Consider the following 47031-nt stretch of genomic DNA (forward strand, 5'->3'; position numbering starts at 1 on the left):
GGGGGGGGGGGGGCGGGGGGGGGTGGTGGGGGGGGAAGTGCCCCGCCGGCGGCCAGCGGGGGGGGGGGGCTGGGGCTGGGCGGGGTGGTTGGGCGGGAAGTGCCCCGCTGGCGGCCAGCTGGGTGGGCCGGCTGGGGCTGAGCGGGGGCGCGGGGCCGGAAACACCCCGCTGGCGGCCAGCTGGGGGTGGGGCTAGGGGGAGGGGGTGGGGCAGTTGGTGCTTTTGCGGCGTACTGAGTATTCGCGGGTGTCGGTGGTTATGCCGGAGGGGGAGCCGGCGAAGTGGGCCTCCTGCTTCTGGCGGGCGGCGCGCTGTTCGTAGTGGAGGTGGGGCGCTCCGGACTTGCCCGTGCTGCCGATCCTGCCGAGCTGCTGGCCGGTCCGGACGCGCTGGCCCTTGGTGACCATCGGGGGCTCCAGCATGTGCAGGTACTGGGTTTCCCAGCGGCCGCCGTGATCGATTTTGACCCAGTAACCGGCGCCGGAGCCGTGCGGGCCCTTCGGGTTGTCCGGGGTGCGGGAGCCCAGGGTGCCGTTGACGCCCGCCTCGGCCACGCGGCCGGCGTAGGAGGCGAGGATCGGGCGGCCCCAGGCGGAGCCCTTGGCGGGGAAGAAGTCGATGTCGAAGTCGTCGTGGCCGGGGTAGGTGCCGAGGATCCACGTCTCGCCGCAGGTCACCGGGAGCTGGAAGTCGGGGCGCGGTCCGGGCGGGAGGACGCGCGGCACGACGACGAGGGCGACCCCCAGAACGGCCAGGGCCAGGACGGCGGCGGACAGGGCGGTGGATCGGCGGGTCACCCGACGATGGTGACAAGCCGCGGCAAGCCAGTCCGCGGGGCCACCCCGCGTCAGTCCGCGGGTCCACCCCGCGTCAGTCCGCGGGTCCACCCCGCGTCAGTCCGCGGGTCCACCCCGCATCAGTCCGCGGGGCCACCCCGCATCAGAGCGCCGAGGCCTCCCGGTAGAGAGGCCGCCAGCGAAGGGTCGAACTCGGCGTCGACCAGGACGAAGGCGACCCGGGCGGTGACGTCGCCGCGGTTGGCCCAGGCGTGGTCGGTGCCGCGCTGGACCACGACGTCGCCGGCCCGCAGGGTCACCTCGGAGTCGTCGAGGATGAGCGTGATCTCGCCGGACAGCACGATGCCGTAGTCGATGGACGCGGTGCGGTGGACCGGTGACTGGAGGCCGCGGGCGTCGAGGTGGCCGGGGCGGAACTCGTTGATGCGGATCCTGGTGCCCCGCGGCGGGGGCGGGACCGCAAGGGTGCGCTCGGTCGGCTCAGTGGGTTCGGTGGCGAGGATGCGGGCCGGGGCGCCTTCGGTGTTCCAGATCTCGTGGAAGGAGACGCCGTCGGCGGGGAGGTCGCGGCTGACCGGGACGGGGCCGTCGGAGAGGACCACGGAGACGCCGCCGGAGGTGTGGCCGGTCACCACGCGGCGCGGGGCGGTCATGCGGGCGTGCTCATGCGCCGGGCGTTCATGCGTGGCAGGCGATCGGGCCGCCGTGGAACGTGACCATGTCCGGCCAGACGGACGGGACGGTGAGGCGGTGGTCGATCGGGTTGCCGGCCAGTTCGGAGTAGGCGCGGTGCAGGTTGCCGACGAAGCGCTCGGTCTCCGCCCAGTCCTTGTAGGGGTTGTCGCGGTTCTTGACGGCGGCTTCGAGAGGGGACAGGCCTTCCTGGTACGAGACCGCGGCCACCTCGGCGACGTAGGCGACGTAGGCGTCCAGGTTGTCGAGCAGGCGGCCGACCTCGTCGCCGCGGCAGACCGGGCCGTGGCCGGGGACCAGGACGGCGGGTGCCAGGGCGCGCATGTGGGCGATGGCTGCCCGGAAGCCCGCGACCGAGCCCTCCAGGAGGAAGGGCTGGCCGCCGGCGAAGGCGAGGTCGCCGGAGAAGAGGACGCGCTGCTCGGGCAGCCACACCACGACGTCGTTGCTGGTGTGCGCGCGGCCGACGTGCTGGAGCTCGATCGGGAACTCGGCGAGGTGCAGGGTCATGCGGTCGGTGAAGGTGACGTTCGGCGGGCGCAGGACCAGGTTGCCGTAGTCGGGGGCGGTGATCACCCGGGTGGCTTCGAGCCCGGCGGCGAGGACCTCGTCGCGGCACTTCTCGTGGCCGATGACGAGGGTCTCCGCGGGCAGGAAGCCGTTGCCGTAGGTGTGATCGGGGTGGTGGTGGGTGTTGACGACCGCGCGGGGTGAGCCGCTGCTGACCTTGGCGACCTCGGCGAGGACTGCCTGGTTGCGTCGCTCGGTGGAGGTGGTGTCGACGAGTACTGCGGTGCCGCTGCCGTCGGCGATCACGCCGCAGTTGTTGACCATCCAGCCGCCGTCGGGCTGGACGTACGCGTGGATCCCGTCCGCCAGCCGGTCCACGTACGGTTTGCCGTCATCCCAGGCCACGTCGGCTCCTCCCGATTGCGTGTGTCCATTGGGTCACCTTCGACCCGGCGGCACAACCACTTCCACCATCGCTGTCGGCGATCGCAGGCATTCGCGAAGGTGATCACGGGCACGCGCAAAGGCGATCAGCGGCACGCGGAAGAGCGCTACTCGTCCTCGACGGCGAGGGCGACGTCGTAGAGCAGGCGCCGCAGCCAGGCGACCCCGGAATCCTTCTCGCGCCCGGCCTGCCAGTGCGCCGCTTCGACGATGCGCACCTCCGCCAGCGGCGTCTCGGCGATCACCAGGTCCAGGACGGCGAGGCAGCGGCGGGCCAGGCGGGACGGGACGAAGGCGCACATCTCGGTGCCGCCGACCGCGAACGGCAGCGTGAGCAGGCTGGTGACCTGTACCAGGACGGTACGGTCGGCGAGACCCTGCCGTTCCAGCTCGATCTCGAGGGGGCGTTTGTGATCACCGGCGGCGCTGAACTGGGCCACCGCGTGCGGCATGGCGGCCAGGTCGGCGAGGGTGAGCGGGCCGCCGGAGAGCCGGGGATTGCCGCGGGCGACGATGCAGACCAGGTGGTCGGTGAAGATCGGCTGGGTCTGGCCGGGGAAGTCGTAACCGAGCGGGCCGATGATCAGGTCGCGGCGCAGGAGCTGGGTGTCGAGCGGGACGCCGTGGGCGTCGAGGGTGTCCAGGGCGACCGAGCAGCCGGGGGCGCGCTCGGCCAGCAGGCGGATCAGGGGCTCGGCGAGGACCGTCATCGCGTACTCCGACATGCTGACGCCGAATCGGCGGGTGCCGGCCGCCGCGTCGAACTCGCGCTGCGTGCCGAGCAGCGCCTCGGCCGCCTCCACCGCCTCGGCGACAGCCGGCCGCAGGCGCTCGGCGAGGGGGCTCAGCTCGAAGCCGCGACCGGAACGGATCATCAGCTCGTCGTCGAAGTGCCGGCGCAGGCGGGTCAGGGCGCTGCTCATCGCCGACTGGCTCATCGTCATGCGCTCGCCCGCGTGGGTGAGGTTGCGCTCCTCGAGAAGGGCGTGCAGCGACAGCAGAAGGTTGGCGTCGACGTCGCGCAGGCGTTCCTTCACCAACCCATAATCGGGTACGGAGGACCCGCTGATGACTCTCGGAGGTACCGATCTCAACCTTCTGCTGTTCCTGCGGGTTCTGCTGGAGGAGGGGAACGTGACCCGCGCCGGCGCCCGCCTGGAGGTGGGGCAGCCGGCGATGAGTGCGGCCCTGGCCAAGCTGCGCCGCCGCTTCGACGACGAGCTGCTGGTCCGGGCGGGCCGCGACTACGAGCTGACGCCGTTCGCCCGTGACCTGCTGCCCGAGGTGCAGCGGGCGGTACGCCTGATGGCCCGCGCCCTCGACCTGGAGAACCGGTTCGAACCCGCGACGAGCACCCGCACCTTCCGGCTCGCGATGAGCGACTACGCGGTGGCCGTGCTGCACGAGCCGCTGGTGCGCCGGTTGCGGGAGACCGCCCCGGGGGTGCGGCTGTCGATCGAGCGGATCGGGCCGAAGGCGCGGACCTCGGAGCGGACCCTGCTGGAGCACGACGCGATGGTGGCGCCGCTCGGTTTCGGCTTCCCCGGCGAGAGCCGGCCGCTCTGGCGGGACCGGATGGTGCTGCTCGCGGACCGGCGCAACTCCCGGCTGGCGGACGGCAGGCTGACCCTGCGGGATCTGGCCGAGCTGCCGCACGCCGCCGCCACGTTCGGCCCGGGGATCCTGACGCCGGTGGACCGCGTTCTCGGCGAGCACGACATCCATCCGCACGTGGTGCTCCAGGTGAGCGGGTTCCTGCCGCTGGCGTTCGTGATCGAGGGCACCGAGATGGTGGCCGTCGTGCCGGAGCGGCTGGCCCGCCTGCACTCGGCGGACGGGCCGGTCACCATCGTCGAGCCGCCGTTCGGGGAGGTGGTCCTGGCCGAGGGCTACTGGTACACCCGGGACCGCCTCGGGGACTCCGCGCACCGCTGGCTGTTCGCCCGCCTGGACGAGCTGGCAGCCCTGTTCACGCCGGAGCACGAGAAGAACGTCACGCCGGAGCACACAGGGCGTGCAGCGTCTGGCCCATGATCCGGCCGGGGTCGGCGCCGGGGGTGTCCGGATGGATCTCCCACTCGGCCAGCTGGAGGCTGTTGTCGAGCACCATCTTCACGCGCGGATAACGCCGGGCGTGGAAGGCCGGCAGCACCTCGTCGACCGGATCACCGCCGGCCAGCATCTCGGCGAGGACCACGGCGTCCTCGGCGCACATGGCCGCGCCCTGGGCGATCAGCGGCGGGCAGGCGTGCGCCGCGTCGCCGATCACGACGACCCGGCCGCGGTGCCAGGGGCCGTCGATCAGGATCGCCTCGATGTACTGGTAGTTGACGATGGCGTCGTCGGCGAGGCTGTCCCGGACCTGGCCCCAGATTCCGCCGTACCCCTGCCCGTGCTCTTTGAGGATCTTGCCGTTGGGGTGTTCCCCGACGAACGATCGGTCGAGGTTCTCCTCCAGCAGGAACGCGTAGCAGAGCTCGCCGGAGATCGGGGTGTAGCCGGCCTTGAACTTGGGGCCGCCGTAGTAGACGCCGGAGCTGTCCATGGCCTCCGGGCGCCGCGCCACCACCCGCCAGATGCCCATGCCCACCGGCTGCGGTTTCGCCTCGATGCCGATCATCGAACGGACCGCCGAGCGGATGCCGTCGGCGCCGGCCACCAGATCGAAGGTCTCGGTGGTGCCGTCCGTCAGCGTGGCCACCACGTGGTCGCCACGGTCGTCGAGGCTGGTGGCGGTGGTGCCGAGCCGCACGTCGACGCCGGCTTCCCGGACGTGCCGGGCCAGGATGCCGGCCAGGTCGGCGCGCAGCGCGCCCATCGTCGGTGGCACCGCGTCGCCACCCATCGGCGGTGCGGGCATCTCCATCAGCTGGACGCCGTCGGCGCGGAACATCCGCAGTTTGTCGAAGCTGAAACCGTGCTGAGCCAGCTCCTCGTAGATGCCGACGGCGTGGAAGGCCTTGAGCGCGTTGCCCTGCAGGGTGATGCCGTGGCCGGCACCGCCGAGCGAGGACCGCAGTTCGGCGACGGTGACCTGGGCGCCGTCGCGTGCCAGCGCCAGGGCGAGGACGCCTCCGGTGATGCCGCCGCCGACAACGAGGACTCTCATCGGGACTCCTTGGTAGCGAACTGGGAGGGGCGTGCGCCGGTGATCCAGCCGACGATGTGATCCGGTTCGGTTCCGGCCACCGCCACGTCGGCGACCCTGGTGCCACGGTTGAGGACGACGACCCGGTCGGCGACCTCGTAGCACAGTGGCAGGTTGTGGGTGACCAGCACGATGGCGACGCCCTGCGCGGCCATCCGCCGGATCAGCGCCTCGACCTGCCGGGTCTGTTCGTATCCGAGGGCCGCCGTCGGTTCGTCGAGCAGCAGCACCCCGCTCGCGTCGCCGGAGACCCGGATGGCGCCGCGGGCCAGCGCGACGACCTGCCGCTGCCCGCCGGAGAGCATCTCGACCGGGCGGGTCATCGGCGCGGTGCGCACGCCCAGCCGGTCCAGCTCGATCTCGGACCGCTTGCGCATCGCCTTGCGGTCGACGAAGCCCAGCCATCCGAGCGGTCCTCCGCGCAGGATCTCCCGGCCGATGTTCAGGTTCGTCGAGATGTCCTGCGGATCCACCAGCGCCAGGTCCTGGTAGACCATCTGGATGCCGGCGCCCGCCGCGTCGCTGGGTGAGTGGAACCGCACGCCGGCGCCCCGCACCCGGATCGTGCCGCCGCTCGGGCGGTGCGCTCCGGACATCACCTTCAGCAGGGTCGACTTGCCGGCACCGTTGTCGCCGAGCAGGCCGACCACCTCGCCGGCGTCGACGTGGAAGTCGATGCCGGCCAGCGCCCGGACGTAGCCGTAGTGCATGTCGATGCCGCTCAGTTCGAGCGCGGGAGTCATGGTCACACCTGCTTCATGAGACGGTTCGAGACACTTGTCTGGACCAGCCGCTCCAGCACCAGCGAGGCGAGCAGCAGGACGCCCGTCGTCACCGTCGCCCAGTAGGGCTGGATGCCGCGGATCGTCAGGCCGTTGGCGATGGTGGCCAGGATCAGCGCGCCGACCAGCACCCGGGGCAGGCTGCCGCGGCCGCCGGTGAGCGCCACGCCGGCCAGGGCGACGGCGGTCAGCGCGCTGAAGATGATGCTGGGGCTCGCCTCGGGCGTGGCCTCGGTGGTGATGGCCGTGGTGACCAGCCCGCCGAGGGCGGCGCAGATGCCGGAGATGACGAAGCCGAGAACCTTGTAGCGGTCGCTGTGGATGCCGGAGCGGCGTACCGCCTCGGCGTTGCCGCCGACGGCCATCAGCCGGATGCCGTCCCGGGTGCGGGTCAGGAAGACCGTGCCGGCCAGGAACAGCAGGCCGACGATGAAGATCGGTGCGGGTACGCCGAGGTAGCGGTGGGTGCCCATGAACTCCAGGGCGGTCAGGCCGGGGAACGTGTAGCCGCCGGCGATCACCGCGGCCAGGCCGGAGAGCGCGGAGAGCGTACCGATGGTGACGATGATCGGGTTGAAGCCGCGGAGCGCGATCATCCCGTTGATCAGGCCGACCAGCACGCCGCAGGCGAGGCCGGCGATCAGGCCGAGCCAGACCGGCCGGCCGTTGGTGATCAGCCAGCCGGTGACGCAGGAGGCGAACGCGGCGGTGCCCGGCAGCGACAGGTCGAGCACGCCGGTCATCACGCCGAAGCCGACGCCGGCCGCGAAGATCGCGGTGAGGGCCGCGGCGTTCGCGATCAGCAGGGCGTTGCCGATGGTGGCGAAGTAGGGCGCGCACCAGAACGAGAACGCCAGGATGATCAGGCCCCACAGGACGAAGATGCCGCGGTCGCGGACGAAGACCAGCGCGGAGACCGCGCGCGGCATGTCGTGGCCGGTGGGCGCCGTGTCGGAGACCCGGACGGCGGTCACGGTCACTGCCCGCTCTCCGCGGTGATCACCTTCTGGGGTACGACGATCTGCTGCCCCGGTTTCGACGGGTCGGCCATCATCGCGGTCAGGGTGTCGAACGACTGCACCATGTCGGCCTCGAACTGCAGTGCCACCGACGCGTAGATCTTGCCGTCCTTGACCGCCTTGAGCACCTCGTCGTTGCCGCCGGCCTCGGTCACACAGGACAGTTCCTTGCCGGCCGCCGCGTACGCGCCGAGCGAGCCGAGCGCCGCCTCGTCGTTGACCGCGAGGACCGCCTTGGCCTTGGGATTGCCCTGGAGCGCGCTGCTGACGTCGGTCTGCGCCTTGGCCCGGTCGGTGGTGGTCACCTCGGTGACGATCCTGGCGCCGGGTGCGGTGGCGGCGAGCGCCTCCTTCTGGGCCTTCTCCAGCTCCGCCTTACCGGCGGTACCGGCCGCCGACACCATGAAGATGACCTCGGCCGTGCCGCCCAGCTTCTTGTTGACGCACTTGCCGAGCGACTCGCCGACGGCCTTGCCCTGCGCCGTGTAGTCGATCTTGTCGAAGGTCACGCCCGGCTGCATGCCGGACAGCCCGTAGTCCTCGGGTACGCCGTTGAGCAGCAGCGCGACCTTCTTCTCCTGTGCGGTCTTCACCAGGCCGGACAGGGCCGCGGGTTGCACCGCGATCACCCAGGCGCCGCCGGCGCGGCCGGACTCGACAACGCTCTGGAGGTCGGTGAGCTGCTTCTGCGGGTCGAGGTTCGGGTCCTGGACGAGGACCTCGTAGCCCTTGGCGCCGCCGTAGCCCTTGACCCCCTCGGACAGGCCCTTCATCGCCGGGATCTTCAGCGCGAGGGGTGAGAAGACGATCGTCCTGGCGGACTTGTCCGTGCCGGCCGCGGCGCTGCCGCCGGCGGGCTGCGTGCCACCGGAACCGCACGCGGAGACGAGGAGAAGGCTGGTCAAGGTCAGGGCGGCGGGTTTCAGGAAGGGGTCAACTTTCACGTCATCTCCTGCGTTCCGAGTGACAGCCGTCAACAAGCGTGTTCTGGGTCACAGAGAACACCGCGGTACCGCAACGCGGAACCCTCGTCGCGGTGATGCCAGGCATCGGCGTCCGGGCTTTCTCCCACCGGCCGGTGCGGACCTAGCGTGAGGACGTCACCAACGAGGAGGACTTTTCATGGCATACGTCGTCAACGCCACGTGGACCGCCGAGCCGGGCCAGGAGGCTGTCGTCCTCGACGCGATCGAGAAGCTGACCGCGCCGTCGCGGGAGGAGCCGGGGAACCGCTTCTACCAGGCGTACCGGGATCCGGCGGAGCCGAGCGTGTTCCGCCTGTTCGAGATCTACGACGACGAGGAGGCGTACGCCGCGCACGGGGCGTCACCGCACTTCGCGAAGTACGCGCTCGGCCAGGCCATCCCGGTGCTCGCCAAGCGTGAGCGCGCCTTCTACACGACGATCGGCTGACCCGTGAGACTGGCGGCATTCCGCCCGGTCGCCGAACCCGGTGGGCCACCCCGGGTCGGCCTGGTGGTGGGTGACGGGCCGAACTGGTGGCTGCACCCCTTCCCGGCCGGCACCGACCTGGTCGAGCTGCTCGCCGCCGGCACCGCCGAACGGGAGGCGGCCGCCGACGCCGCCGCCCGCGGTGACGGGCTGCGCCCGGAGCAGGTCCGGCTGCTGCCGCCGGTGTACCCGGTGGCGATGCGCGACTTCCTGACGTTCGAGGCGCACGTGGCCGGCGTCGGCAAGGGCATGCAGGGACACGAGTTCGTGCCGCCGGAGTGGTACGCCGCCCCGTCCTTCCTGTTCATGGCACCGCACGCGGTCACCGGCGGGTACGACGACGTGGCGATCGCGCCGGACACCGAGCGGTTCGACTACGAGCTGGAGCTCGCGGCCGTGATCTGCCGGGACGTCCGCAACGCCGGACCGGAGCAGGCGCGCGCGGCGATCGGCGGGTACTGCGTGATGAACGACTGGTCGGCCCGCGACGTGCAGGGGCGGGAGATGAAGCTGGGTCTCGGGCCGTCGAAGGGCAAGGACTTCGCGACCACGGTGGGGCCGTGGGTGGTGACCGCCGACGAGCTCGACGACTGCCGGGACGCCGGCGGGTTCCTCGACCTGCGAATGACCGTGAAGGTCAACGGGGAGGTCACCGGCAGCGATCGGTCCGGGAACATGGGGTGGTCGTTCGAGCAGCTCGTGTCGTACGCGTCCCGGGCCTCCTGGGTGAAACGCGGCGAGATCCTGGCGTCCGGCACGTGCGGCTCGGGCGCCCTCGCGGAGGGATGGGGGCGCACCGGCGAACTGATCCCGCGCCCGCTCCAGGCCGGTGACGTCGTCGAGATGACGATCGAGCGGCTCGGCACCATCCGCAACCGGATCGTCGCCGGCACGGAGAGCGTGCCCGCGATCGTCCCGGCCCGCCGGCGGGTGCGGGAGGAAGTGTGACGGTCGTGACCAGGCCAACATCAGGACAGTCGCTGTCGCCTGATCGGGAAAGGTAAGCAATGTCCCACCTCAACGCACACGGCATCACCCACCTGCGGCACGTCGACCTCGCCGTGCCCGACTACGCGACCCAGCGCACGTTCTACCGCGACACCTGGGGCCTGACCGAGGTCGGCACCGACGGCGACCTGTCCTACCTGGCCGCCGAGGGATCGCCGGAGCAGTACATCGTCCGGCTGCGCAAGGCGGCCGAGAAGCGCCTCGACCTGATCGCGTTCGGCGCCACCGACCCGGCCGCCGTCGACGCGCTCGCCGCCAGGCTCGCCTCGGACGGCATCCAGCTGGCGAGCCGGCCGGCCGAGCTGCAGACCGCCGGCGGCGGTTACGGCTTCCGTTTCTTCGACATCGACGGCCGCACCATCGAGATCTCCTCCGGCGTCGAGACCCGGCAGCACCGCGCCGTCGAGGAGGGTGAGGCCATCCCGGTGCGCATCTCGCACGCCGTGATGAACTCCAGCGATCCGAACCGGACTCGCGAGTTCTACGAGAGGCATCTCGGCTTCAAGCTCTCCGACACGCTGTGGAGTCAGCACATGGGCGAGATGATGCACTTCATGCGGTGCAACGACTGGCACCACAGCCTGGCGATCGCCCGCGGCCCGCACACCTCGGTGCACCACGTCTCGTTCGAGATGCGCGGCATCGACGAGTACATGCGCGGCACCGGCCGGGTGATGCGCGCCGGGATCAAGAAGATCTGGGGCCCCGGCCGCCACCTGGCCGGCAACAACACCTTCTCGTACTTCCTCGACCCCAGCGGCAACACGATGGAGTACACCACCGAGCTGGAACGGCTCGAGACCGACCAGTGGCACCCGACGCTCTACGACATCGCCGATCCGCAGACGCAGGACCAGTGGGGCACGTCCGACCCGATGAGCGAGATCATCGCGAAGGACAGCTTCAACGAACCCGACCGCGGCCTGTTCGTCGCCCCGCCGGTCTGACCCCGGAGAAGACGATGTTCGAGTACTTTCCCGGCAACTACATCTGGAACCTCGGTGTGGTCGCCACGCTCAACTCCGGCGGCACCATCGACGAGGTGGACCGTGCCTGCCGGCCGATCCGCGACCTCGCCCAGCAGGGCTCCGACGTCGGCACGCGTGAGTTCATGGCCTCCTGGCGGCGGGTCGCCGACCAGGTCGAGCAGCAGGCCGTGGAGGCGGAGAAGGCCGGGCACCGGCGCACCGCCCGCCAGAAGTACTTCCGCGCCGCCGCCTATCTCTGCCAGGCCGAACGGATGCTGTCCAACTCCTCGCCGGAGCGGATACCCACCTATCGCCACCTGCTCGACCTGATGGAGAAGTCGTTCGAGCCGCACACCAGCCGGGTCGAGATCCCGTTCGAGGGGACCACCCTGCCCGCCTACTTCACCAGCGGTTCCACGAACGGCGAGCCGGTCCCCACGATGATCATGTGGAACGGGCTGGACTCCACCAAGGAGCACATGCACACCTCGGGCTGGCCGGCCGAGATGGCCGCCCGCGGGATCTCCGTGCTGCAGATGGACTGCCCCGGATCAGGCGAGGCCCTCCGGCTGCGGGGCCTGACCTCGCGCGTGGAGACCGAGGACTGGGCGCGCGCGGCCGTGGATCATCTGGAGACCAGGGCAGACGTACGGGACGATCGCATCGGCCTGGTCGGATGGTCCCTCGGCGGCTACTACGTGCCCCGCGCGGCCGCCTTCGAGAAACGCCTGGCCCTGGCCGTCGCCTGGGGTGCCAACCACAACTGGGGCGAGGTGCAGCGCAAGCGCCTGGAACGCGAGGGCGAGAACCCCGTACCGCACTACTGGGAGCACGTGCTCTGGGTGTGGGGCGAGACCGACCTCGGCACGTTTCTCACAAAGGCGGAACGGGTGAACCTCAACGGCATCGTCGAGCAGATCACCTGTCCGCTGCTGATCACCCACGGGACGAACGACAGGCAGATCAGTGTCGCGTACGCCCACCAGTCCTTCGACCAGGCCGTCAACGCGCCGAAGAAGGACCTGCGCCTGTTCACCCCCGACGAGGGCGCCACCGAGCACTGCGGGCTCGACCACCTGCCGCACGTCGCCGCCTACACCGCCGACTGGATCGAGGACACCCTCCGTGAGCTTTCCTGACGAGTTCCTCTGGGGTGCCGCCGTCGCGGGGCATCAGGTGGAGGGCGGCAACACCGGCAGCGACACCTGGTTCCTGGAGAACGTCACGCCCACGGTGTTCCGGGAGCCGTCCGGCGCCGCCTGCGACAGCTACCACCGGTGGCGCGAGGACGTCGGCCTGGCCGCCGGCCTCGGCCTGAACGCCTACCGCTTCTCGGTCGAGTGGGCCCGCGTCGAGCCCGCACCCGGCGTCTTCTCCGCCGGGGAGCTCGACCACTACGAGGCGATCGTCGACCACTGCCTCGCACAGGGGCTGGCCCCCGTGGTGACCTACAACCACTTCACCTCACCGCACTGGTTCGCGGCGCGGGGCGGGTGGCTCGACCCGGGCGCGCCGGAGGCGTTCGCCCGCTACTGCGATCAGGTCACGGCCCGGTTCGGCGACCGGATCACGGCGGCGGTCACCCTCAACGAACCCAACCTCACACGGCTGCTGAGCTGGATGGACCTTCCGTCGTTCGTACGAGAGAAGGAGGCCGCCACGCTGGAAGCCGCAAGCGCGGCAGCCGGCGTGCCCCGCTACCGGGCCGCGAACGTCATGCTGCCCGGGGAGATGGACGCGATGGCCGACGGCATGGAGGCCGGTCACCGTGCCGCCCGCGCCGCGATCAAGGCCCGGCGTCCCGGTCTGCCGGTCGGATTCTCGCTGGCCGTCGCCGACGACGTGGTGGCCGGCGACGATCCGGGCGTGCGCGACCGCAAGCGCGCCGAGGTGTACGAACGCTGGCTGCGCCTGGCGGCCGGGGACGACTACGTCGGCGTGCAGAACTACGAGCGGCTGCACTACGACGGTAACGGCGCCGTGCCACCGCCGGCGGACGTGCCCAGCAACCAGATGGGCAGCGCCGTGGAGCCGCTGTCACTCGCCGGAGCGGTCCGGTACGTCCACGGCGAGACCGGGGTTCCGGTGCTGGTCACCGAGCACGGAATATCCACCCCGGACGACCGGCTGCGCGCGGAGTTCCTGCCGCCGGCCCTCGACGGCCTGCGCGAGGTGGCCGCCGGCGGGGTGCCCGTCCTCGGCTACTTCCACTGGAGCCTGCTCGACAACTTCGAATGGATCTTCGGGTACGGGCAGCAGCTCGGCCTGTACGCGGTCGACCGGGAGACGTTCGCCCGTACCCCGAAACCCAGCGCCGAGGTCTACCGCTCGCAGGTGATCTCCGGGTTCTCCGACACCAGCTCACCCGCCGGGTTGGCCTGATAGATCCACACGTGCTGGTCGTAGTGCACCGGCATCGGCGGCGCGCCGGCCGGGACCGCGTGCCCGGCCATCGGGCCGTCGAATCCCCGCCCGAACAGGGTCGGCCGGTCCCGGTCGGTACGCAGGTCCTGGTCGGCGTCCGCCCGGAAGTACTCGAGCGCGACAAGCTTCGGCTCGTTGTCGCCGTCCGGCGCGTAGACCAGGATCTCCGGCAGCACCGGGTCGATGTCCGCGTCACCGGCCCGCCCCGGATGCACGAAGTGCAGGCCCATGCCCGGCACACAATCCTCGGTCGGCAGGTAGCCGGCCCTGATCGCCTTCTTCACGTCGCGGAACTTCTTGGTGGCGTCCAGCAGCACCTCGCGCTGCGCCGCGGTCAAGGAATCTTTCTTGTCCGCCGCCTGCGCGGGAGTCGCCGCTCCGGCCAGCACACATGCGACGGCCAGGGCCGCCTGCAGAATTTTCACGCGGTCACTCAACCACGCGGCGGAGCCCCGAAAAGGGATAATCAGCAACAGTCAATCTTGAAGGGGGCTCACCAGCAATGACGCTTCGCGACCACCCTCCGTTCCGTGCCGACCACGTCGGCAGCCTCCTGCGCCCGGCCCACCTGCTCGAGGCCCGCGCGCAGCGAGCCGCCGGCGCGATCACCGCCGAGCAGTTGCGCGCCGCCGAGGACGACGCCATCCGTGACGTGGTCCGCATGCAGCGCGACGCGGGACTGCGGTCGGCCACCGACGGTGAGTTCCGCCGCACCTCGTGGCACATGGACTTCATCTACCGCCTCGGTGGTGTCCACTCGACCGACGAGAAGATCCAGGTCCACTTCCGCAACGCCGACGGTGAGCTCGACTTCGAATCGGCGGCCCTCGCCATCGACGCACCGGTCCGGCTGACCGACACCATCTTCGGCGACGACTTCACGTTCCTCGCCGGGACCGTGGACGAGCAGGTCACCGCGAAACTCACCATCCCGTCGCCGAGCATGGTCCACTACCGCGGCGGCCGCGCCGCGATCGATCCGGCCGTCTACCCGGACGAGGACCAGTTCTGGGCCGACCTGAGCGCCGCCTACGCCGAGCAGGTCCGCCGGGTCGCCGATCTCGGCTGCCGCTATCTGCAACTCGACGACACCAGCCTGGCCTACCTCAACGACCCGGCCCAGCGGCAGCTGCTCTCCGACCGCGGCGACGACGCGGAACACCAGCACCTGCGCTACATCAAGCAGATCAACGCCGCGATCGGCGACCGCCCGGCCGGCCTGAACGTCACCACCCACATGTGCCGCGGCAACTTCCGCTCCTCGTGGGCCGCCGAGGGCGGCTACGACTTCGTCGCCGAGGCCCTGTTCAGCGAGCTCGCCGTCGACGGCTTCTTCCTCGAGTACGACGACGAGCGCTCGGGCAGCTTCGCCCCGCTCCGCTTCGTCCCGCCCGGCAAGATGGTCGTCCTCGGCCTGGTCACCACGAAACGCGGCGCCCTCGAATCCAAGGACACCCTGAAACGCCGCATCGACGAGGCCGCGAAATACGTGCCGCTCGACCAGCTCTGCCTGTCACCGCAGTGCGGCTTCTCCTCGACCGTCGAGGGCAACGCCCTCACCTACGACGAGGAGGTCGCCAAGCTCCGCCTCATCGTCGAGACCGCCGAGGAGGTGTGGGGCTGAGCCGCCCGGCTAATCCCACCACTCGCCGACCTTCATCAGGGCCGAGACCACCGCTCGCGATGTCGCGTGCGGTGGCAGGCCGGCGGGCGAGCCGGTCGAGGCGAGCGTGACGAGGTCGGCGGCCTGGATCGGGCGCGGGTGCGCCGACAGGATCCGGATCGCCTCGCACCAGGCCCGGTGCGAGGCGCTCCCGTCCGCAGTCTTGCCGTCGGCAGCCCTGCTGTCCGCAGTCTTGCCGTCCCCAGTCTTGCCGTCCGGCCAGGTGGTGAAGGTGCCGGTGATGGCGAGCAGCGCCTTGCGCCGGTGCTTTCCCGAGGTGATGTCGGCGCAGGCCCGCAGCAGCGCCGGATAGCAGGCCGGTACCCGCCCGGCGGCCCGGGCGACGGCGGCGACCGCTTCGTCGCGGTCGCGAGTGTCGCCGAACGTGCGTGCGGCGTCGAGTGCCTCGGCGATCAGGACGGCGCGTTGGCCGTGCTCTGTCAACCTGGCGAGCGCCGTGAGCAGGGGCACGGTGCTTGCGGTGGCAGCTCGCTCGACCAGCGATCGGATGCCGGTGAGTGCGGGCGCGTCGATGTCGACCTGGATCCGGCCGAGCATGTGGAGCAGGAGGTGGTCACGGTCCAGATCCGGCATGTCCGGCAAGAGGTCCAGGGCGTGCCGCCACAACCGCGGGCGGGCGGCGGGCAACGACCGGTTGATCAGGGCACACAGCTGTTCGATCTGCGCCGCGCGGTCGGTGATCGCGAACACCAGCCCCTCCAGCGGCTGGAGTTCATGCGGATCCAAACCGAGGATCACCAGGTCGAGAGCGATGATCGCCTCGTGGCCGATCCCCTTGCCGAGTTCCCCGACGATCTCGCCGGCGATCCGGGACCGCCAGATCGGTGGTCCGTAGCGGTAGAGGCGGAGAAGTCTGGTGAGGTAGTAGGGCAACCCGCCCCGGTCGCCCCTGGTCCAGGTGAGAATCCTGGTGAACAGGGCCTCCTGTTCGCCGTCCGGGGTGAGGGCCTGCACGGTGGACAGGGACTCGAAGGGCAGGCTCTCGAGCGGGGCGGCCAGCACGGCCGCACGGAGCGGCGAGAGGGCCTCGGCCGGATGATGGACCCGGAGCCCCTGGTAGGCGGCGACCCGGGCATCGGCCGGAAGACGCAGCGCGGCGTCGATGACGGCCGGGAGCAGGTCCTCCGGTGCCATCCGAGCGACGCGGCGAACGCCGACGGCATCGGCGTGCCAGGACCGGAGCGCCACCGGAAGAAGCCGCCGTCTCGCGTCCTCGGTCAGCCGGCCGAACGCCTCGGTCACGGCGCGCCCGAGGTCGGTGAGCACCCACTCCGTGCGGTCCCGCACCCACTGGCCGGCCGGTCCGGCGGACAGATGGCTGCCGGGCTGTTCGGATCGCTCCCGGTGTTGCGCCGGCAAGGCGTGGACCATCTCGACGGCGTGCTCCACCTGGTCGGAGGAAAGCCGGGGGATGAGGCTCAGCCACGGGCCGGGCGTGGTGGCTTCCCGTTCCAGCAGAAGCACCAGATCCGAGATCACGGTCTCCGGGACGCCGCGAGGCAGAGACCGGATGAGCGCCTCCAGGTCTTCCGGTGACGGAGGCTCCTCGAGGTGGCCGAGATAGGAATCGACGGCCTCCCGTTTGGCGTCGTCGCCGCGCAAGTGGGGGAGGATGGTGAGCAGCCGGCTCTGCCGGAGGGAGCCCGTTCCCTCAGCGGCGGTGATCAGGTGACGGTCGAGTTCGTCGTCGAAGGCGTCGCGGAGCCCGATGAGGACAGCGAGCCGCTGCAGTGGGTTCCCCATCGTCAGAGCCTGTGCCAGCGCCTCGGACAGGCACTCGGTCCTGCGGTCCGCCGGGGCCTTGCGCGCGATCAGGTGCAGAGCCTCCACCCGGGCGGGGACGGGAACGATCGACCGGCACAACGCCAGTGCGTCATCCACGGCCTCGGTGGCCAGCCTGGTTCCCAGCCCCTTGAGCAGGTTCATGGTGGCGACCTGGTCGTGGGGGAGTTCCCGGCACAACGCCAGGTAGTGCAACTGGGCCGCGGCAAGATCGTCGCCGGTGAGGGAGGCGAAGGAACCGGACAGGGCGCTGAGACGGTCGCCCGCATCGCTGATGGTCTGCGCCGACCGGAGTGCCTCGTCGAGCAGGTCACGGCGTGCCCGGCCGGTGTGGCATGTGGCGAGCAGGGTGAGCACGAGGGCCCGGTCGCCGTTTTCCAGCGTGCGAGCCGCTTCCACGAGGTCCCGGACCTTGCCGGCGGGAGCGCCGGGGCCGTCGATCGCCAGCAACTGCGCGGCTGCCAGCACCTGGGCGGCGCGTTTCGGCAGGTCCGCCGTGACCGCGAGGGCCCGCTCCCGCGCGGCGCGGCTGAGGGAGGCGGCCCAGGTCTGCAGGAGCCCTTCGCGGCGCACCACGGCGCGCATCGAGCCGACCAGCAGTTCCTCGGCGGCGGCTTCGTCGTGCTCCCGCCACCAAGCGGTCTTGAGCAGCAGGGACGCGGACTCCTGGCGGTTGGGCATCTGCCGTACGGAGTCCAGGGCGCGCGCTCGCAGGTCCGTTGCGTGGTGGGCGAGCGGGAGCAGGATGCGGGGGGAGCCGGCCGCACCGGGATCGGCGGCGAGCTGCCGGGCGTACCCGATGATCTCGTCCTTCTCCGGCCCGGTGACCTGTTCGGCCAGGGCGCAGAGCGCGGGCACCGCGTCGATCGGGTCGGGCAGGTCTCGGGCCGCCCGCACCGCGCCGGGCAGAAGCTCGGGGGGCAGGAACCTGGCGACGGCGACCAGCCCCGCGCCGCGTTCCCGCTCGCTGGTGCTCGTCAGCAGCGCCGACAGGGCCTCCTCCGCCGCCGATCCGCGCGCCGGGCCGGGCAGGCAGGCGCTGACGGCTGCCAGCGCTCTCGCGCGGGACGGCGGCGACGGCAGGGACCGGGCGACGGCGTGGGCCCGGGCGAGCGCCGGGCCGTCCAGCAGGGGAGCCAGGCTGGTGATCGCGTGGGCGCGGGCTGCGGAGTCCCGCATGGTCGAGGCGACGGAGAGGCACTCGCCGGCCCACTCGGCGCCGAGCGCCGGAGCCAGGGTCACCACAGCGGTGGCTCGGCGCCACTCGTCCGGTATCCGGCGGCAGATCGCGAGGGCCTGCGGCGCGGTGAGCAGGCCGGCGGTGACGGCTCCGGAGAGGAGCCGCGGCGGCACGGTGCTGCTGCGGGCCGCGACGCTTCCGCGGGCGAGCGCGCAGACGAACACCGTCTCGGTGGCGCGTTCGGCCGCGGCGGGGTCGTCGGAGCCGGCGTCCTGCTCGGCGCGGCGCCAGGCCCGGTCGCAGTCGTTGAGGAAGCCCGCGTCGGTGCCGTCGACAGCGTGCCACGCCGCCAGCCAGCGGCCGTCGAGCAGCGCGAAGAGGTCGGCGCCCGGCGCGCCGGCGTTCTCCAGGTGCGCGCCGTGATAGTTCAGGACGTAACCGGAGACGGCTGCGGGCTCCACACTGCCGTCGAGCAGCCCGGCGACGGTGCGCCTGCCGTAGTCGAGAAAGCTCGCCCGCCATCGGTCCCGTTCGCGGCGGCCCATCTTCTCGTGGAAGAACATGCCGAACCGCGGGTGCGAGAAGACGAAGCCCTGCCGGACGCCGTCGCCGATGACGAACCTCTCGACCTCCTTCAGCAGCCAGGTCAGCTCGAAACCGGCCGGAGCCCGCGGGTTGACCTCCTCGACGTCGTCGATCGTGAGCGGGCCCAGTGCCGAGGCGAGCACGTGGAGGAAGTCCCACAGATCACCGGGCCGGGTGGCGGGCCGGGCGCCGGCCCGCCACACCCTCTCCAACTCGCTGCTCCACCGTTCGAAGTAGCCGCGCATGCCCTTCTCGATCGAGGGCAGCTCCTCCGGGGTCAGGCTGGTGGTGTCGCCACCGGCGGAGCTCAGCTCGTCGATGTAGAGGTGCAGTAGCAGCGGATCGCCCTCACTGAGGCGGTACAGCTCCTCGACGATGTCGACCCGGCTCACCAGATGGGCCAGCGGGTTGCCCATGGCGAGCAGGACGTCGCCCACCCCGGCCCGGTCGAGCGGTGGCAGTGCGATGCTCTCGGCCAGCGCCGGGCCGGACCAGTTCAGCCTGGTCCGCCAGCCGGTCTCGTCGGTGTCGCCGGCGACGAAGCGGGCCGAGACCACGACACGGACCCCGGCCGGCGGGTTCGCCGGGAACAGGTGGGCGCCCGGCTCCCAGTCGGTCGCCTCGTCCAGGCCGTCGATGATGACCAGCAGCGGCTTGCCGCCGCGTGGCTGCCGCCGCAGGTAGGCGGTGATCTCCGCCTGCCACTGCTCCGCCGAGCGCTCGGCCGTGCTCACCGCTTCGCCGTGCTGCCCGGCCAGGCGGGCGGCGAGGGCCGGCAGTGCCACACCCGCCTGCGCGGTCTGGAACCGGATGCTGATCGGCACGAAGACGACCCGGGCCGTACCGGTGGCGGCGACGTGCGCCGCCCATCGGCAGAGCAGGGCCGACTTGCCCCGGCCCGCCTCGGCGGTGATCAGCGCGTACGGCGGCGCGTCGCGGCTCGCGAGCCACGCGTCGAGCCTGCCGAGCTGGGCGGACCGGCCGCCGAACGGCACCCGGCGGCGATGATCCCCGAGGTACTCCCCGAGGAAGTTCTCGATCCACTCGGCGTAGACGGCGCCGATTCCGGCCAGGTTCGCCGCCGGACCGGCGCCGGCCGCGGGCTCCAGGCCGAACCTCGTGATCACGTGCTGGATCGGCACCGCGTAGAGCACGTTGCTCGCCCTGGGCTCGGTGTGCCCGCGCCGGTACGGCACCTGCTCGACGAGCACCCCGATCACGCCGCCGCCGGGACCCGCCGACATCACCGCGCTGCCCGAGTAACCGTCGAAATCCTCGAAGGTGTGGTCGACGCGCAGTTGCACCAGGTCGATGCGGGAGCCACCGGCGTTGACAACGCTGCGGGCGGCATCGGTGACGGTGCCGGTCAGGCCGGGATCGTTGTCCAGCGGCTGAGCGTCCACCCGCCAGCCACTGCCCGGCACCGCCCGAGAGACGGTGAGCGGACTGTCCACGGCGGCGCCCAGATGGAGGACCGCGACGTCGTGCTCCTCGTCGGCGTCGACCCGGGAGACCGGCAGTGGCTCGTGGACACCCGGCAGCGCGAACCGGAGGTTGTCCGCCGGGTGGCCGCGCACCACGTGGCAGGCGGTCACCACGGCTCGATCGGTGATCGCGAAGCCGCAGCCCGCGAAGCGCCCGCCGGCCAGGACCCGGCCATCTGTCACCGGACCAGGCTACGCCCCGTGAGCCTCCGGTGTGGACGACCTAGTCGGCCATGACCAGCGCCATCCGGCCGGTCCGGGCCTTCTTCGCGGTGTACATCGCGGCGTCGGCGCGGGCGACCAGGGCCTCGGGGTCGGGGAGGCCGCGGGACCAGGCGGCGCCGATGCTGGCGGCGGGGCGCAGCCACTCGCCGGCCACCTCGATGCCGCCGGACTCCAGGGACTGGACGAGGGTTTCGCCGATCTTGCGGGCGTGCTCGGCGTCCGGGACGTCGCGGCAGATCACCACGAACTCGTCGCCGCCGAGGCGGCCGACCACGTCGTCGTGGCGGACCGCGGCGCGCAGCCGGCCGGCCACGTGCACCAGCAGCTGGTCGCCGGCGTGGTGGCCGAGGCGGTCGTTCACCTGCTTGAACTCGTTGAGGTCGAGGAAGAGGACGGCGACACCGCGGCCGGCCGAGGCGCGATCCTCGAGGGCCTCCAGGGTGGCGGCCCGGTTGTGGCAGCCGGTCAGGGTGTCGTACGTGGCCTGCTGCCGCAGCTGCTCGCGGAGCCGGACCTCCTCGGTGACGTCGGTGAAGCAGATGATCGCGCCGGTGACGTCACCGGTGTCGCCGGTCAGCGCGCGCATGCCGACGCTGATCCGGCGCAGTCCGAGCAGCGCGTTGCGGTAGCCGTACTCGATGTCGGTGTCCTTGCCTGTGCTCAGGACGGCGGTCAGCGCGTTCTCGACCATGCCGCGGTCGGCCGGCACCACGAGGTCGAGCATCTCGGTGATGTGGCCGTCGTCGGTCCCGCCGACGGCCCGGGAGTAGCGCGTGTTCCGGTAGACCATCCGGCCGGTGCCGTCGACCTGCACCACGCCCATCGGCAGCGTCTCGGCGAGGCGGCTCAGGAGCTGCTCGCTGGCCCGCAGCGCCTCCTGGGCGGCCATCTCGTCGGAGATGTCGAGCATCTCGGCGAGCACGTGCGGGCGGTCACCCTCCAGCCGGTTGTGGTTGGTGATCTCGAACCAGATCACCTCGCCGTCGCGGTGCAGGTGGCGCAGGCGGACCCGCCGTGCCGAACCCACCGGCGAGGCGAGCAGGTCCATCCAGCTCTTGACGGCTCGTCCACGGTCGTCGGGATGCACCAGCTCCAGAGTGCTGTTGCCGAGAAGCTCGGCGGCCTCCCAGCCCAGCACGAGGTTGATCGCCGGGTCGGCCTCGAGGACCTTGGCGACCTGATCCTTGACCATCGTCACCAGCCGCGGTCGTGGCTGTTCGTAGGCCGGCGCGCCGGCGGACAGCTGCGCCAGGCCGCTGATCAGCACGGTGACCACGCCGAGTCGGTGGGTGGTGTCGATGAAGTGCAGGCCGATCTCGCGCTCCGGGTCGGCCAGCGGGCGGACCGTGCAGCTGGACCAGCCGTCGGTGCGCTGAACGATCCAGGCCTGCGCCACCGTGGTGTGGTCCTCGGCGACGACGAGCGTCAGCGCCGACTCGCCACCCTGGATCGGGCGCAACCCGATGGCGGCCAGCTCCTCGGGCAGCGGCACGAAGAGGCCGAGCGCCGTCGTCGCTCCGATCATGGCGCCGGGGTGTTCGACGAGAGCCGCGGCGAGCGCCGCATCCCGCTCCGCTGGTGTCGCCGTGCTCTGCTCATCCACGGCGTCCCCATCGGCACGGCGCGGCGGATCTCCAGCAGAATCCATCATCCCGGTCAGAGGCACCGCTTGGGATGTATCGATGAACGTAACTTTCTAGCTACCGTCGGGCCGGGCAACAGCCCGTTCCCCCGAAGGCAGAAGGGCCGTTCACATGCGTACCCCCGCCCGGATCCTCCTGGCCGCCGCAGTCGTGGTCGCCGGCATGTTCGCGCCGGCCGCCGCGGTCGCGGCCGCCCCGCCCGAGCCCGACCCCGGCGTCCTCGTCGTCGGCGGCGTGCCCGCGACGGAGAACTACTCGTTCATGGTCTACGTCTCCGGCTGCACCGGCTCGCTGATCAAGGCGAACTGGGCGGTCACCGCCAAGCACTGCCCGACACCCTCGACCGTACGGGTCGGCAGCGTCGACCGGGCGAGCGGCGGCACCGTCGTCTCCGTCCGGCGGGCCGTCAACCACTCGCGGATCGACGTCAAGCTGCTCGAACTGGCGTCCTCGGTGACCTACGCGCCGGCGCCGATCCCCACGGCGTCGGGTGCCACCGGCACGGCCACCCGCATCATCGGCTGGGGCCAGACCTGTCCGACCCGTGGCTGCGGCTCCACCCCGCGGGTCGCCAACGAGCTCAACACGTCGATCGTCGCCGACAGCCGCTGCTCCGGCATCGACGCCGCGTACGAGATCTGCACCAACAACACCAACGGCAACGCCGGCGCCTGCTACGGCGACTCCGGCGGCCCGCAGGTCCGGCAGGTCTCCGGCCGCTGGAACCTGATCGGCGTGACCAGCCGGGCCGGCAACAACAGCTCCACCTGCGCCACCGCACCGTCCATCTACGGTGACCTGCCGTCGATCCGGGCGTGGGTCAACACCCAGGTCGGCGGGCTCCCGGCCTGATCCGCACCGGCCGGGCCCTATGTGATCGGCGGTGGAGCACCCGGGCGGGACGGCGAGGGATCACGCCGCCCGCCCGGGCCCCTCGCGGTGCGGGCCTCTCGCGGTGCGGGCCTCTCGCGGTGCGGGCCTCTCGCGGTGCGGGGGCCCTCGATCGCGGCCGCACAGCGCTGCATTCGAGAGCCGCCCGCCGGCCACATGCGGGCGCTGGGATCCGTGTCAGCCCGCGAGCACCAGGCGGGTCACGTCGGCGAACTTCCAGAACAGCGGCTTGGTGGTCGACTTGCGGCCGGCGCGGGTGTGGGTCCCGAACATCCGCTCGCGCAGCGGAGTGGTCATCTCCAGCTGCACGCCGGCGCCGGTCAGGTTCCGGTTCACGATGTTGAGCGGCTGGTCACCGTTGAGGTCGGGCACCCCGGCCGCGTCGAGGGCGCCGATGCCGCCGGCGAGGTACGCCTCGATCAGCGCCGCCTTGAGCGTGCTGTCCCGCCCGCCGACGAGCACGGCGGCCGGCTCGTCGTCGTCCTCCACGCCGGCCTCCTCCGGGCTGCACCCGTGCAGCGACACCGTCCGCCGGCTGCCCGCGACCGTGGCCAGCGCGACCGGGTCGTCACAGTGGATCGAGGTGATGTGCAGCTTCCCGTTGTCCTTCGGCATGATGCCCTCGAACATCCAGTAGTCGTAGACGGTGCCGCCGGTCGTGCCGCCGTAGGGCCCGCCCGCCGGGTGGTATCCGGCGATCGCGAGGCACAGCTCGGACGTGCCCGGCTCGATGCCCCCGCCGTGCAGCGCGACGATCACCGTGTCCGGGAAGGCGTCACCGGGCCCGTCACTGTCGTCGAGCGCCGCGTGCCGCCGGAAGCGCCGCGCGTAGTCGACGCCCTCGGTGTAGGCCGGATCCGCGTAGAGCGCGGTGTTCGACGGCGGCTCGGCGGCTGCCCTGGCCGGCCTCGCGGCGGCGGTGATCACCACCGGCGGCATCGCGGCCGCTCCGAAAGCGGCAAGGACCCGGCGGCGGCTGAGCGTTGACATCTGCTTCCCCCTTCGTGGGCAGCGACTACCCCAGCTGGTCCCGGCGGCGGGTCAGATAGGCGGTTTCGGCGCTGTTGCCCGCCAGGCTAATCGCTGTGCCGTACGCCGCGCGTGCCTGTTCGCTGCGGCCCAGGCGGCGCAGGAAGGCAGCGCGGGCAGCGTGGAAGGCGTGGTAGCCGGAAAGCCGGTCCGCCAGCCGGTCGACGCTCGCCAGCGCCACATCCGGGCCGTCGAGCTCGGCGACCGCGACGGCCCGGTTCAGGGCGACGATCGGGGACGGGTCGAGGCTGACCAGCTGGTCGTAGAGGGCGACGATCTGCGACCAGTCGGTGTCGCGTACGTCGCGGGCGGAGGTGTGCACGGCGTTGATCGCGGCGAGGATCTGGTAGCGGCCGGGGGCGAGCCCGGTGGCCAGGCGCTCGCGGACCAGCCGGTGGCCCTCGGCGATCAGCGCCGGGTCCCAGGCGCCGCGGTCCTGCTCGTCGAGGGCGACCAGCTCGCCACTCGCCGACACCCGGGCGGTGCGGCGGGCCTCGGTGAGCAGCATCAGCGCGAGCAGGCCGGCCACCTCACCGTCGTGCGGCATCAGGGCGCGGATCAGGCGGGCCAGGCGGATCGCCTCGGCGGTCAGATCATGGCGTACGGGATCGGAGTCCGGGCCGGTCGCCAGGTAGCCCTCGTTGAAGACCAGGAAGAGGACGGCCAGCACACCCGCGACGCGTCCCGGCAGGTCCGCCGCGGACGGTACCCGGTACGGGATGCGGGCTGCCTTGATCTTGGCCTTGGCGCGGGTGATCCGCTGGCCCATGGCGGTCTCCTGCACGAGGAACGCGCGGGCGATCTCGGGTACGGTCAGCCCGCCGACCATGCGCAACGTCAGCGCCACCCGGGTCTCGGGTGCCAGCGCCGGGTGACAGCAGGTGAAGATCAGCCGGAGCCGCTCGTCGTCGATGGCGCCGGCCGGCTCGGGTGGGTCGTCGTCGTGAAGGATCTGAGCCTCCCGGTGCTTGCCGTCGCGCCTGCTCTCGCGGCGGATCCGGTCGATGGCCTTGCGGTTGGCGGTGGTGGTCAGCCAGGCGCCGGGATTCGGGGGTACGCCGTCGGCCGGCCACCGCTCGACAGCCGTCGCGAACGCCTCCGCCGCCGCCTCCTCCGCGATGTCCAGGTCACCGAAACGCCGGGTGAGGGCGGCGACCACCCGGCACCACTCCCGCTGATGTGCCTGGGTGATCGCTTCCCGTACGCCGGCCCCGCTCACAGGAACGGCTGCACCTCCACCCTGCGGTTGCAGGCCCTCGACCCGTCCGCGGCGAGCTTGAGCGCCACGTCGAGGTCGGCCGCCTCGATCACCCAGAAGCCGGCCAGGTGCTCCTTCGTCTCCACGAACGGGCCGTCGGTGAAGAGCGCCTCCCCACCCCGGTTGTCGACGACCGTGGCGGTGCCGGGCCCGCCGAGGCCGCCGGCGAAGACCCAGTGGCCCTCGGCCTGGAGCCGCTCGTTGAACACGTCGATGGCGGCCATCTCCTCCGCGGTGCCGGAGTTGCTCTTGTCGTGGATCACGGACAGCAGGTACTGCATCTCGGTTCATCTCCTGTGGTTCGGGCGGCCCTCTCGGCAACCTCTCACCCTGCTACGAACACCGCCGCCCCGATCCGACACCCCCGCCTACTTTTCTTCAACTTTTCCCCGCCGGGCGCCGGCGATCATTTCGCCGCCGGATTGTGAACGCGCCCGGGGGGCCAGGATCTGCGGCGTCTCGGGCTGGATCTCGACAGCAGCGGACCCGATCCATTGACGTGTTGCCGCCGGATGGTTACGTTAACATTCCCGTAATACATAGACATGCGTCTCTGTTGAAGAGAAGGCCGTGCGTCATGAAAAAGATCCTGGCAGCGCTCCTCCTGATCTCGGCAGTCCTGATCGCGCCCGCACCGGCGCAGGCCGCCCCGGTCACCATCACCAACGGGACGCAGTTCCCGGACACCAGCGGCAACCCCGTCCACGCCCACGGCGGCGGCATCCTCAAGGTCGGCAGCTACTACTACTGGTTCGGCGAGAACCGCAACGCCGACAACACCTTCCGGGCGGTCTCCGTCTACCGCTCGACCGACCTGCGCGCCTGGGAGTTCCGCAGCAACGTGCTCACCCCGTCCGCGGCGAGCGAGTTGCAGGGCGCCAACATCGAGCGCCCGAAGGTCATCTACAACGCGTCAACCGGCCGGTACGTGATGTGGATGCACAAGGAGAACGGCACCAACTACAGCGAGGCCCGGGCCGCCGTCGCCTCGTCGGCAACGATCGACGGGACGTACACGTACCACGGCAGCTTCCGGCCGCTCGGCACGCACATGTCCCGGGACATCACGCTCTACAACGACGGCGGAACCGCGTACATGATCTCCGCGGCGGACGAGAACTACGACCTGCACATCTACCGGCTGACCGCCGACTACCTCAACGTCGCGTCGCTCGTCGGCAACTTCTGGAACGACGCGCACCGCGAGGCGCCGGCCATGTTCAAGCGGGGGAGCACCTACTTCCTGCTCACCTCGGCCGCCACCGGATGGAGTCCCAACCAGGCGAAGTACGCCACCGCGTCCTCGATCTCCGGACCGTGGACCGGCTGGACCAACGTCGGTGACGGCACGACCTTCCGCTCCCAGCCCACCTACGTGCTGCCGGTGGGCAACAGCTTCCTCTACATGGGCGACCGCTGGGCCGGAGCGTGGAGCGGGCCGGTCAACGACTCGCAGTACGTCTGGCTGCCGATCACCTTCCCGTCGGCCACCAGCATGAGCCTCAACTGGTACCCGACGATCACCGTCGACGTGGCGGCCGGCACGGTCACCGGCAACGGGGTCAACTACTACCGGGTGACCAACCGCAACAGCGGCAAGGTGATGGACGTGGTCAGCTCGTCGGTCGCCGACAACGCCGAGATCAAGCAGTGGACGTGGAACAGCGGCGGCAACCAGCGCTGGGAGTTCCGCGACGTGGGCAGCGGCTACTTCAACATCGTCAACCAGAACAGTGGCAAGTGCCTGGACGTGGCCTCCGCGTCGAGCTCCGACGGCGCCAACGTCATCCAGTACGCGTGTGGCGGCGGCAACAACCAGCAGTGGCAGTGGGCGGCCATCGGCTCCTACTTCCAGCTCAAGGCGCGGCACAGCGGCAAATGCCTGGACGTGGTGAGCTCGGGCACCGGTGACGGGTCGGACATCCAGCAGTACACCTGCGGATCCGGCAACAACCAGCAGTGGTCCCGTACCGCTGCCTGAGTTTTTTGGAAAGCGAACGGCCCGGCGGTGACACACCGGGCCGTTTGCTCATGTCGCCCCCCGGCCGGACGAAGTAAGTGCCGGTAGACGATCGGCGACCGGGGAGACTGATGAGTAGCGTTGCGTCGCCACGGCCACGCCTGATTCGTGGCCCGGTCGGGCTCTGCGGCGTGCTCACGCTGGCCACCGCGGCGGTGTTCGCCGTCAACGTGGGTGAGATGCGCACGCCGGTCCTGCTGCTCTGGCTCGCAGCGCCGCTCGGCGCGCTCGTCGCCTTCGTCTCCCTGAACGCGGTGGCGCGGCGCGAGGACCTGCTCGATGTCACCCGGCGGTTCTTCCGGCACCTGTCCGTCGGCGTCCTTCTCGCGTTCGCCGGCTCGCTCGTCAACATCTTCGACACCCTGGTCCGGGGCATGCCCGCCACCTATGTCTCGGCGGCGGCCGGCCTCGGCTACGCGGGTGCCATCGTGACGAACGTCTTCGGGATGGCCCGCCTGCCCCTCAAGCTCGCCGGCCGCGGCGACGTGCTCCGGGTCGGGCTGGACGCCATGGTCGTGCTGCTCGCCGCCGGGGTCTTCTCCTGGCACTACGTGACCCGCCCGGTCGTCGAGAGCGCCGGCTGGAGCGTGTCCGCGCTGGCCAGCGGCGGAGTGATCCTCGGCGCCAACCTCCTAGCGCTGTTCGCGTTCGGCAAGGTGGCAATGGCCGGCCGCGGGCACCTGGCCCCCGGTGTGCTGCCGATGCTGGCGATCGGCATGCTCGCCGGCACGGTCCTCTCCTCCGCCCAGCAGTTCGTGGCGGACTCGCCGTGGCTCAGTTCCTCCCAGCTGGCCCTCCCGGTCGCCATGCTCGCCGCGGTGACGGCCGCCCGCACCCAAGTGCGCTCCGCCACCGCCGGGAACCAGCCGCGCCGCACCTCCCGCCGCCTGCCGGTCTGGCTGCCCTACGTCGCCATCGCGGCGGTCGACGCCCTGCTGATCAACTGCATCGCGGACGGCAACGGCGACGCGCTGACCGTCGCCGCCGTGGCGGTCGTCCTGACCGGCCTGGTCGTGGCCCGCCAGCAGACCGTCTTCCGGGACAACGCGGGACTCGTCGCCCGGCTCGACCACGGCGCCACCCACGACACCCTCACCGGGCTGCCGAACCGGGCCCTGTTCACCGAGCGCCTCGACGCCGCCCTCACCGCCGACGACAGCGACCGGCCGGTCAGCGTCGCCCTGATCGACCTGGACGACTTCAAGACCGTCAACGACACGCTCGGTCACGGCATCGGCGACGCGCTCCTCGTCGCGGTCGCCGAGCGGCTGGCCGCCACCATCCGCAAGGAGGACACCGTCGCGCGGCTCGGCGGCGACGAGTTCGTCGTCGTACTGGACGGCATCGACCCGGACACCGCCCTGGCCGCCGCACACCGGATGATCGCCGCGCTGGCCGAGCCGGTCGTCGCGCAGGGCCACGAGCTGCTGGTCCGCGCCAGCATCGGCCTCGCTGACGGCCGCAGCGGAGAGGACGCCGCGGACCTGCTGCGGCGCGCCGACATCGCCATGTACGCCGCGAAGCACGGCGGCGGCAGCAACGTCGAGCGGTACACCGACGGCATGGCCATCGCGATCGCCGACACCGCCGCGCTCGGTGCCCAGCTCCAGCACGCCATCACCGAGGGTCAGCTGTTCCTGATGTACCAGCCGATCGTCGCCCTCGAGGGCGGCCGCCTGCGCGGTGTCGAGGCCCTGGTCCGCTGGGCCCACCCGACCCAGGGCATCGTGCCGCCGGTCCAGTTCATCCCGGTCGCCGAGCGCACCGGCCTGATCGTCCCGCTGGGCGACTGGGTGCTGCGCGAGGCCTGCCGCCAGCTCGCCGCCTGGCGCGACGAGCTCGGCGACCGCGCACCCGGCGTCCTCAACGTCAACGTGAGCGCCCGCCAGCTGCGCGAGGCCGGCTTCGTCGAGCGCGTCGCCGAGATCCTGGCCGAGTCCGGCCTGCCACCGCACCGGCTCACCCTGGAGATCACCGAGAGCACGGCCGTCGCGCTCGGCGACGCGGTCACCCGCCTCGACGACCTGCGCCGCATGGGCATCCGCATCGCCCTCGACGACTTCGGCACCGGCCAGTCGACCCTCACCCTCCTCCACGAGCTCCCCGTCGACCAGCTCAAACTCGACCGCTCCTTCACCCAGGGCACCGACACCAGCCGCCGCGACACCATGCCGGCCGCCGTCATCGCCCTGGCCGAGGCGGTCGGCCTCGACCTGGTCGCCGAAGGTGTGGAGACCGAGGACCAGGCGGCGCGCCTGGCGGGTCTCGGCTATCAGCATGCGCAGGGCTACCACTTCGCCAAGCCGCTCTCCGCGTCGGCGATCGGCGAGATGGTGGTTGCGCAGCCGCAGCCGGTCGCGCTCTAACCCACCACCCCGAATTCAGCCGTACGCCCAAACCCCCACCCCGCCGATCAGCACCACACAGTGCGCGCCCATGGCCGATGCAGCGCCACACGGTGCGCCCCACGGCCGATGCAGCGCCACACGGTGCGCGCCCACCGCCGGCAGCTCCGCTCAGCTGGCTGCCAGGGGGGTGTTTTCGGGCCGGAGGGGCCTCTGGCGTCCAGCTGGTTTGCTCGGCTGGCTGCCAGGGGTGTGTTTTCGGCCCGGAGGGGCCTCTGGCGTCCAGCTGGTTTGCTCGGCTGGCTGCCAGGGGGGTGTTTTCGGGCCGGAGGGGCCTCTGAGGGCCAGCTGGGGTTGGGGTGAGGTTGACCCGGCAGGTCAGCCCGGCGGTCGCGGCACAACCGGGAGTGGGCAATGGGTCGCGCTGCGATGGCGGGACTGTTCGTCGGTCGTACGACTGCTTGAGAAAGATCTCGCGGCAACGGCCGGAAGCGAACCGCATGGTGAACGAAATCAAACATCGGTGTTGGTGTCCGTTTGAAGGGCCTCCCACCACGGCGTCGGTCAATGTGAGCGTTCCCATTTGGATCATCGGGACAGGCTCTGGGCAGGTATGACGTGGGGGTCGCACGCGCGGGGGCGGGCGAGTTCCGGAACCGGGGCGACCTTGACAAACAAAGTTTACCGATGCCTAGATGTGTTTGAACATGCGTGAAGACGTTCCCACCGGCGTGTGTTGCTGTTCGTTTCTGAGGAGCCATGTTGAAGACTGCCATTCACGGCCGCAGAGCCGTCCTTGCCCTCGGTCTGGTGCTCACCGTCGCCGGCGCCGCCGGATGCGCGAAGAGCGAAGAGACCCCCTCGGCCGGCACGGGTGCGGCGCCGGAAGCGAGCCAGGTGGTGCAGTCGGCCGCACCGGGCGCGGCCACCTGCACGCTCGACCAGTACGGCGGCACCAAGATCGACCTGAAGACGGCGTCGGTCGGCTTCTCGCAGTCGGAGAAGGAGGCCAACCCGTTCCGGATCGCCGAGACCCAGTCGATCGAGGACGAGGCGGCCAAGCTCGGCATCACGAAGCTGACGACGGCGAACGCGAACTCGCAGTTCAACAAGCAGATCAGCGACGTCGAGCAGATGATCGACGCGGGTGTGCAGCTGCTGGTCATCGCGCCGCTGAACTCGGACGGCTGGGACTCGGTGTTCGCGAAGGCGTCGGCGAAGAAGATCCCGATCGTGACGATCGACCGGAAGATCAATGCGACAGCGTGCAAGGACTACCTGACGTTCATCGGCTCGGACTTCGCCGAGCAGGGCAAGCGGGCCGCCGACGAGATGGCCAAGGCTCTGGGCAACAAGGGCGAGGTCGCGATCCTGCTGGGCGCGCCGGGCAACAACGTGACGACGCTGCGGACCAGCGGTTTCAAGGACCAGATCGCCAAGGTCGCTCCGGAGATCAAGGTGACGTTCGAGCAGACCGGCAACTTCTCGCGGGAGGAGGGCCAGAAGGTCACCGAGCAGCTGCTGCAGTCCAACCCGAACATCAGCGGCATCTACGGCGAGAACGACGAGATGGCGCTGGGCGCGGTCACCGCGCTGAAGGGTGCGGGCAAGAAGGCCGGCGACGTCAAGATCGTGTCGATCGACGGCACGAAGGGCGCCGTGCAGGGCATCGTGGACGGCTGGCTCTCCGCGGTGATCGAGTCCAACCCGCGCTTCGGCCCGCTGGCGTTCGGCACGGCGGCCAAGTTCTTCGCGGGTGAGCCGGTCGGCCAGGACATCATCATCTCCGACCGGGCCTACGACGAGAGCAACGCCAAGTCCGACATCGGCAGCGCCTACTAAGAGGTACTCGAACAATGTCGTTGCTGGAAGTCGCCGGTGTGTCCAAGGTGTTCCCCGGTGTCCGTGCCCTGGACGACGTGAGCTTCACGCTCCGCCCGGGTGAGGTGCACGCTCTCGTCGGGGAGAACGGCGCCGGGAAATCCACACTGATCAAGGTGCTCACCGGCGTCTACCAGCCGGACGGCGGGGAAGTGCGGTTCGGTGGCGAGCCGGTCCGGTTCGCCACCCCGCTCGACGCGCAGCGCTCCGGGATCTCCACGATCTACCAGGAGGTCAACCTCGTCCCGCTGATGAGCGTGGCGCAGAACCTCTTCCTGGGCCGGGAGCCGCGCAACCGGTTCGGCCTGGTCGACCGGCGCCGGATGGACCGTGAGGCGCGGCGGATTCTCGCCGATTACGCGGTGACCACCGACGTCCGCCGCCCGCTCGGCACCCTGCCGCTGGGCGGGCAGCAGATGGTGGCGCTGGCCCGGGCGGTGATGGTCGAGGCCAAGGTCGTGATCATGGACGAGCCGACGTCGTCGCTGGAGCCGCGGGAGGTGGAGACGCTCTTCGGCGTCATCCGTGACCTGCACGCCAGGGGGATCGGCGTCGTCTACGTGTCGCACCGGATGGACGAGCTCTACCGGATCTGCGACGCGGTGACGATCCTGCGTGACGGCAAGCTCGTCCACACCGGCCGGCTGGCCGACCTGGACCGGCTGCGGCTCGTGTCGCTGATGCTGGGCCGGGAGATGGACGGTTTCACCGCCTTCACCGGCGAGCACGACACCGAAACCAGGTCCGGGTCGCTGCTGAAGGTGTCCGGCCTGACCAGCCGCACCCGTCTCGACGACATCAGCTTCGAGGTCGGCCCCGGTGAGGTGGTCGGCCTGGGCGGTCTGCTCGGCGCCGGTCGCAGCGAGACCATCAAGGCGATCGCCGGCGCGTATCCGCTGGACAGCGGCGAGATCGAGGTCGACGGGAAGTCGCTGGGCAGGCCGACGACGGTCAAGGCGGTCCGTGCGGGCATCGCGGTGCAGCCGGAGGACCGCAAGGCCGAGGGCATAATTCCAGGGCTTTCCGTACGCGACAACATCGCGCTCGCCATCCTGCCCCGGATGTCCCGGCTCGGCCTCGTGTCGGACGCCCGGATCGACAAGGTCGTGAAGATCTACATGGACCGGCTGCGGATCAAGGCGTCCAGCCCGGACCAGCGGGTCGGTGACCTCTCCGGCGGCAACCAGCAGAAGGTCCTGCTGGCCCGGCTGCTCGCCACCGGCCCCAAGGTCCTGCTGCTCGACGAGCCGACCCGCGGCATCGACGTCGGCGCCAAGGCGGAGGTGCAGGCCCTGATCGACGAGCTGGCCGCCGAGGGGCTCGGCGTCGTGCTGGTCTCCTCCGACGCGGAGGAGCTGGTCGAGGGCTCCGACCGGGTCGTGGTGCTGCGCGACGGCGCGGTGGTGGGCGTGCTCAGCGGCGACCGGGTGACCACCGAAGAACTGCTCGCCACGATCGCGGCGGCCGCACCGGGAGATCCCTCATGACCACCCTCGCCCTTACTCGGCCGGCCCTGAACAGGGACTGGCTGCCCCGGTACGGCGTATACATCGCCATCGTCCTGCTGATCCTCTACAACGTGCTGTTCACCCCGAACTTCCTGACCGGCAGCAACCTGCGCATCCAGCTGATCCAGGTCGCCCCGATCGTGATCGTCGCGCTGGGCATGGCGCTGGTCATCGGCACCGAGGGCATCGACCTCTCGGTCGGCTCGGTGATGGCCCTGGCCGCTGCCCTGATCCCGCTCTACCTCGGGTACGGCGTGATCGCCGCGATCGGCGTCTCGATCCTCGCCGGGGTCGCGGTCGGCCTGATCAACGGCACCCTGGTGGCGAGGGTCGGCCTGCAGCCCATCGTCGCCACGCTCGCCCTGTTCGTCGGCGGGCGCGGCCTGGCCGTTGTCATCTCCGAGGGCAAGCTCAAGGACGTCCGCAACGAGGACCTGATCCACCTCGGTTCCGGTGACCTGTTCGGCATCCCGGTGCTGGTCTGGATCGCCGCGCTGCTGGTGCTGGTCGTCGGGTTCGTGATCCGCCGTACCGTCTTCGGCCGGCGGCTGCTCGCGGTCGGCGGCAACCGTCCCGCCGCCGAACTCGCGGGCCTGCCGGTCAAACGGGTGCTGATCACGACCTACGTCCTCTGCGCGGTGCTCGCCTCGATCGCCGGGCTGCTCTCGGTGGCCCGCATCCAGTCGAGCGACGCGTCCTCGGTGGGCCTGCTCATCGAACTGTCCGCGATCACCGCGGTGGTGGTCGGCGGCACCCCGCTGACCGGCGGCAGGGTCCGGGTCCTGGGTACGGTCGCCGGCGCCCTGCTCATGCAGCTCGTGGTGGCCACGATGATCAAACACAACCTGCCGCCGTCGACCGCCGAGATGGTGCAGGCCGTCATCATCCTGGTCGCCGTCTACGCGGCCCGGGAGAGGAGGACCCGATGACCCCGACGTTGCTCGCCGAAGCACCCTCCGGCGCCACGGACGGCCGCCGGGCCGAGCGCACCGACCGGATCGTCGGTGCCGTCCAGCGGCAGGGCGCCCTCGCCGTACTCGCCGTGGTCGTCCTGGTGGCGGTCGCCGCCTTCCCGAACTTCCGCAGCTGGGACAACGCGGGGACGATCCTGGTCGCGGCGGCACCGCCGATGCTGATCGCGCTCGGCATGACGTTCGTGATCCTGACCGGGGGGATCGACCTGTCGGTCGGGTCGCTCTACGTGCTCGGTGGCGTCCTCGCGGCCTGGGCCTCCCAGTACGGCGTGCTCGCGGCGTTCGCGGCGCCCCTGCTGGTGTGCGGGGGCGTCGGGCTGGTCAACGGGGCGCTGATCGCGTACACGAGGATGGCGCCGTTCATCGTCACGCTGGCGACGCTGCTCGGGGCCCGGGGACTGATGCGGGCGGTCAGCGACGAGGGCTCGACGACATATCTCGCCGGCAACGACACCTTCCGGGGCTTCGGTACGGGTTCGCTGCTCGGTATCGGTCATCAGGTCTGGCTCGTGGTCGTGGTGGTGCTGGCCGGCATGGTTCTGCTGGCTCGCACCCGGTTCGGCAGTGCCGTCTACGCGGTGGGTGGCAGTGAGGACGCGGCGGGGTTGATGGGGGTGCCGGTCCGGCGTACGAAAATCGCTGTTTATCTGATGTCGGGGTTGCTCGCCGGGCTGGCCGGGTCGATCAACGCCGCGAAACTCGGGTCGGGGGTGACGGTGCTCGGCGCGGGCATGGAGCTGGACGCGATCGCCGCGGTCGTCATCGGCGGGACGCTGCTCACCGGCGGGGCCGGCACGATCGCGGGCACGGTGGCCGGTGTGCTGCTGCTCGGCGTCATCCAGAACCTGATCAACCAGGTGGGCAGCGTCAACAGCAACTGGCAGCAGGTGATCAGCGGGTCGTTCCTGGCTCTGGTCGTGGTCGCGCAGATCTACCTGGTGAGGTTGCGCCGCGGGACCTGACCGCGGGCCAGCCAGGTGGCGCCGAGGGCGATCACGCAGAGGACGGCCAGGCTGAGGAAGCCGATCCGGAACGAGCCGGTGGCGTCCTTGACCGCGCCGAGCGCGTAGACGAACGTGAAGCTGCCGAGGTTGGCGCAGAAGTTGCCGAAGCCGCTGATCAGGCCGGCGCGCTCCGCGCCGAGAACCTCGAGGGGTACGGCGAACAGCGGCCCGAAGTAGACCTGGACGAAAACGGACACCATCGCCACGACGAGCAGCACCCCGATCAACCCGGGTACGTAGGTCAGCAGCGCCAGCCCGGCCGTCAGCGCCATCAGCGAACCGCCGATCACCAGCAGCGGGCGGCCGATCCGGTCGGAGAGGTACCCGCCGAGGAAGTTGGCCGGTGCGGTGACCGCCGCACCGGCCGCCGCCACCAGGCCGGCGGTGGTCAGCGACTGCCCCCGGTCCACGACCAGATAGGTGGGCAGCCAGAAGGTGAAACCCTGGGCGACGGCGAGCCGGGCGAACTGGATGACCGCGGTGAACCAGATGATCGGGTGCCTCAGCAGCGCGGGCAGGTCGCTGATCCGGACCCCGCCCGGCGCGGGCCGCTGGTCACCGGCGGCGACCCGCCAGTAGAGGGCCACGGCGAGCAGGCCGGCCGCGGCGAAGAGCACGAACAGCAGCTGCCAGCCGAGCGGGCGGACCAGCAGCGGGCCCAGGGAACTGAGGAGGATGTTGGAGGAGAAGCCGCCGACGACGTACAGGCCCATGGCGGTGGCGCGGCGGTCGGACCGGAACTGCTGGGTCATCAGCAGCATGCCCGGCGCGAAGACCAGGGCCCGGAAGAAGCCGGAGAGCGCCTGGTTGACCAGCAGGGCCTCGTAGGAGGTCAGGACGGTGAACACGGCGGCCAGCAGGTTCGTGCCGAGCAGGCCGATCAGGAACAGCCGGCGCGGGGTGAACCGGTCGGCCAGGTATCCGGACGGCACCTGCATCAGCGCGTACACCAGGTTGGTGGCCGCCGCCAAGGTGCCGGCCTGGGTGAAGCTCAGTCCCAGGTCGGCACGGATCAGCGGCAGGAACAGCGCGATGCCGCCGTAGATGAGACCCTGCGTGCTCTGGCAGACGACCAGGAGCGTGATGATCGTCTTCCGGAGCACGCACCGAACGTACCGGTCAGGTCGTCAGCGCTGGACGACCGGGGTCGTGAGCACCTCCGTCTCGGTGCGGCGCTCGACCGGGTCGACGGCGTCGCGGGGTGCGGCCCGCCAGGCCGGGCGGTCCAGCAGGACGGCCGCGGCGACGACGGCCCAGGCGGCGAGACCCAGCCACTGCATCCGGTTGAGGTCGGCGCCGTCCTCGTACCCGAAGGTGCCCGCGGTGATCGTGCCCTGGACGACGTGGAACAGCATGGTGAGCAGAGCGCTGCCACGGGCCCGGTTGAACAGCCAGGAGTAGACGAACGTGACCAGGAACGTGGTCGGTACGCCGAGCCAGCCGATCGGGTTGCCCTCACCGGAGAACACCAGCGGGATGTGCCAGACGGCGACGATCACGCCCAGGATGGTGGCCGAGGCCACCGGCGTCCGGGCCGCCTGGAGGCGGGGCAGCGCATAACCCCGCCAGCTCGGCTCCTCGGCCAGCGCGCCGTCGAGCGGATTGATCCAGCGCAGGGCGAAGATGACGGCCACGTCGGCCCAGGCGATCGTCGACAGCGACCATGCGGAGGCGCCCATCCCGGCGTTGACGCCGGCGGTACCGAAGGCCACCGCGAGCGGCACGCCGACCGCCGCGAGGTAGCAGTACCAGGGCACCCGCCAGCGGATCATCCGGGACCTGATGTCGCGCAGCCCGGCCCGGCCGTGGGCGATCGGTGCCACGATGAGCGCCGCGACGAGCGGGGCGATCGGCAGGAAGTTGGTGTCCGGCAGCACGCCGGCCATGTGCAACGGCCACGGTGACCAGCCGATGACGAAGGAGAGCACGAAGAACGATGCGAGTGGATGACGGCGAATCATGACTTGCTCCTCTCGGGTTCGTTCTCACCGTCGCAGCGCCGGGCCTTCGGGGGACAACCGGCAGCCCGGCCGGGGACAGGGCGGTTTTCTGGTATGTGTACAGGCGGGTCCGCCGGTCTGCCCCGGACACCCGCCGCGCCGCTAGCCTGCTGGGATCGACGGCATCGCGCCCCGCCCCCAGCTGCTGTCGGCGGTGGCACTGGCTGGGCTGGCCTCCGCCGCGATGTCGATCGCCCTCGCCCGGTCCGATGATCAGCTCGACCAGCCGGTGATCCAGGCGGCGCTGTTCGTCTGGATCATGCTGCTGTACGTGGGCAGCGGCCTGATCGCCTGGCACCGCCGCCCGGACAGCGCGTTCGGCCGGCTGCTCATCCTCGTCGGCTTCGGCGCGGGCCTGTCGAACCTGTCCTGGTCCGGTGATCCGCTGCTGTTCACCGTGGGCCAGGCGTGCGACCTGCTCGTCGTGGTGCTGTTCCTGCACGTCTTCCTGGCCTTCCCGACCGGGCGGCTGACCGGGCCCGCCCGGGTGATCGTGGCAGCCGGGTACGCGGTGTCGGTCGGCCTGCAGCTGACGGTGATGCTGCTCGGCGGGTTCGGCCCGGACAACCTGCTGGCGGTCGCCGACGCGCCCGCTGTCGCCGCTGTCCTGCACGCGATCGAGCTGCTCACGCTGAGCGGGCTGGTGATCGCGGGCCTGATCGTGCTGGCGGTCCGGCGGCGCAGCGGCGGCCTGCCCCTGCGCCGGTCGGTACGCCTGCTGGTGGACGCGTTCGCGCTGGGCCTGGTCTCGCTCACGGTGCTGCTGATCATGGGAGTGTTCGCCGGCACCGGGTTCGCCGTGATCCAGCGGCTCACCCTGCTGATCCTCGGCCTCGCCCCGGTCGCCTTCCTGCTCGGGCTGCTCGACGCGCGGCTCGCGCGTACCTCGGTCGCCGGCCTGGTCCTGGAGTTGCGGGCGTCGCCGACCGACCTCGGCCCGGCGATCGCCCGGGCCCTGCGCGACCCGTCGGCCCGGCTGCTCTACTGGCTGCCGCGGTACCGCAGTTGGGTGGCGCAGGACGGGGTGCCCGCCACGCTGCCGGAGCCCGGCGCCGACCGCGCCGTCACGATGATCGAGCGGGGCGGCGACCCGGTGGCCGCCCTGGTCCACCATCCGGCACTCACCGAGGAGCGCGACCTCCTCGACGCGGTGGCCGCCGCCACCGAGATCGTGCTCGACAACGAACGGCTCCGGGCCGAGCTGCGGGCCGGGCTCGCCGAGGTACGCGGCTCCCGCGCCCGGGTCCTGGAAGCCGGCCGCCGCGAGCGCCGCCGCCTGGAACGCGACCTGCACGACGGCGCCCAGCAGCGGTTGATCGGGCTGTCGATGCGGCTCGGCCGGCTGGAGGCGCAGCTGGACGGCGACCCCGCGGTACGCAAAGCGGTGACCGAGGCGAAACAGGAGGTCGCGACGTCGCTCGCCGAGCTGCGCGACATCGCCCGCGGCCTCTACCCGGCGGTCCTCAGCGGGCACGGGCTGGCCGTCGCGCTGGAGTCGGTCGCGGCGCAGGCCACGGTGCCGGTACGACTGAAGATCCGGCTGACCGAGCGGCCGCCCGAGCCGGTCGAGGTCGCCGCGTACTACGTGATCTGCGAAAGCCTGACCAACATCGGGCGGCATGCCCGGGCCACCAGCGCCTCCGTCGAGGTCACCCGCACCGGCGGCACCGTCGGCACTCTCGTCGCCGAGATCACCGACGACGGGACCGGGGGAGCGGACACCGGCGGCGGCACCGGCCTGCGCGGCCTGGCCGACCGGGTCGAGTCGCTCGGCGGGACACTGCTGATCTGGAGCCCGCCCGGCGGCGGAACCCGGGTCCGGGCGGAGCTGCCGTGCGGGTAGCCATCGCCGAGGACAGCGTGCTGCTGCGGGAGGGACTGACCGGCCTCCTCCGGGACGCGGGGTTCGACGTGGTCGCCCGCTGCGGCGACGGCGACGCGCTCCGGCAGGCGGTCGCCGCGCTCGTACCGGAGGTGGTCATCACCGACATCCGGATGCCGCCCACCTTCACCGACGAGGGCCTGCGCGCCGCCGTGGAGATCCGCGAGGCCCACCCCGGCACCGGCGTGCTGGTGCTCTCCCAGCACATCGAGCCGGCGCTGGCGATGACGCTCTTCGCCGGATCGGCGGACGGTGTCGGCTACCTGCTGAAGGACCGCGTCAGCGAGGTGGCCGAGTTCCTGTCCGCGGTACGCCGGATCGGCTCCGGTGGCGCCGTCGTGGACCCGCTCATCGTGTCCGCGCTGGTGGCGAGGCGCCGGCCGGAGGATCCCCTGGCGGGGCTGACGCCGCGGGAGCGGGAGGTGCTGGAGCTGATGGCGACCGGGCACTCCAACCAGGGGATCGCGGATCGGCTCTTCCTCACGCTGCGCGCGGTGGAGAAGTACGTGTCCAGCATCTTCGGCAAGCTCGGCCTCCCGGCCACCGGCAGCGAATCCCGGCGCGTCCTGGCGGTGCTGCTCTTCCTGCGATCGTTCGAAGGAGCTCACGATGTCGACGAACCTCACCGGTGAGCAGCGCGTCGCGCGGCTGTTCGGGTTACAGGGCGACACCTGGGAACGGCACGCCAATCCGGTGAGCGTCTGGACCCGGTTCGCCGTACTCCCGCTGATCACGATCTCGATCTGGAGCCGCGACTGGATCGGCTGGTGGTCGCTGATCCCGCTCGCGCTGTCGCTGGTCTTCATGATGGTCAACCCGCTGCTGTTCCCCAAGCCCCGCTCCACCCGCAACTGGGCGTCCAGGGGGGTCTTCGGCGAGCGGGTCTGGGCCGAGCGCAACAACGTTCCCGTGTCGCCCCAGTTCACGACCGGGCCGCTGAACGCGACCTACGCGTTCCAGTTCGCCGGAGCGATCGTGCTTGGGTATGGGCTGGTCCGGCTGGACCTGGTCGCCACTGTCGCGGGGGTGCTGCTTTTGCAGGTCGCCAAGGCCTGGTACATCGACCGGCAGGTGCTGCTCTACGAGGAGATGAAGCACCGTCACCCGCCGTACGCCGCCTGGGAGTACTAGCTAACGGCTGCGGCCCGCCGACTTCGCGCGATACATCGCGGCGTCCGCCTCCCGCAGCAGGTGGTCGGCGTCGGCACTGCCGACGCCGGAGACCGCGACCCCGATGCTCACGCCCACCACGACCGGGACGCCGTCGATCACGAGCGGGACGGCGACCGCGGCCTGGATGCTCTCGCAGACCGTCAGGTACGCCTCCGGCTCGGCGAGCCCGTCGATCAGCACCACGAACTCGTCACCGCCGAGCCGGGCCACCGTGTCGGTACGCCGGAGCAGCTCGCTCAGCCGGCGTGCCACCTCGATCAGCAGCACGTCGCCGGCCGCGTGACCGAGGGAGTCGTTCACGGCCTTGAAGCCGTCGAGGTCGAGGAGCAGGACCGCGTACCGGTAGCCGGCTTCCCGGGCGGCCCGCGCTTCCGCCAGTTCCAGCCGGTCCTCCAGCAGGACCCGGTTCGGCAGGCCGGTCAGGTGGTCGCGCAACGCGGCGGTGCGCAGCCGTTCCTCCTGCTCACGCAGGGCGGACATCATCACCTGGTAGTCGAGGGCCTGTGACAGCAGCGCCCCCGAGTGGTTCATCATCTCGCGGCCCGGCGGAGTGGTGGCCTGGATCCGGCCGACCGCCGCGAGCATGCCCCAGTCCCGGGACCGGCTGCGGATCGGCACCACGAAGACGATGTCCGCCGCCGCGCCGTCGGCCAGGTCGAACAATTCTCGCGGCGGGAACTGCGACACCGGGATCACCGCGCCGGGTGCGCCCACGTCGATCCGGAACTGGCCGGTCAACGCGAGCTCGTCCTTCTCGCCGTCGTCCTTCCACAGGCCCAGGCAGCCGGCCAGGGCCGGCGTGAGGCCGAGCCAGTCGAGGGTACGGGCGTCGCTCTGCTGCGTGCCGAGAAGTTCGATGCCCAGCTCGTACTGGATGTTGAGGGTGCTCTGCAGGTATTGCACCTGCCCGAACAGCGACCTCGTGTACGCCTCCGACACCGCCAGCCCGGTGCTCGGACAGCCGCACGAGTTGCGCCGCTGGAAGACAGTGGTCACCTGCCGCACCCGCGGTGACCGTTCCGGATCGGCCAGCAACTCGCCGAACAGGTGGTAGACCGCCCCGCCCACCTTGTCCAGCGGCTGCCGCACGCTGGACAGCGCCGGCCGCAGGTAGGCCGCGTCGGCGATGTCGTCGAACCCCACCACCGCCAGATCTCCGGGCACGTCGAACCCCGCCGCGGTCACCCGCCCGATCAGGCCGATCGCGTTGCGGTCGGTGCCGAGCACGATCGCGGTGGCGGGCATTCCCGCGCGGATCAGGGCGTCGGCGACCGCCTCGCCGCCGCTCTCGTGGTTGTCGCCGGTGTCGAAGAGCAGGTCCGGGCGGGGGGTCAGCCCCTGCGCCAGGAGACCCTCGCGGTAGCCCTCGTGCCGTTCACGCAGGTCGAAATGGGCGAGGTAGCCGGCGAACGCGATCTGTTCGTGTCCGTGTTCGACGAGGTGGCGCACGGCTGCCCGTACCCCACTGCGGTTGTCCGCCAGAACCACCGACCCGCCGGTGTCCGCCGCGTCCTGGGCCACGAAGATCACCGGCAGCCCCGCCCGGTGCGCGGCGGCGGCGTAGCCGGCGGCGACCGCACCCGGCAGCACCACCAGACCGGACAGCCGCTCCCAGGCGATCTGCCGATGAAACTGGGGCAGGCCGCTGCGATCCGCGCTGTGCGCCCCCGGATCGAGCGTCTGCACCGCCATCACCCGGTCGCCACCCGCCGCGGCCGCCTCGTTGATCCCCTCGATGATCGCGCCGTAGTAGTCGCCCCCGACAAAAGGCGACAGAATCCCGAACGTGCGGCCACTCACCCGTCCATGATCCCTTGTCGCGGATATCGTGCGAACCGAAAGTCGGCTTTTGGAAGGGATGAGATCATGGTCCGCTACGCGGCCCTGCTGCGCGGCATCAACGTGGGCAGGTCAAGGCGGGTGGGGATGGCCGATCTGCGTGCTTTCCTCCAGGAGCAGGGGTACGCAGGAGTGGGCACCCTGTTGCAGAGTGGCAACGTGGTGCTCGACGCGGAGGAACCGCCGCTGTCGCTCGGCGCAGAGCTGACGCAGCGCTTCGGCATGCCGATCGAGGTGATCCTTCGCAGTCGTGACGAGCTCGCGCGGGTGGTGGCGCTCGACCCCCTCGGTGACGTGGCCGGCGACAAGTCGCGGTATGTGGTGGGGTTCGCCGCGGCGCCCCTGGATGATCCGTTTCCGCCGGCGGACTGGGGGGCCGAGCGGTACGTGATCGACGGCTCGGAGATGTATCTGTGGCTGCCGGACGGGCAGATGAACAGTCCGCTGATGAAGGCGCTCGGCAAGGTCAAGGGCGGCCCGGCGACGACCGCGCGCAACTGGAACACGGTGGAGAAACTCCTGGCGACGATGGATCGTGCCGGGGTGTGATCGTTCCGCAGTCTTTCCGGGACATGCCGCGGTTTTGGCGCGAGGGGCCGGAGTGGCTGGACGCGCTGCCTGACCTGGTCTCTTTTTTCTGTACACGCTGGGGGCTTTTGGTTTCCGGGGTGCCGGTGCACGGGTCGAATGCGCTTGTTGTCCCGGTGACCCGTGATGACGTTCCCTACGCGCTGCGCCTGACGCCGCCGGTTCTGGCATCCGTTTCGGGGCAGATTGACGCGCTTCGCTTCTGGGACGGGCGGGGGACGGTGCTGCTTGCCGAGGCGGACCCAGAGGCCGGGGTGATGCTGCTGGAGTGGCTGAGTTCCTCGTCGCTGGGGAGCGTTCCGGTGCCGGAGGCGATGTCCGTGCTGGGAGCGGTGATGCGGCGGATCGCCGTTCCGCTGGCGACGGGGCCTCGTACGTCGGACCTGGTTGCCGCGCGGCTCACGACTGTCGAGGAGCAATGGGTGTCGCTCGGGCGTCCCTTCCCGCGGGCGCTGCTCCGGCGGGCGATGGAGGCCGGGTCGCGGTTGACGGGCGAGGTGCCGGACCTGGCGGTGAACGGTGACCTGCACTCGGAGCAGGTGCTGCGGGGGCGGCGGGAGCCGTGGCTTGTGGTGGATCCGGTGCTGCTGCGCGGTGACGTGGGCTTTGATCTCGGGCGGGTGCTGTGGACCCGGCTGGACGAGATGGCGGACATCGTGGGGTGCTTCGACCTGGTGGTGGGTGCGGCGGGGCTGGAGCGTGATCGCGCACGGGACTGCGTGGTGTGGCGGGCGGTGGACTACTGGCTGTGGGGGTTGGGAGCCGGGCTGACCGAGGACCCGGCACGGTGCCGTCGGCTGGTTGCTGCTTTCGACGGCTGATGGTGGTCTGCTACCTGCCTGCCTTTCCGTTGCCCAGGTAGCCGTTTTCGGCCAGGTGGTGGGCGTGCCTGTCGTACTGGGCCTGGTCGTCGGGTGTGGTTGCTGCCAGGCCGTCGACGTAGCGGTTGAACATGCAGAAGGCGGCGGCGATCAGCACGGTGTCGTGAACTGTCCGGTCGTCGGCTCCGGCGGCGCGGGCGTCGGCGATGTCGTGCGGGGTGACTGCGCGGCCGTCTACGCGTACCCGGTCGGCGATGGCCAGCAGCGCCCGCATCTTCGGGCCGGCGGCCTCGACGTCCCCGGCCAGGACATTGTCGAACTCGGGGCCGAGGCGGTGCGCGACGGCGGCGTGGGTCCGGGCGCAGAAGTCGCAGTCGTTGCGGCGGGAGACGTACGCGGCGATGGTCTCGCGTTCGGCCGCGGTCAGCGGGGAGGGGCCGCGGAGCAGGGTTTCGGCGAGGTTGTTGAGGGCGCCGGCGGTGTCCGGGTGCGCGGCGAGGAGCCCGGCGATTCCGGGCAGCGGCGGGAGCGGGATGTGAGGCACGCCCCCAGCGGATCACGCCGGTCCGTGGATGTCCACAGGGCTGTCCCTGGCTCGCCCTTGGTCCTTGTCCGCAGTCCGGGCTTGCCTTGGTCGTTGTCCACAGTCCTGGGTTGCGGGGCTGCGTTCATGTCCACATGCGACTAGCGTCGGCCGGGTCGTACCGTCGGCCGCGAGGAGATGATCACCGATGCGACGCGGACTTGCTGTTCTGGCCATCACAGTGACCCTGGTGCTGGGCTTGTCCAGCGCGGCTCAGGCGATCGCGAACGGGGAACCGGTCCCGGACGGGAAGTACCGGTTCTCGGTGAAGCTCACCATGACCGGCATCCCCACCGCCGCCGGTGGCAAACGCAACAGCGCCTGCTCAGGCGCCCTGGTCTCCGCCGAGTGGGTGATCACAGCCGGCCACTGCTTCCGCGACGCCAACGGCGTGCGCGTCGAATACCCGGTAGCCGACCTGACCACGGCCACCGTCGGCCGCACCGACCTGACCAACACCACCACCGGCCACGAGGTGAAGATCGTCGAGGTCCACCAGTCACCCACCGCCGACGTCTCCCTGGCCCGCCTGGAAACCCCGATCCGCGACATCCGCCCAATCAAACTGGCCAAGCGCCCACCGGTCGTCGGCCAAGTCCTGCGCCTGACCGGCTACGGCTCGACAACCAGCGTCAACCCGGCCCCCGAACCCCGCCTGCGCACCGGAAAACTCCAGATCGTCTCGATGAGCGACTCCGTGATCGGCTTGAGCGGTCACTCACCCCAGCCCGACACCACCCCCTGCCCGTACGACTCAGGCGGCCCCTTCTTCATCGAGTCCAAGCACGCAAGGCCGACCCTGGTGGCGCTGGTCAGCAACGGCCCCAGTTGTCCCCACGCCCAGGTCGAGAACGCCGCCCGCACCGACAATCTCAGCCCCTGGATCCAGGAAACAACACACTGAAAACCACCCGAAGACCACAATGCCGCGGCGCTGCGCGCGGCGCAGTGGGGGGCCCGCCCGCACCACGCCGCGCGCCTGGGTGGGCCGCGCCACGGGCGTCGGCGATGCTGTCGCCACACCGCCCGGACTTCCGTGATCGCGGAAACCGATGGTGGCCCCCGCAGCACTAATGTTCCGTGAACAGCGAGTAACTTCCGGGCGAGCCGCATCGTCAGGCGAAGGCCGGCGCGCAAATATGCGTGCGCACGCATTTTCGAGGGCTTCAACGGATGTAGACGCGCACACCACGAAACCGTGCGCGTCTAGCCACGCCATGACCGCAGCCCGATCCCACACAACCTCAACGTGTGCGTCTACCGCCCCAACCCGGCCGGCACCCAGGGCGACGAGGCCACTCGGCCCGGCGGGAAACACAGCCCCTGGCCCAGTCCTGGCACGGTCCCCGCCGAGCGCCTGGGTGGGGCTGCGCCACAGCGTCGGGCCGTTGACTCGCGCTGGGAGCGGCGAGCCTCGCCACGTTGAAGGTTCAGAGGCTGCTCAGTTATTTGTCGGCGCGGTGATTCGCTCGGGCGTGTACCGGCTCTGGCGTGGGTGCCGGCTTTGCGTGGGCGCCGGCTCTGGCGTGGGTGGCGGCTTTGCGTGGGCGCCGGCTCTGGCGTGGGTGCCGGCTTTGCGTGGGCGCCGGCTCTGGCGTAGGTGCCGGTTACGTGGTGGAGCGGGTGCGGCGGGCGTAGGCGCGGGCGGCTCGGGCTCGGTCGCCGCAGCGGGTGGAGCACCACTGGCGGCGGCCGTTGCGGAGTAGGTAGCGGGTGCAGGGTGGGGAGTCGCAGGTTGTCAGGCGGTCGGCGTCGGGGGTGGTGAGGAGGTCGGCGGCGTCCGCGGCCAGCAGGCCCAGGGCGTGGTCGACCAGCTGGTCGGTGGGGTGTTTGGGGACGCGGAGGGGGCCGGTGCTGCTGTCCCAGCGCAGGGGGGCGGCGGTGGGGACCCGGGTCAGGGCGTCGTTGATGGCGTTGACGGCTTCGCGGGAGGGCAGCGTGCGGGTGATGCGGGCGGCCAGCAGGGCGCGCAGGTGTTGCCGCATGGTGCGCAGGCGGGTCGCGCAGGTCTCGTGGAGGCGGCCCTCGGGCGGGAGCAGGCCGTGGTCCTGGAGCCAGCGGGTGGCGGCGTGAGGGGTGTCGAGCAGGTCTATCACGTTGCCGCCGGACGTGGTGAGGATGCTGTTGGCCAGGTCGAGGGCAGGGTAGAGCTCGGCGCCGGGCGCTGTCGGGGGATAGACGACCTCTTCCACAGTTCTCACGGTAGAGGTTGCGATCATCCGTGACAAGCCACTAACCTCACGGATGAAAAAGCAGTTATCCGTGAGGAGGTTATCGTGGTGGATGTCCGGGTGTTCGGTGGTCCGACGGCGCTCTTCGAGTTCGGGGGGTTGCGGTTCCTGACCGATCCGACCTTCGACGGGCCGGGGGACTATCCACTGCCTCGCGGTGACAAGCTGACCAAGACGGCGCCTTCGGCGATCACGGTTGACGAGCTGGGTCCCGTTGATGTGGTGCTGCTGTCGCACGATCAGCACCCCGACAATCTCGACAGTTCAGGGCGGGAGGTGGCTCTCGGCGTGCCGCTGACGTTGACCACGAAGAGCGGAGCGGACCGTCTGGCCGGCGCCGCGCGGGGTGTGGTGCGTGGCCTCGCGTCGTGGGAGGCCGTCGAGCTGAAGCGGCCTGCAGGCGGGTCGTTGACGGTGACCGCGGTGCCGGCTCTGCACGGTCCCGAGGGGTCGGAGCCGGTGGTGGGGGAGGTGACCGGGTTCGTGCTGACCGGGGACGGCTTGCCCAGTGTCTATGTCAGCGGTGACAACGCCTCACTCGACCGGGTTGGACAGATCGCTGACCGATTCGGCCCGGTCGATGTCGCCATCCTGTTCGCGGGTGCGGTTCGGCCGGGGATGCTCGACTACGCGCTGCTCACCCTGGACAGCGCGATGGCTGCTGAGGCGGCGGTCATGTTGGGAGCGCGGCAGGTCGTTCCGGTGCACTACGACAGCTGGGCGCACTTCAGCGAGGGGCGTGAGGAGCTGGTGGAGGCTTTCGAGAAGGCGGGGATCACGGACCGGGTGAGCTGGGGAAGGTGACCGCTGAAAGGAAAGGGATCGCTACGGGAGGCCGCCGACTCGATGGTCATGTTCACGGCCAGGGGGCTGGGTGCGCATATGACGGAATGCGCAGAGGCCTTCGCGGAAAGTGAACAAGTGATTACCGTCGATGCATGTCGGTCCTGCGAGCGCTCCTCGTACTGATGTTGGTGGGCTGGTCAGCGGTGCTCCCCGCGCAGCCCGCAGCGGCTCTGGGCGCGCGGCCCGCGGGGACTTCAGGCGCGCAGCCCGCGGGAGTTCTGGGCGCGGAGCCCGCACAACCTGCGGGGGCTCTCAGCGCGGAGCCCGCACAACCCGCGGAGCCCGCACAACCCGCGGAGCCCGCACAACCCGCGGAGCCCGCACAAGCC

40 protein-coding genes are annotated in these 47031 nt (G+C 70.9%); 21 read left to right on the forward strand and 19 right to left on the reverse strand.

From position 1 onward, the window contains the following. Window positions 1-192: 192 nt before the first annotated feature. The 4 genes from ACFQV6_RS24250 to ACFQV6_RS24265 form a co-directional block, all read right to left on the reverse strand. Window positions 193-798 (reverse strand): M23 family metallopeptidase, encoded by a 606-nt coding sequence (locus ACFQV6_RS24250; RefSeq protein WP_378029861.1) that lies wholly within the window; start codon window positions 796-798, stop codon window positions 193-195. 119 nt (window positions 799-917) lie between these two features. Further along, the gene (locus tag ACFQV6_RS24255; RefSeq protein WP_378029862.1) at window positions 918-1451 is read right to left on the reverse strand and encodes a cupin domain-containing protein; all 534 of its coding nucleotides are present in this window, start codon (window positions 1449-1451) and stop codon (window positions 918-920) included. A gap of 25 nt (window positions 1452-1476) precedes the next feature. After that, a complete protein-coding gene (locus ACFQV6_RS24260; RefSeq protein WP_378029863.1) occupies window positions 1477-2406 on the reverse strand; it encodes an MBL fold metallo-hydrolase in 930 nt (309 codons plus the stop codon). Window positions 2407-2552: 146 nt separating this feature from the next. Further along, window positions 2553-3482, reverse strand: coding sequence for a LysR substrate-binding domain-containing protein (locus ACFQV6_RS24265; protein ID WP_378029864.1), 930 nt, complete (start codon window positions 3480-3482; stop codon window positions 2553-2555). Window positions 3483-3513: 31 nt separating this feature from the next. Here ACFQV6_RS24265 and ACFQV6_RS24270 point away from each other — a divergent pair, with 31 nt between their 5' ends. Beyond that, window positions 3514-4479, forward strand: coding sequence for a LysR family transcriptional regulator (locus ACFQV6_RS24270; RefSeq protein ID WP_378029865.1), 966 nt, complete (start codon window positions 3514-3516; stop codon window positions 4477-4479). On the opposite strand, the gene ACFQV6_RS24275 is transcribed toward ACFQV6_RS24270, so the two are convergent. From ACFQV6_RS24275 to ACFQV6_RS24290, 4 genes are read right to left on the reverse strand one after another with little or no spacing between them, the layout of a single operon-like run. Beyond that, window positions 4439-5554, reverse strand: coding sequence for an FAD-dependent monooxygenase (locus ACFQV6_RS24275; protein ID WP_378029866.1), 1116 nt, complete (start codon window positions 5552-5554; stop codon window positions 4439-4441). The genes ACFQV6_RS24270 and ACFQV6_RS24275 overlap by 41 nt on opposite strands. After that, entirely contained in the window at window positions 5551-6336 is a 786-nt protein-coding gene (locus ACFQV6_RS24280; protein WP_378029867.1) for an ATP-binding cassette domain-containing protein, read from the reverse strand. The genes ACFQV6_RS24275 and ACFQV6_RS24280 overlap by 4 nt, the downstream gene beginning before the upstream one ends. A gap of 2 nt (window positions 6337-6338) precedes the next feature. Beyond that, window positions 6339-7355, reverse strand: a complete 1017-nt coding sequence (locus ACFQV6_RS24285) for an ABC transporter permease (protein WP_378029868.1) — start codon at window positions 7353-7355, stop codon at window positions 6339-6341. Continuing rightward, window positions 7352-8338: a sugar ABC transporter substrate-binding protein gene (locus ACFQV6_RS24290; protein ID WP_378029869.1), complete on the reverse strand. Its 987-nt coding sequence runs from the start codon at window positions 8336-8338 to the stop codon at window positions 7352-7354. The genes ACFQV6_RS24285 and ACFQV6_RS24290 overlap by 4 nt, the downstream gene beginning before the upstream one ends. 178 nt (window positions 8339-8516) lie before the next feature. Here ACFQV6_RS24290 and ACFQV6_RS24295 point away from each other — a divergent pair, with 178 nt between their 5' ends. The 5 genes from ACFQV6_RS24295 to ACFQV6_RS24315 are packed head-to-tail and all read left to right on the forward strand — an operon-like array spanning window position 8517 to window position 13204. Continuing rightward, on the forward strand, window positions 8517-8807 hold the full coding sequence (locus tag ACFQV6_RS24295) for a putative quinol monooxygenase (protein WP_378029870.1): 291 nt from the start codon (window positions 8517-8519) through the stop codon (window positions 8805-8807). Window positions 8808-8810: 3 nt separating this feature from the next. Next, window positions 8811-9794 (forward strand): fumarylacetoacetate hydrolase family protein, encoded by a 984-nt coding sequence (locus ACFQV6_RS24300; protein ID WP_378029871.1) that lies wholly within the window; start codon window positions 8811-8813, stop codon window positions 9792-9794. A 59-nt stretch (window positions 9795-9853) separates the two neighbouring features. After that, entirely contained in the window at window positions 9854-10801 is a 948-nt protein-coding gene (locus ACFQV6_RS24305; protein WP_378029872.1) for a VOC family protein, read from the forward strand. Window positions 10802-10815: 14 nt separating this feature from the next. Further along, window positions 10816-11961, forward strand: coding sequence for an alpha/beta hydrolase family protein (locus tag ACFQV6_RS24310; RefSeq protein ID WP_378029873.1), 1146 nt, complete (start codon window positions 10816-10818; stop codon window positions 11959-11961). Next, the gene (locus ACFQV6_RS24315) at window positions 11948-13204 is read left to right on the forward strand and encodes a glycoside hydrolase family 1 protein (protein WP_378029874.1); all 1257 of its coding nucleotides are present in this window, start codon (window positions 11948-11950) and stop codon (window positions 13202-13204) included. Before ACFQV6_RS24310 ends, ACFQV6_RS24315 begins: the two co-directional genes overlap by 14 nt. Here ACFQV6_RS24315 and ACFQV6_RS24320 read toward each other — a convergent pair. After that, window positions 13144-13671, reverse strand: coding sequence for a hypothetical protein (locus ACFQV6_RS24320; protein WP_378029875.1), 528 nt, complete (start codon window positions 13669-13671; stop codon window positions 13144-13146). The genes ACFQV6_RS24315 and ACFQV6_RS24320 overlap by 61 nt on opposite strands. Before the next feature lie 77 nt (window positions 13672-13748). Between ACFQV6_RS24320 and ACFQV6_RS24325 the strand changes: the two genes are divergently transcribed. After that, complete coding sequence (locus ACFQV6_RS24325) at window positions 13749-14870, forward strand: 5-methyltetrahydropteroyltriglutamate--homocysteine S-methyltransferase (protein WP_378029876.1); 1122 nt, start codon at window positions 13749-13751, stop codon at window positions 14868-14870. Window positions 14871-14879: 9 nt separating this feature from the next. Here the strand turns inward: ACFQV6_RS24325 and ACFQV6_RS24330 are convergent, their stop codons facing one another. Both ACFQV6_RS24330 and ACFQV6_RS24335 read right to left on the reverse strand, forming a co-directional pair. Further along, window positions 14880-20144 carry a hypothetical protein gene (locus ACFQV6_RS24330; RefSeq protein ID WP_378029877.1) on the reverse strand — a complete coding sequence of 1755 codons (5265 nt, stop codon included), beginning with the start codon at window positions 20142-20144 and terminating at the stop codon, window positions 14880-14882. A gap of 40 nt (window positions 20145-20184) precedes the next feature. Further along, complete coding sequence (locus ACFQV6_RS24335) at window positions 20185-21789, reverse strand: diguanylate cyclase (RefSeq protein WP_378029878.1); 1605 nt, start codon at window positions 21787-21789, stop codon at window positions 20185-20187. Between the two features lie 202 nt (window positions 21790-21991). Here ACFQV6_RS24335 and ACFQV6_RS24340 point away from each other — a divergent pair, with 202 nt between their 5' ends. Beyond that, on the forward strand, window positions 21992-22681 hold the full coding sequence (locus ACFQV6_RS24340) for a S1 family peptidase (RefSeq protein WP_378029997.1): 690 nt from the start codon (window positions 21992-21994) through the stop codon (window positions 22679-22681). A 216-nt stretch (window positions 22682-22897) separates the two neighbouring features. Here ACFQV6_RS24340 and ACFQV6_RS24345 read toward each other — a convergent pair whose 3' ends face one another. From ACFQV6_RS24345 to ACFQV6_RS24355, 3 genes are read right to left on the reverse strand one after another with little or no spacing between them, the layout of a single operon-like run. Next, window positions 22898-23710: a poly-gamma-glutamate hydrolase family protein gene (locus tag ACFQV6_RS24345; protein ID WP_378029879.1), complete on the reverse strand. Its 813-nt coding sequence runs from the start codon at window positions 23708-23710 to the stop codon at window positions 22898-22900. A gap of 25 nt (window positions 23711-23735) precedes the next feature. After that, complete coding sequence (locus ACFQV6_RS24350) at window positions 23736-24968, reverse strand: RNA polymerase sigma factor (protein WP_378029880.1); 1233 nt, start codon at window positions 24966-24968, stop codon at window positions 23736-23738. Further along, entirely contained in the window at window positions 24965-25288 is a 324-nt protein-coding gene (locus ACFQV6_RS24355; protein ID WP_378029881.1) for a YciI family protein, read from the reverse strand. Before ACFQV6_RS24355 ends, ACFQV6_RS24350 begins: the two co-directional genes overlap by 4 nt. A gap of 296 nt (window positions 25289-25584) precedes the next feature. Here ACFQV6_RS24355 and ACFQV6_RS24360 point away from each other — a divergent pair, with 296 nt between their 5' ends. The 6 genes from ACFQV6_RS24360 (at window position 25585) to ACFQV6_RS24385 (ending at window position 34697) form a co-directional block, all read left to right on the forward strand. Then, window positions 25585-26988 carry an RICIN domain-containing protein gene (locus tag ACFQV6_RS24360; protein ID WP_378029882.1) on the forward strand — a complete coding sequence of 468 codons (1404 nt, stop codon included), beginning with the start codon at window positions 25585-25587 and terminating at the stop codon, window positions 26986-26988. 110 nt (window positions 26989-27098) lie between these two features. After that, the gene (locus tag ACFQV6_RS24365) at window positions 27099-29393 is read left to right on the forward strand and encodes a putative bifunctional diguanylate cyclase/phosphodiesterase (RefSeq protein ID WP_378029883.1); all 2295 of its coding nucleotides are present in this window, start codon (window positions 27099-27101) and stop codon (window positions 29391-29393) included. A gap of 741 nt (window positions 29394-30134) precedes the next feature. Continuing rightward, a complete protein-coding gene (locus ACFQV6_RS24370; RefSeq protein WP_378029884.1) occupies window positions 30135-31214 on the forward strand; it encodes an ABC transporter substrate-binding protein in 1080 nt (359 codons plus the stop codon). Window positions 31215-31228: 14 nt separating this feature from the next. Beyond that, window positions 31229-32740, forward strand: a complete 1512-nt coding sequence (locus ACFQV6_RS24375; RefSeq protein WP_378029885.1) for a sugar ABC transporter ATP-binding protein — start codon at window positions 31229-31231, stop codon at window positions 32738-32740. Continuing rightward, window positions 32737-33690: an ABC transporter permease gene (locus tag ACFQV6_RS24380; protein WP_378029886.1), complete on the forward strand. Its 954-nt coding sequence runs from the start codon at window positions 32737-32739 to the stop codon at window positions 33688-33690. The genes ACFQV6_RS24375 and ACFQV6_RS24380 overlap by 4 nt, the downstream gene beginning before the upstream one ends. Beyond that, window positions 33687-34697, forward strand: coding sequence for an ABC transporter permease (locus ACFQV6_RS24385; RefSeq protein WP_378029887.1), 1011 nt, complete (start codon window positions 33687-33689; stop codon window positions 34695-34697). Before ACFQV6_RS24380 ends, ACFQV6_RS24385 begins: the two co-directional genes overlap by 4 nt. Here ACFQV6_RS24385 and ACFQV6_RS24390 read toward each other — a convergent pair. Then, the gene (locus ACFQV6_RS24390) at window positions 34667-35842 is read right to left on the reverse strand and encodes an MFS transporter (protein ID WP_378029888.1); all 1176 of its coding nucleotides are present in this window, start codon (window positions 35840-35842) and stop codon (window positions 34667-34669) included. The genes ACFQV6_RS24385 and ACFQV6_RS24390 overlap by 31 nt on opposite strands. 24 nt (window positions 35843-35866) lie before the next feature. Beyond that, complete coding sequence (locus tag ACFQV6_RS24395) at window positions 35867-36700, reverse strand: CPBP family intramembrane glutamic endopeptidase (RefSeq protein ID WP_378029889.1); 834 nt, start codon at window positions 36698-36700, stop codon at window positions 35867-35869. A gap of 193 nt (window positions 36701-36893) precedes the next feature. Between ACFQV6_RS24395 and ACFQV6_RS24400 the strand changes: the two genes are divergently transcribed. From ACFQV6_RS24400 to ACFQV6_RS24410, 3 genes are read left to right on the forward strand one after another with little or no spacing between them, the layout of a single operon-like run. After that, window positions 36894-38582, forward strand: coding sequence for a sensor histidine kinase (locus tag ACFQV6_RS24400; protein WP_378029890.1), 1689 nt, complete (start codon window positions 36894-36896; stop codon window positions 38580-38582). Further along, window positions 38573-39253 carry a response regulator transcription factor gene (locus ACFQV6_RS24405; protein WP_378029891.1) on the forward strand — a complete coding sequence of 227 codons (681 nt, stop codon included), beginning with the start codon at window positions 38573-38575 and terminating at the stop codon, window positions 39251-39253. The genes ACFQV6_RS24400 and ACFQV6_RS24405 overlap by 10 nt, the downstream gene beginning before the upstream one ends. Next, complete coding sequence (locus ACFQV6_RS24410; RefSeq protein WP_378029892.1) at window positions 39231-39752, forward strand: DUF6653 family protein; 522 nt, start codon at window positions 39231-39233, stop codon at window positions 39750-39752. Before ACFQV6_RS24405 ends, ACFQV6_RS24410 begins: the two co-directional genes overlap by 23 nt. On the opposite strand, the gene ACFQV6_RS24415 is transcribed toward ACFQV6_RS24410, so the two are convergent. Next, a complete protein-coding gene (locus ACFQV6_RS24415) occupies window positions 39753-41594 on the reverse strand; it encodes a diguanylate cyclase domain-containing protein (RefSeq protein WP_378029893.1) in 1842 nt (613 codons plus the stop codon). Window positions 41595-41660: 66 nt separating this feature from the next. Between ACFQV6_RS24415 and ACFQV6_RS24420 the strand changes: the two genes are divergently transcribed. Together ACFQV6_RS24420 and ACFQV6_RS24425 are read left to right on the forward strand one after the other, a co-directional pair. Next, a complete protein-coding gene (locus tag ACFQV6_RS24420) occupies window positions 41661-42182 on the forward strand; it encodes a DUF1697 domain-containing protein (RefSeq protein ID WP_378029894.1) in 522 nt (173 codons plus the stop codon). After that, complete coding sequence (locus ACFQV6_RS24425; protein ID WP_378029895.1) at window positions 42179-43042, forward strand: aminoglycoside phosphotransferase family protein; 864 nt, start codon at window positions 42179-42181, stop codon at window positions 43040-43042. The genes ACFQV6_RS24420 and ACFQV6_RS24425 overlap by 4 nt, the downstream gene beginning before the upstream one ends. Window positions 43043-43052: 10 nt before the next feature. Here ACFQV6_RS24425 and ACFQV6_RS24430 read toward each other — a convergent pair whose 3' ends face one another. Further along, entirely contained in the window at window positions 43053-43586 is a 534-nt protein-coding gene (locus ACFQV6_RS24430; RefSeq protein ID WP_378029896.1) for a carboxymuconolactone decarboxylase family protein, read from the reverse strand. A 187-nt stretch (window positions 43587-43773) separates the two neighbouring features. Here ACFQV6_RS24430 and ACFQV6_RS24435 point away from each other — a divergent pair, with 187 nt between their 5' ends. Then, window positions 43774-44529 carry a S1 family peptidase gene (locus tag ACFQV6_RS24435; RefSeq protein ID WP_378029897.1) on the forward strand — a complete coding sequence of 252 codons (756 nt, stop codon included), beginning with the start codon at window positions 43774-43776 and terminating at the stop codon, window positions 44527-44529. Window positions 44530-45232: 703 nt separating this feature from the next. Here ACFQV6_RS24435 and ACFQV6_RS24440 read toward each other — a convergent pair. Beyond that, on the reverse strand, window positions 45233-45844 hold the full coding sequence (locus ACFQV6_RS24440; RefSeq protein ID WP_378029898.1) for a CGNR zinc finger domain-containing protein: 612 nt from the start codon (window positions 45842-45844) through the stop codon (window positions 45233-45235). Window positions 45845-45901: 57 nt separating this feature from the next. Between ACFQV6_RS24440 and ACFQV6_RS24445 the strand changes: the two genes are divergently transcribed. Beyond that, window positions 45902-46660 carry an MBL fold metallo-hydrolase gene (locus ACFQV6_RS24445; RefSeq protein WP_378029899.1) on the forward strand — a complete coding sequence of 253 codons (759 nt, stop codon included), beginning with the start codon at window positions 45902-45904 and terminating at the stop codon, window positions 46658-46660. The last annotated feature ends 371 nt before the right edge of the window (window positions 46661-47031 follow it).

Origin of the sequence: Actinoplanes sp. GCM10030250 (assembly GCF_042666575.1) — a bacterium.
GTDB lineage: Bacteria > Actinomycetota > Actinomycetes > Mycobacteriales > Micromonosporaceae > Actinoplanes.

What these genes read in the sequence shown, in the direction of transcription:
- ACFQV6_RS24255 (WP_378029862.1), bottom strand. Translation starts at nt 1,451, where the DNA reads ATGACCGCCCCGCGCCGCGTGGTGACCGGCCACACCTCCGGCGGCGTC.
- ACFQV6_RS24270 (WP_378029865.1), top strand. Translation starts at nt 3,514, where the DNA reads ATGACTCTCGGAGGTACCGATCTCAACCTTCTGCTGTTCCTGCGGGTT.
- ACFQV6_RS24275 (WP_378029866.1), bottom strand. Translation starts at nt 5,554, where the DNA reads ATGAGAGTCCTCGTTGTCGGCGGCGGCATCACCGGAGGCGTCCTCGCC.
- ACFQV6_RS24280 (WP_378029867.1), bottom strand. Translation starts at nt 6,336, where the DNA reads ATGACTCCCGCGCTCGAACTGAGCGGCATCGACATGCACTACGGCTAC.
- ACFQV6_RS24295 (WP_378029870.1), top strand. Translation starts at nt 8,517, where the DNA reads ATGGCATACGTCGTCAACGCCACGTGGACCGCCGAGCCGGGCCAGGAG.
- ACFQV6_RS24305 (WP_378029872.1), top strand. Translation starts at nt 9,854, where the DNA reads ATGTCCCACCTCAACGCACACGGCATCACCCACCTGCGGCACGTCGAC.
- ACFQV6_RS24310 (WP_378029873.1), top strand. Translation starts at nt 10,816, where the DNA reads ATGTTCGAGTACTTTCCCGGCAACTACATCTGGAACCTCGGTGTGGTC.
- ACFQV6_RS24325 (WP_378029876.1), top strand. Translation starts at nt 13,749, where the DNA reads ATGACGCTTCGCGACCACCCTCCGTTCCGTGCCGACCACGTCGGCAGC.
- ACFQV6_RS24340 (WP_378029997.1), top strand. Translation starts at nt 21,992, where the DNA reads ATGTTCGCGCCGGCCGCCGCGGTCGCGGCCGCCCCGCCCGAGCCCGAC.
- ACFQV6_RS24345 (WP_378029879.1), bottom strand. Translation starts at nt 23,710, where the DNA reads ATGTCAACGCTCAGCCGCCGCCGGGTCCTTGCCGCTTTCGGAGCGGCC.
- ACFQV6_RS24355 (WP_378029881.1), bottom strand. Translation starts at nt 25,288, where the DNA reads ATGCAGTACCTGCTGTCCGTGATCCACGACAAGAGCAACTCCGGCACC.
- ACFQV6_RS24360 (WP_378029882.1), top strand. Translation starts at nt 25,585, where the DNA reads ATGAAAAAGATCCTGGCAGCGCTCCTCCTGATCTCGGCAGTCCTGATC.
- ACFQV6_RS24365 (WP_378029883.1), top strand. Translation starts at nt 27,099, where the DNA reads ATGAGTAGCGTTGCGTCGCCACGGCCACGCCTGATTCGTGGCCCGGTC.
- ACFQV6_RS24375 (WP_378029885.1), top strand. Translation starts at nt 31,229, where the DNA reads ATGTCGTTGCTGGAAGTCGCCGGTGTGTCCAAGGTGTTCCCCGGTGTC.
- ACFQV6_RS24380 (WP_378029886.1), top strand. Translation starts at nt 32,737, where the DNA reads ATGACCACCCTCGCCCTTACTCGGCCGGCCCTGAACAGGGACTGGCTG.
- ACFQV6_RS24385 (WP_378029887.1), top strand. Translation starts at nt 33,687, where the DNA reads ATGACCCCGACGTTGCTCGCCGAAGCACCCTCCGGCGCCACGGACGGC.
- ACFQV6_RS24395 (WP_378029889.1), bottom strand. Translation starts at nt 36,700, where the DNA reads ATGATTCGCCGTCATCCACTCGCATCGTTCTTCGTGCTCTCCTTCGTC.
- ACFQV6_RS24410 (WP_378029892.1), top strand. Translation starts at nt 39,231, where the DNA reads ATGTCGACGAACCTCACCGGTGAGCAGCGCGTCGCGCGGCTGTTCGGG.
- ACFQV6_RS24420 (WP_378029894.1), top strand. Translation starts at nt 41,661, where the DNA reads ATGGTCCGCTACGCGGCCCTGCTGCGCGGCATCAACGTGGGCAGGTCA.
- ACFQV6_RS24435 (WP_378029897.1), top strand. Translation starts at nt 43,774, where the DNA reads ATGCGACGCGGACTTGCTGTTCTGGCCATCACAGTGACCCTGGTGCTG.
- ACFQV6_RS24440 (WP_378029898.1), bottom strand. Translation starts at nt 45,844, where the DNA reads ATGATCGCAACCTCTACCGTGAGAACTGTGGAAGAGGTCGTCTATCCC.